This is a genomic window from Niallia sp. FSL W8-0954 (assembly GCF_038005605.1).
GTDB lineage: Bacteria > Bacillota > Bacilli > Bacillales > Cytobacillaceae > Niallia > Niallia circulans_A.
On the sequence record NZ_JBBOTN010000001.1, the window covers coordinates 2,068,561 to 2,126,231 of the forward strand.

Sequence of the window (57,671 nt, forward strand, 5' to 3'; positions counted from 1 at the left end):
ACAGTTCAAGGATATGTCTTCTTTGCAGAAACAAAAGAGCTGCGCAGTGGGCGAACGCTATTAACCTTTAAAATAACAGATTATACAAGCTCTATCCTTGTCAAAATGTTCTCTCGTGATAAAGAGGATGCAGCTCTTTTCCAATTGGTCAAAAAAGGAATGTGGCTTAGAGCACGGGGAAGCATTCAAAATGATACATTCGTTCGCGATTTAGTGATGATAGGAAATGATTTAAATGAAATTAAGCCTGTTGAGCGGAAGGATACCGCTAAAGAGGATGAAAAACGAGTTGAGCTGCATCTTCATACACCAATGAGTCAAATGGATGCTGTTTCATCTGTCGCAACTCTTGTGGGCCAAGCGAAAAAATGGGGACATAAAGCAATTGCTATCACGGATCATGCTGTTGCGCAATCATTCCCGGAAGCTTTTGGTGCTGGAAAGAAAAATGACGTTAAAATTCTTTATGGCGTCGAAATGAATCTGGTAGATGACGGTGTACCAATAGCTTATAATCCAAAGGATATCGAGTTAGAGGATGCGACCTATGTAGTATTCGACGTGGAGACAACTGGACTTTCGGCTGTATATAACACGATTATTGAACTGGCTGCAGTTAAAATTCATAATGGAGAAATTATCGATCGGTTTGAATCTTTTGCCAATCCGCATCATCGTCTTTCTGCGACAACCATTAATTTAACCGGTATTACTGATGATATGGTAGAAAGTGCACCAGAAATTGATATCGTCTTACGCAAGTTTGCAGATTGGACAGGCGATAGTATCTTAGTTGCTCATAATGCCTCCTTTGATGTTGGCTTTTTGAATGTCGGCTATCAGAAGGCAGGGCTGCCTAAATCGACAAATGCGGTCATTGATACATTGGAACTGGGGAGATTTTTATACCCAGAAATGAAAAATCATCGTTTAAATACACTCGCGAAGAAATTCGATATCGAATTAACTCAGCATCACCGCGCCATTTATGATGCTGAAGCTACTGGATATCTCGCTTTAAAAATGTTAAAAGATGCTGCTGAAAAGGGCATCACGAATCATAATCAATTAAATGATAATATGGGACAAGGAAATGCCTACCAAAGGGCACGGCCTTATCACTGTACAGTGCTCGCACAAAATGAGGTAGGTCTTAAAAATCTCTTTAAACTCGTTTCGATTGCACATATTAATTACTTCTATCGTGTTCCTCGTATTCCGAGATCAGTCTTGCAAAAATATCGAGAAGGTTTATTAGTAGGATCAGCTTGTGATAAAGGGGAAGTCTTTGAAGCAATGATGCAAAAGGCTCCAGAAGAAGTAGAAGATATTGCGCCATTTTATGATTATTTAGAAGTAATGCCAAAAGAGGTGTACGCTCATTTAATTGAAATGGAGCTAGTACAAGATGAAAAAGCATTAGAAGAAATAATCGGGAATATCGTAAAACTTGGGGATAAGTTAGATATACCAGTTGTTGCTACAGGGAATGTGCACTATCAAAATCCTAACGATAAAATCTATCGAGAAATTCTAGTTGGTTCACAAGGTGGAGCGAATCCGCTTAATCGCCATAAGCTTCCAGATGTCCATTTTCGTACAACAAATGAAATGCTGGACTGCTTCAGTTTCCTTGGAAAAGAAAAGGCAAAAGAAATAGTCGTAACAAATACTAATAAAATTGCCGATATGATTGATGTTATTAAACCAATCAAAGACGATCTTTATACACCGAAAATTGAAGGATCAGAAGAAGAGATGCGGGAAATGAGCTATGGCATGGCTAGACGTATTTATGGTGATGAGTTACCAGAAATCGTAGAAGCACGCTTAGAAAAGGAACTAAAAAGTATTATTGGTCATGGATTTGCCGTAATTTACTTGATTTCCCATAAGCTCGTGAAAAAGTCGTTAGATGACGGATACTTAGTAGGTTCGCGTGGATCCGTTGGTTCTTCCTTTGTAGCTACCATGACAGAGATAACCGAGGTTAATCCATTGCCGCCACATTATATTTGTGCGGAATGTAAATACTCGGAGTTTTTTAACGATGGTTCGGTTGGATCTGGCTTTGACTTGCCAGATAAAAATTGTCCTAACTGTGGGGCTCGCTTGAAGAAAGATGGTCACGATATTCCATTTGAAACTTTCCTAGGATTTAAAGGAGATAAGGTTCCCGATATTGATTTGAACTTTTCTGGTGAATATCAGCCAAAAGCGCATAACTATACAAAAGTGCTCTTTGGTGAAGAGTATGTGTATCGCGCAGGTACAATTGGTACAGTTGCGGATAAAACAGCATATGGCTATGTAAAGGCATATCAAAATGATAATAATTTACAAATTCGCGGTGCAGAAATTGATCGATTAGCATCTGGATGTACTGGGGTTAAACGTACAACCGGTCAGCATCCAGGGGGAATCATTGTAATCCCCGACTATATGGATGTGTACGATTTTACGCCAATTCAATTTCCGGCAGATGATCGGAATTCTGAATGGAAAACAACCCATTTTGATTTCCATTCCATCCATGATAATGTTCTAAAGCTTGATATTCTAGGGCACGATGATCCAACTGTTATTAGAATGCTTCAAGATTTAAGTGGAATTGATCCAAAGACCATTCCAACAGATGATCCTGAAGTAATGAAAATATTCAGTGGTACCGAGTCCCTTGGAGTAACACCAGAACAAATTTATTGCAAAACGGGAACATTTGGTATCCCTGAATTTGGAACAAAATTTGTTCGACAAATGTTAGAAGATACAAAGCCGACAACTTTTTCTGAATTAGTACAGATTTCTGGCTTGTCCCATGGTACAGATGTATGGTTAGGAAATGCACAAGAACTTATTCATAATAATATTTGTAACTTAAGTGAAGTAATCGGATGTCGTGATGATATTATGGTTTATTTGATATATCAAGGTCTTGATCCAAGTTTTGCTTTCAAGATTATGGAAAGCGTGCGTAAAGGAAAAGGCCTGACAGATGAAATGGAAGAGGAAATGAGAAAGAATGAAGTACCAGAATGGTATATTGATTCTTGTAAAAAAATAAAATACATGTTTCCTAAAGCCCATGCTGCTGCATATGTCTTAATGGCAGTAAGAATTGCCTATTTTAAAGTGCATCATGCCCTATTATATTATGCAGCTTATTTTACCGTTCGCGCCGATGATTTTGATATTGATGCAATGGTAAAAGGATCCCATAGTATTAAAGCAGTAATTGATGAAATTACAGCAAAAGGATTAGATGCATCAACGAAAGAGAAAAACTTATTAACGGTAATGGAGCTTGCTTTTGAAATGGTAGAAAGAGGATACACATTTAAGAAAGTGGACTTATATAAATCAAGTGCTACTGAATTTATTATTGAAGGAAACTCTCTTATCCCTCCGTTTAACAGTATTCCTGGACTTGGGACAAATGCTGCCATTAATATTGTAGAAGCAAGAAAAGATGGTGAATTCTTATCGAAAGAGGATTTACAGCAGCGTGGAAAAGTATCAAAAACAATTATGCAATATCTAGAGAATCATGGGTGCTTAGCTGATATGCCAGATCAAAACCAGCTTTCTTTATTCTAAAACTCTTTCTTAATAAGAGAAGAAACCTTGAAACTACGGACTTTCATTTGCATAAATGAAGTGGTTATGGTATAGTTTATTTGGAAATACTAAGGATAACTTTCGCGAATGGAGAGTGGGGCAACCCACTCTTTCCTGTTTGTATTAGGGTTTTTTTTCCTAAAATCAAAGGAAAGGGTATCGCTGATTGATGGATGAGCAACAAAGAGTACATATTTCAGGCTGCTAAGTTGACTCTAAAAACATAATAAGGTTCCTTGCTTAAGGAGGGAAAAATTTTGAGCAAAGTAACAGAAATAGTCGAAGAAATGGTACATCCTATTTTAGATGAACTACACTTAGAATTAGTAGATGTCGAATATGTAAAAGAGGGACCAAACTGGTTTTTACGGGTATATATTGACAAAGATACAGGTGTAGATATTGATGAATGTGCAGTCGTTAGTGAAAAACTTAGTGAGAAGTTAGATGAAGTCGATCCGATTTCAGAAAACTATTTTCTTGAGGTTTCTTCACCTGGAGCAGAGCGACCATTAAAAAAAGACAAAGACTTTGAAAAAGCGATTGGAAAAAATGTCTATATTAAAACATATGAACCGATTGAAAAGGAAAAAACATTCGAAGGAGTCTTAACAGCTTTTGATGGTAAAACAGTAACAGTTGAAGTGAAAATTAAAACAAGAAAGAAAACGATTGAGATTCCATACGAAAAAGTGGCAAAAGCAAGACTTGCAGTTAGTTTTTCATAATGTATAAAGAATCGATAAAATGTCTTTTGTAATCGATCATTATAATTTTTCATAAAAGAGAATAAAGGGGGATAAACGCTCATGAGCAGTGAATTAGTTGATGCTCTAGTGTTACTTGAAAAAGAAAAAGGAATATCACGTGAAGTGATCATGGATGCCATGGAAGCAGCTTTGATCTCCGCTTACCGTCGTAATTTTAACCAAGCACAAAATGTACGAATTGATTTGAATTTAGGTGCTGGATCTATGCGTGTATTTGCTAGAAAAGAAGTAGTAGATGAGGTGTTTGACCCACGTCTTGAAATTTCTTTAGAAGATGCACAAAGAATTAATCCAAACTATGAAGTGGAAGATGTAGTGGAGTTGGAAGTAACGCCAAAAGACTTTGGTAGAATTGCTGCCCAAACTGCTAAACAAGTAGTAACACAAAGAGTTCGCGAAGCAGAAAGAGGAATTATTTATTCTGAATTTATTGATCGCGAAGAAGATATCATGACAGGAATTGTTCAACGCCAAGACAGTAAATTTATTTACGTCAGCTTAGGCAAAATTGAAGCGATTTTACCAACAAATGAACAAATGCCTAATGAGCATTATAAACCGCATGATCGTATTAAAGTTTTCCTGACAAAAGTGGAAAAGACAACAAAAGGTCCCCAAATCTTTGTGTCTAGAACACATCCTGGGCTACTTAAAAGATTATTTGAGATGGAAGTACCTGAAATTTATGATGGTACAGTTGAAATAAAATCAGTTGCTCGTGAAGCGGGAGATCGCTCTAAGATTTCTGTTCATTCTGAGAACGAAGAGGTAGATCCGGTAGGTTCATGTGTAGGCCCAAAAGGAACTCGTGTACAGACGATTGTTAATGAGTTAAAAGGGGAAAAGATTGATATTGTTAAGTGGTCAAGTGATCCTACTGTTTTCGTTGCAAATGCTCTTAGTCCTTCAAAGGTATTAGAAGTTATTGTAAACGAAGAAGATAAAGCAACAACGGTTATTGTTCCCGATTATCAATTGTCGCTGGCTATCGGAAAGCGAGGCCAAAATGCACGTCTGGCTGCAAAGCTAACAGGCTGGAAAATTGATATCAAATCCGAGTCAGAAGCAAGAGAAGCTGGAATTTATCCTACTGAAAATTCATTGATTAAGTTTGATGATGAAGTAGAAGAGGATGATTTCCGCTTAAACACAGAAGATTTCGAGTGATAGAGGTGAATGTGTGTGAACAAACCAAGAAAAGTACCAATGCGTAAATGTGTTGCTACCGGTGAAATGAAGCCGAAGAAAGAACTAGTTCGCATCGTTCGTTCCAAAGAAGGGATTGTATCCGTCGATTTAACGGGAAAAAAATCTGGTCGAGGAGCATATCTCTCATTGGATAAAGAAGCAGTACTATTAGCCAAGAAGAAGAATATTCTTTCTAGCCAGCTTGAAGTTACTGTAGATGATACAGTTTATGACGAGCTGTTAGAACTAATAGATAAGGAGCAAAGACAATCCAAATGAACGATAACAAGTGGATGTCATTACTTGGCTTAGCAAATCGAGCACGGAAAATAACCTCAGGTGAGGAATTGACCGTTAAAGAAATTAGAAGCGGTAATGCAAAGCTAATATTATTGTCGGAAGATGCGTCACAAAACACGACAAAGAAAATCACTGATAAATGTCGTTCCTATAAAGTACCAGTGAAGCTTGTTTCAAATAGGGAAATCCTAGGTAAAGCAATAGGGAAAGAACAACGAGTGGTTGTCGCTGTTTTGGATAATGGATTTGCAAAAAAACTTTTAACGCTGCTCGATTAATTCTAGCGGGGGTGAAATGATGAGTAAAGTGCGAGTATACGAATACGCAAAAAAATATAACATTTCAAGCAAGGATGTTATTGCAAAATTAAAAGAGATGAATATAGAAGTCTCAAACCATATGACTACATTGGAAGAGGATACAGTCAAAAAATTAGATAGTATATATAATAAAAAGAATGAAGAAAATAAGCCAAAAGCGCCAGCTGCGAAAGTGGCTGCTAAAAATATCGCCGACGAGTATGAAAAAGAAAGCGATGAAATGGCTGAAAAGGGGAAAGTAAATCAATCTGTGAAAAATACTAAAGATAATAAGCCAGGTTTTAACAAACCAAAAAATAATAATAATAACAATAAGAATAGAAATAACAATCGTAAAGGGAAGCAAAATACTGCTCCAGCTGCACCGCCAGCTCCGAAAAAAGAAAAAGAATTACCAGAGAAAATTACATTCAGTGAATCGTTAACCGTTGCTGAATTAGCAAAAAAATTGCACCGAGAACCATCTGAAATCATCAAAAAATTATTCCTTCTTGGTGTGATGGCAACCATCAACCAAGAATTAGATAAAGATGCAATTGAATTAATCTGTACAGATTATGGTGTAGAGGTCGAAGAGGAAATCCAAATTGATACGACAGATCTAGAAGTATACTTTGCAGATGAAGAAGGCGTAGAATTAGTAGAACGTCCATCTGTTGTTACCATAATGGGACACGTTGACCACGGGAAAACAACATTGCTTGACAGCATACGTAATACGAAAGTAACAGCAGGAGAAGCTGGTGGTATTACTCAGCATATTGGTGCATACCAAATTGAGGAGAATGGCAAGAAAATTACTTTCCTTGATACACCTGGACATGCGGCCTTTACTACAATGCGTGCACGTGGTGCGAAAATCACTGATATCACAATTCTTGTTGTTGCTGCTGATGATGGTGTTATGCCACAAACAATTGAAGCAATTAACCATGCAAAAGCAGCTGAGGTTCCAATTATCGTTGCTGTTAATAAAATGGATAAACCAACCGCTAATCCAGATCGCGTAATGCAAGAATTAACAGAACATGGATTAGTACCAGAAGCTTGGGGTGGGGATACTATCTTTGTTCCACTTTCCGCTTTAAGTGGTGAAGGTATTGACTCTCTGCTTGAAATGATTCTTTTAGTAGGAGAAGTAGAAGAGTATAAAGCAAATCCAGACCGTAATGCAGTTGGTACTGTTATTGAAGCACAATTAGATAAAGGAAAAGGTTCGGTAGCAACATTGCTTGTACAAAATGGTACATTGCATATAGGGGATCCGATTGTTGTTGGGAACACATTTGGTCGTGTGCGTGCAATGGTTAATGATCTTGGCCGCCGAGTTAAAACAGCAGGACCATCAACGCCAGTGGAAATCACTGGGTTAAACGATGTTCCTCAAGCTGGTGATCGCTTTGTTGTTTTCAAAGACGAGAAAACTGCAAGACAAATTGGAGAAGCTCGTTCCACACAAGCGATTCAAGCGCAAAGATCTGAAAAAACAAGAATCAGCTTAGACAACCTGTTTGAACATATGAAACAAGGGGAAATGAAAGATATTAATATCGTTCTTAAAGCCGATGTTCAAGGTTCAGCAGAAGCGTTAGCAGCTGCTCTTTATAAAATCGAAGTAGAAGGCGTAAACGTAAAAATCATCCATACAGGTGTAGGGGCGATTAATGAATCAGATATTACCCTTGCTGCAGCATCAAATGCGATTGTAATTGGATTTAATGTACGTCCTGACGTAAACGCGAAAAGAGCGGCAGATGCTGAAGAAGTAGATGTACGCTTACACCGTATTATCTATAAAGTTATCGAAGAAATTGAAGCAGCGATGAAAGGGATGCTTGATCCTGAGTTCCAAGAAAAGATTATTGGTCAAGCGGAAATTCGTCAAACTTTCAAGGTTTCTAAAATCGGTACCATTGCAGGCTCTTATGTAACGGACGGGAAAATTACAAGAGACAGCGGTATTCGTTTAATCCGTGATGGTGTTGTTATTTTCGAAGGGGAAATTGATGCATTAAAACGTTTCAAGGACGATGCAAAAGAAGTAGCTCAAGGTTACGAATGTGGTATTACCATCAAAAACTTTAACGATGTTAAAGAAGGCGATATTATCGAAGCATATGTAATGGAAGAAATTGAGCGTAAATGATTGTTGGATTAATGTCAGTGGAATGCATTATTTATGATGCCCACTCATTAAAAGAAAAGCGGGCGGTTCTGCAAAGAATTATGACCCGCTTAAAGCAAAAATTTAATATCTCTATTTCAGAAGTCGGGTATCAAGATACTTGGCAAAGAACAAAAATTGCTGTTGTTACCGTTGCTTCTGCGCGAGTTTCGGCTGAAGGTGTGCTGCAACAGACACAACAGTTTATTGATTCTTTTCCTGAAATAGAGAGAACCATAACAGATATAGAATGGCTTTAAAAAAATGAGGTGAATTGCGCGATGAGTCTAAGACCAAATCGTGTTGGTGAACAAATGAAGAAGGAACTAGGCGAGATTATTAGCCGTAAGATAAAAGATCCTCGCATTGGTTTCGTAACGGTTACAGACGTTAATGTTACTGGTGACCTTCAACAAGCAACTGTGTATATTTCTGTACTTGGCGACCAAGAACAACGGGAAAATACACTAAAAGGACTAGCAAAAGCGAAAGGATTTATCCGTTCTGAAATCGGACAAAGAATTCGTTTACGCAAAACTCCTGAAATTACGTTTGAATTTGATGAGTCGATAGATTACGGAAATAGAATTGATACATTATTGCATCAAATCGCAAAAGAAAATCCGTCCAGTGATGACGAAAGAAAATGATGTAACATAAACTTGCTCCTATCGGACTTTTTCCATGATACTTATGGATGGACGATAGGAGTTTTTTTATAAGCGGTGGAAATGAAGCCCATTGAATTCCACTCTAGGAACTTGCTTTCTGCTGGACGGAGGAGCCTCCTCGGCATATCCTTGTGGTTTTCCCTCAAATCCGGCAGGAGTCAAATTTCCTCCGCCGCATTAACAAGACTTTTAAATTATATTACAATTGAGGACTCAAGATTAAGAGTTTTTTTCATAAAATGAATAAAGGATGAGGTATATGGAAGGGATTTTACCATTATGGAAGCCCAAGGGGCTTACTTCCCATGATTGTGTTTTTCGTTTGCGGAAGATTTTACATATGAAACGAATCGGTCATACTGGAACATTGGATCCGGATGTAACTGGTGTATTACCAATTTGTTTAGGAAGAGCAACAAAAGTAGCTGAATATATAACAGACGCAGGAAAAGAATATGTAGGAGAAGTAACGATAGGGTACTCTACGACAACGGAGGATCGTTCTGGCGAAAAGGTCGAGGAGAAAAAAGTAGCGGAAATCATTACGCGAGATAGAATAGAAGCGATTTTACGAGAACTAACAGGGGAAATTACACAAACACCACCAATGTATTCAGCTGTTAAAGTAAATGGGAAAAGGCTTTATGAATATGCTAGACAAGGGATTGAGATTGACCGTCCTTCTAGGCAAGTAAACATTTACTCCTTAGATTTAATCGACGAATGGCAAGTGTTACAGGGAGACACTGTATCCTTCCGTTTTAGAGTGAGCTGTAGTAAAGGCACCTATATTCGCACACTTGCTGTTATGATCGGCGAAAAATTAGGGTATCCTGCCCATATGTCAGACTTGTGCCGAACTCGTTCTGCCGCCTTTACGAAACAAGAGTGTGTAACATTTGAAGAACTAGAGAAATATGTAGAAAATGGGAAGCTGGAAAACTATATTTATCCACTGGAAGACGCGCTTTTACATTTGCCGAAATATGAAATAAATGATACATTAGCAATGAAGGTACGAAACGGAACGGTATTAGAAACTCCTGCTTATCTACTAGATGAACAGGAACCAATTGTCATTCAAACAACAACAGGTGAAGCGTTAGCTATATATGTTCAGCATCCAACAAAACAAGGATTAATCAAACCGTCCAAAATATTAAAAATCTTGGAGTAACCATTGATGCTCTCGTTCACCTTGAAAGAAAGTTTAACGACAAATGAGAAAAAAGAAATTTGTTAGAAAAGGTGAGTAGCACAGTGAAGATAGTTAGAATAAACCATTCAGAACGAAATAAAGAGCATGATAATCCGCCAATTTCCATTGCGTTAGGTTCCTTTGACGGAGTTCATCTTGGCCATCAAAAGGTAATTGGCGAAGCGAAAAGAGTGGCAGATGAAAATGGATGGAGCAGCGCGGTGATGACATTTGACCCCCATCCTTCAATCGTATTAGGTGGAAAAACAAAAAAAGTAGATTACTTAACATCTTTTGAAGCAAAAGTAGAACAATTAGCAAACTTAGGGATCGATTATTTATTTATTGTCGATTTTACGATTGAATTTGCTAGCTTGCCTCCTCAAGAATTCGTTGATTTGTATTTAATTGATTTAAATGTGAAACATGTAGTAGCCGGTTTTGATTATACTTATGGAAAGAAAGCTCAGGGCACAGCCGAGACTCTTTCTAAGCATTCACGTGGTAAATATGAAACAACGATTATTGGCAAAGAGACTTTTGGGGGCGAGAAAGTAAGTTCTACTTTAATTCGCTCTCTTATAAATAATGGTGAAATGGAAAAGGTGCCTGCTCTTTTAGGTAGACACTATTCAGTAAATGGGACGGTTATCCATGGCGACAAACGCGGAAGAACGATTGGTTTTCCTACAGCAAATGTGAAATCAACTAGCGATGTCATTTTACCTCCGCTAGGTGTATATGCAGTTCGATTCTTTGTCAATGAAAAATGGTATGAAGGAGTCTGTAACCTCGGTACAAAACCGACCTTTCAGCCCGATGAGAAAAAGATTAGTATCGAAGTCCATATTTTTGACTTTCATCAAGATATTTATGGCCATTCCGTAATCATTGAATGGCATAAACGAATTAGAAGCGAACAAAAATTCAATGGCATCGACGAACTAGTAGCCCAAATTGAAAAAGACAAGCAAACTGCCTTACAATACTTTTATGAAAAGGCACAATAAGAAAAAGAAAAGCAACCTGAATATTTCTAACTAGATTGGGATATACTGAAAAATATATCCCAACTAAATAATGGAAAGAAACTAGTGTTTTCTAGTGTGATTTTTAGCAGGACTGACTAGAAATACCCTAAGACTTACAATAGTAGTCAATTTTTTTTGGATTTTATTTTTATGTTCTTTGTTTATAAAAAAATAAAAGGTTATGTCTTGATTTTTCCAAAGAAAACAGTTATTCTTAAAGACGTACTAAAAACAACCTTTGCTTGGCAAAATCGAATCACCAACGTTTTGCTCGGTAATTGGGGATTAGTGTAATAGAATTAGGAGGTGAAACAGGATGGCAATCACTCAAGAACGTAAAAACGAACTTATCAATGAGTACAAAACGCATGAGAACGATACTGGATCTCCAGAAGTTCAAATCGCTGTCCTTACTGAGTCAATCAATAATTTGAATGAACATTTACGTACACATAAAAAGGATCATCACTCACGTCGTGGTCTTTTGAAAATGGTAGGTAGACGTCGTAATCTTTTAACTTACCTACGTAATAAAGACGTTCAACGTTACCGTGTTTTAATTAACAAACTTGGTCTACGTAGATAGTTAAAAAAAGCGGGATATTTTTCCCGCTTTTTTATTGTAAATAAATGCGAATCTAACATATGATTAGTATAGATTACATAAATTAATTTCGTTTTTTAGTTACATAAAATGTGTATACTAGTAGAAGAGAAATTTAAGGATAGTATTCTTTATTTTATAAAATAACGCAGGTTTTAGGTAGTTCTTAACCGGAAACTTCCATGAAGTGAATGAGTAGAGAGGGGTTTATGAATGGGACAAGATAAGCATGTCTATTCCATTGACTGGGCTGGAAGAAAGCTTACAGTTGAAATTGGACAATTAGCAAAACAGGCAAATGGTGCAGTACTTGTACGATACGGGGATACAGCTGTATTAAGCACAGCAACTGCTTCAAAAGAACCAAAGAACTTAGACTTCTTTCCATTAACAGTAAATTATGAAGAGCGTCTATATGCGGTTGGGAAAATTCCTGGCGGTTTCATCAAAAGAGAAGGACGCCCAAGTGAAAGAGCAATACTTGCAAGCCGCTTAATTGATCGACCAATTCGCCCATTATTTGCAGATGGCTTCCGTAATGAAGTACAAGTTGTCAGCTTAGTAATGAGCGTGGATCAAGATTGTACGTCAGAAATGGCCGCTATGTTTGGATCTTCATTAGCATTATCTGTTTCTGATATTCCATTTGGAGGACCAATTGCTGGTGTTTATGTTGGAAGAATCGATGGAAAATTTGTCATCAATCCAACGGTTGAACAAGCAGAAAAAAGTGATATTAACCTTGCTGTTGCAGGTACAAAAGATGCAATCAACATGGTTGAAGCTGGTGCCGATGAAGTACCAGAAGAAGTAATGCTTGAAGCAATTATGTTTGGACATGATGAGATTAAACGCCTAATTGCATTCCAAGAAAAAATTGCAGCAGAGATTGGCAAAGAAAAAATGGAAGTTGTACTATACGAATTGAATAAAGACATCGAAGCAGATGTGCGTGCATTATGTGAAAGCGAAATGCTAGATGCTATTCGTGTACAAGAGAAGCATGCTCGCGAAGCAGCTATTAAAGAAGTAAAAGATTCTGTCATTGCAAAATATGAAGCAGAAGAAGCAGAAGAAGAAGATTTAAAACAAGTGAAAGCTATTTTAGATAAATTAGTGAAAAATGAAGTTCGTCGTCTCATCACTGAAGATAAAGTTCGTCCAGATGGACGTGGCTTAGAAGAAATTCGCCCACTGTCTTCTGAAGTGCATTTATTACCGAGAACACACGGGTCAGGACTATTTACTCGTGGACAAACTCAAGCATTAAGTATTTGTACATTAGGTGCTTTAGGAGATGTGCAAATATTGGATGGCCTTGGGGTAGAAGAAGAAAAACGATTTATGCATCACTATAATTTCCCTAATTTCAGTGTTGGTGAAACAGGACCAATGCGTGGACCTGGACGAAGAGAAATCGGTCATGGTGCGCTAGGGGAAAGAGCATTAGAACCAATTATTCCTTCTGAAAAAGACTTCCCATATACAATTCGCCTTGTATCAGAAGTATTAGAATCCAATGGTTCCACTTCACAGGCTAGTATTTGTGCAAGTACCCTTGCTATGATGGATGCTGGTGTGCCAATTAAAGCACCAGTTGCTGGTATTGCAATGGGGCTGATTAAATCTGGTGAACATTATAGTATTTTAACAGATATTCAAGGGATGGAAGATCATCTAGGAGATATGGACTTTAAAGTAGCTGGTACTTCTAAAGGGGTAACGGCACTTCAAATGGATATAAAAATTGATGGATTATCACGTGAAATTTTAGAAGAAGCATTACAGCAAGCTAAGATTGGCCGTATGCAAATTCTTGAATCCATGTTGGCAACAATCAATACACCTAGAGAATCACTATCTTCTTATGCGCCAAAAATTTTAATGATGTCTATCAACCCAGACAAAATTCGCGATGTTATTGGACCAAGTGGTAAACAAATCAATAAAATTATTGAAGAAACTGGCGTTAAAATTGATATCGAGCAAGATGGTACTGTATTTATTTCTTCTGTTGATGATGAAATGAATAACAAAGCAAAACAAATTATCGAAGATATCGTTCGTGAAGTTGTTGTTGGACAAATGTATCTTGGTAAAGTAAAACGAATCGAGAAATTCGGTGCGTTCGTTGAAATTTTCAACGGAAAAGATGGACTTGTTCATATTTCAGAGCTTGCTGAAGAAAGAATTGGCAAGGTAGAAGATGTAGTAGCAATCGGTGATGAAATCCTTGTGAAAGTAACAGAAATTGATAAACAAGGAAGAGTAAATTTATCTCGTAAAGCTGTTTTGAAAGAACAAAAAGAACAAGCTGAGAATGCAAAAAACTAATAAAATTGAAATCAAGGGTACCCGCTAAAAAACTACTTATGTTTTTTAGCGGGTATTTTTTGTGGAATGAAAAGGAACGTTTTGAACAAAATAATAGGAGAAAAGGATAAGTTAAGTCCGTCATTAAGCGTTCTACCTTGTCCTTTCCTATCATATGGTAGTAACTAGGGGGGAAAAGGTGATGAAGAAAACAGTTTCACTTATAGGAATACTAGCCATCTCTTGGTTTTTAGTTAATAATCCTTGGGCTGATACATATGTAAGTACTTTACAAGAAAACGCTGTCTCAGTGACAGCAACTAACTCTTTATATACGACGATAAGCGAGAAAGCGAAAGACTATGAAAAGAAGCCGATTGATGCCAAGCTTGATCCTGTATGGAAAGCTATTCCTGGATTAAATGGGGTGACAGTGGATATTGATGCTTCTTACAAGAATATGAAAAAAGAAAAGAAATTCAATGAACAAAGATTGGTTTTTAAGCAAGTGAAACCAAAAATTACACTAAATGATTTGCCACCTGCTCCTATTTATAAAGGGAATCCAGAAAAAGAAATGGTAAGCTTTATTATAAACGTAGCATGGGGAAATGAATTTTTACCTGACATACTATCAACCTTAAAAAAGCATCATGTCAAGGCGAGTTTTTTCTTGGAAGGCAGATGGGTTCAGAAAAACCCAGATCTTGCTAAAATGATTGCAGAAGCAGGGCATGAACTCGGAAATCATTCCTATACCCATCCAGATATGAGTAAAATTAGCAGTAGTAAAATTCATGAGGAAATCGTAAAAACAAATGATGTCATCGAAGCGACAACTGGTAAGCAAGTCACATTATTAGCGCCACCAAGTGGGTATTTTAATAATGAAGTAGTGAAAATTGCCGCTCAACAAAAGCTTAAAACAGTAATATGGTCTGTGGATACGATTGATTGGCAAAAACCAAGTCCTGATACATTGCTTAAAAGAGTTACAGGGAAGATCCATAATGGGGCTCTAATCCTTATGCATCCAACAGAAGTTACTACAAATAGCCTTGAACATTTAATTATCGAAATCAAAAATAAAGGATATAAAATCGATACAGTTAGTGACATGCTTAGTGAAGAACGAGAAAGCATAAAAACAAAAAAATAGTAGTTCGATTCATCTTATAGTATTCTATAAAGAGAAAACGTTTTATTATAGTCTTGCTTCTTATAGAAGAAAAACAACATCTATAAGAAAGGACATGGCAAATGAAGCCAGTCTTCCTTTTAAAGGGGAACTAACCGCTATTCATTTTTAAAATGGATATATGTTATCATTATATTAAAACAATATTTTGGAAAAAATAAGAGGAATAAGATATACTAGCAGTCGCAGCTACTTTTTGCAACTTGGTAGAAGAACAGGAGGAACATAATTGATCAAAAGATATACTTGCCAAAATGGAGTAAGAATTGTATTGGAAAACATTCCAACGGTACGTTCCGTTGCTATTGGCGTATGGATTGGTACAGGATCTCGTAAAGAAGATGAAAAGAACAATGGGGTATCTCACTTTTTAGAGCATATGTTTTTTAAAGGAACAAAAACACGTAGTGCGAGAGAAATTGCAGAATCATTTGATAGTATTGGCGGCCAGGTAAATGCTTTTACTTCAAAAGAATATACTTGTTATTACGCAAAGGTTTTAGATACACATGCTGATATGGCGTTAGAAGTGTTAGCAGATATGTATTTTAACTCGACATTTGATGAGGAAGAATTAAAGAAAGAGAAAAATGTTGTCTGTGAAGAGATTAAAATGTATGATGATACACCTGATGATATTGTTCATGATTTATTGAGTCAGGCAATTTATGATAAACATCCACTTGGCTATCCGATTTTAGGAACTGAAGAGACACTGGCTACGTTTAATGGAGATACGCTAAGAGAGTATATGTTTAATCATTATACACCAGAGAATACGGTTATTTCGATCGCAGGAAACATTACCGAAGCATTTATTTCAGAAGTAGAAAAATATTTTGGGTCATTTGAAGCCGGTAAATCCGAAATAGAACTAGTAAAGCCTTCTTTCCATGCCAATAATTTTTCACGCAAAAAGGAAACAGAGCAAGCACATCTATGCTTAGGTTTTAATGGGTTACAGGTGGGACATGATAAAATGTATACACTTGTATCTTTAAATAATATTCTTGGCGGCAGTATGAGTAGTCGATTATTCCAAGATGTACGCGAACAAAAGGGTTTAGCTTATTCGGTATTCTCTTATCACTCCGCATACCAAGACAGTGGAATAGTGACAATCTATGGTGGCACAGGAGCTAAGCAGTTAGATGAATTATTTGATACTATTCAAAATACGCTTGCCCTCTTGAAAAAAGAAGGAATTACCGAAAAGGAACTTCTAAATAGTAAAGAGCAGCTAAAAGGCAGCTTGATGCTAAGCTTAGAGAGCACTAATAGCCGTATGAGCAGAAATGGAAAAAATGAACTGTTATTAGGTAAACATCGCTCCTTAGATGATATCATTGCCGATATTGATCGTGTCACAAAAGAAGAAGTTGATCAAATGGCAAATGATATATTCACTGACACATTCTCGGTCTCTCTAATCAGCCCAGACGGACAATTACCAAAAGCACTTCAATAAAAAGCTACATATATAATAAAGAGCTAGGAAACAGAATTCCCTTCTGAATCCTAGTTTTTTTATGTTTGAGCACTTCTAAAAATATTTTCTTGCTTTCCCCTTTATAAAGGAGTTGCCATAACTCACTTCTGAAAAATCCCTGTCCACGAAGAGGAGACTTCAACCAAAACTTGTTCCGAACATCGTTATTTATATTCTAGATAAGGAAAGAAACCATCTTTTTAAGGAAATGCAGTAAACAACTCACCTAATAATAGGTAATCACATAAGATGTTGAAGTAGCGAGCTATGAAAAACAGGATCTTTAAAAAAAGAAGGTGAAATATTCATGCTGAAAAGGATGAAAATCGCGATTATCGGCGGTGATGCAAGGCAGCTTGAAATTGTTCGTAAATTAACAGAACAACAAGCAATCCTTTCATTAATTGGCTTCGAGCAATTGGACCATGCATTCACTGGAGCTACAAAAGAAAAAATCGATAACGTAGATTTTTCGAAAATAGATGCTATTATCTTACCCGTTCGAGGAACAGACCTAAATGGGCAAGTTGATACAATCTTTTCGAATGAGAAGGTTTTTTTAACGAAAAAAATAGTAGAAAAAACCCCTGAGCATTGCATCATATATTCAGGAATAACGAATGATTATTTAAATTTGCTTATTAAAGAAACCAACCGATCATTAGTTCAATTATTTAACCGAGATGATGTAGCAATTTTAAATTCTATTCCAACTGTCGAAGGTACAATAATGATGGCAATTCAACATACAGACACAACGATTCATGGATCGAATGTTATTGTGCTTGGGCTAGGTCGTGTAGGCATGAGTGTTGCACGTACTTTTCATGCCCTAGGAGCGAAAGTAAAGGTCGCAGCAAGTCAAAGTGAACATATTGCTCGCATTATCGAAATGGGATTAATCCCAGTACATTTAGATGATTTACAGATTGCAGTCGATGATATTGATATTTGTATAAATACAATTCCCCATCTTGTCGTAACTTCTGATGTCATTGAAAAAATGCCATTGCACACATTGGTAATTGATTTGGCATCTAAACCAGGCGGAACAGATTTTCAATACGCAGAAAAAAGAGGAGTTAAGGCATTGCTTGCGCCGAGTTTACCGGGGATTGTAGCTCCGAAAACAGCGGGAAATATATTGGCAGATGTCTTAGCACAATTACTGGATGAACAATAGCAGGCAATGAGAGGAGAATATGAATCATGAGTTTACAAGGAAAAAGAATAGGGTTTGGCATTTCAGGTTCTCACTGTACGTATGAGGAAGTGGTGCCACAAGTAGAAAAGTTAGTGGCACAGGGAGCGGAAGTTGTACCAGTTGTAACAGGAAATGTAAAAAATACGGATACTCGTTTTGGGAAGGGGAAAGATTGGGTTAGTAAAATAGAAGAAATAACAGGACAGAAAATAATCGATAGTATTGTAGCTGCAGAGCCGCTTGGACCGAAAGCACCTCTTGATTGTATGGTAATTGCCCCATTAACAGGAAATAGTATGAGTAAATTCGCAAATGCAATGACTGATAATGCAGTTTTGATGGCAGCAAAAGCGACATTAAGAAACCAAAAGCCTGTTGTATTGGGAATCTCTACTAATGATGCTTTAGGATTAAATGGGATTAATTTGATGCGTTTAATGGCAACAAAGAATATTTTCTTTATTCCATTCGGTCAAGATGATCCTGAGAAAAAGCCGAATTCTATGGTTGCAAGAATGTCTATGCTTGCAGAAACAATTGAAGCAGCATTAGAATATAAACAGATTCAACCAGTAATAGTGGAAAAATATCTAGATTAACAGGAAAGCACATGATTATTTAATAAGGCATATAAATCACGTTCATTGAAAAAGAATGGTAGACTGATAAGAAAACGCACCGTAAAAAGGCGCTTGTCGACTTCCACAAGGAACTTTATAGCGCCAATCGGTGTTTTTTGAAAGAATCTGATAAAAGTTTCTTTTATTGCTGCTTGAATATGTTAAAATAGATAATATTATTTAAGGCGGAGCGTAACGCTTACCTATTATTAAGAGAAAGCCTTTGGAAGGAGAACCTTAAATGGAGCAATTAAAAGGATTTAACGTAGCAGTAGTTGGAGCAACAGGGGCTGTTGGTCAACAAATGATTAAAACATTAGAGAGCAGAGATTTTCCGATTTCGACTTTAACACTTTTGTCCTCTAAACGTTCAGCAGGAACAAAGGTTCAGTATAAAGATAAAGAAATTGTCGTACAAGAAGCAACTCCGGAGAGCTTTAAAGGAATTGATATCGCATTATTCAGCGCTGGCGGAGGTGTATCGAAAGAACTTGCACCACATGCAGTAAGACATGGAGCAATTGTTGTTGATAATACAAGCGCATTCCGTATGGACAAAGACGTGCCATTAGTAGTTCCGGAAGTAAACGAAGAAGATCTTCGTGAGCACAATGGAATAATTGCAAATCCAAACTGTTCCACTATTCAAATGGTGGTTGCTTTACAGCCATTAAAGGAGAAATTTGGTCTTTCGAAAGTATTAGTATCCACTTATCAAGCTGTATCTGGATCGGGTGCTGCAGCTGTAGAAGAGTTGAACAGTCAGACACAAGCAATTCTTAATAAAGAAGCATTTGAGCCGAAGATTCTACCAGTAAAGAGTGATAAAAAGCATTACCAAATCGCATTCAATGCAGTCCCACAAATTGATGTATTTACTGATAATGGATTCACTTACGAAGAAATGAAAATGATCAATGAAACAAAGAAAATAATGCATGCAGATGACTTAAAGGTTGCAGCGACTTGTGTCCGCATTCCAGTAGCAACCGGTCATTCTGAATCTGTTTATTTTGAATTAGATAACGATCAAGTATCAGTGGAAGAAATTAAATCCTTGTTAGCTGATGCTCCTGGCATTGTGCTTCAAGACGATCCAAGTAATCAAGTTTACCCAATGCCTGCAGATTGCGTAGGAAGCAATGATGTATTTGTCGGCCGTATTCGCCAAGATTTAGATGTGAAAAACGGTTTCCATATGTGGGTCGTTTCCGATAATCTATTAAAAGGTGCAGCATGGAACTCTGTACAAATTGCTGAAAGTCTAATTAAATTAGGGCTAGTTTAATGGACTAGTGAAGAAAGGCAAGACTGTAGAGGTTTAGTATGCAGGAAAATTACCTGTAAGTAGATTTCTATTTTATTCTACATACAGGAAGTACAAGTTTGGACACAAGCCTAAATAATGGTGCCAAAATCTTGTCTTTCTTATTATGAAATGATTCCTTAAATAGAATCCTATTTAGGGAATCATTTAAATAAGTGTGCTCATTTTGGTTGGAAAAAATCATCAAAGTTAAAACAACAAGGGATCCTCCTAGTAAAATGATGAAAGGGGTAATCTTTTTAGAACTAGATTCCCCAAATTTGTTTTAGAAAAGGCACCCTTATATTACACTCTTTTAAGAAAGTGTTCAGAGGTGTTTATTGTGAAAATCATGGTTCAAAAATTTGGCGGAACATCTGTTAGAGATGAAAAAAGCCGAATTCAAGCAAAAGATCATATTAAAGATGCATTAAATGAAGGATATAAAGTAGTAGTAATTGTTTCTGCGATGGGACGAAAAGGAGAACCTTATGCAACAGATACATTGTTGTCTTTAGTCGGCGGATCAGAATCAAGTATCAGCAGAAGAGAAAACGACTTATTAATGTCATGTGGCGAAATTATTTCTAGTGTTGTGTTTACACAACTATTACTAGAAAATCAGATTTCAGCAACTGCATTAACAGGTGCTCAAGCTGGATTTAAGACAAATAATGATTTTACCAATGCCAGAATTATGGAAATGGATTGCAGCCGTGTTCTTGAGGAATTAAAAAATCACGATGTTGTTGTTGTAGCTGGTTTCCAAGGGGCAGCGCCAAATGGAGATACAACGACTTTAGGAAGAGGCGGAAGTGATACGTCTGCGGCTGCTTTAGGATCGGCACTTCAAGCAGAATATATTGACATTTTTACTGATGTAGAAGGTATTATGACGGCAGATCCAAGAATTGCAGAAAATGCTCGTCCGCTATCTGTTGTTACCTATTCAGAAGTTTGCAATATGGCTTATCAAGGAGCAAAAGTTATTCATCCACGAGCAGTGGAAATAGCAATGCAAGCAAAAGTACCGATTAGAATACGCTCAACGTATTCTAAGGGGACTGGTACACTTGTCACCTCGAGTAATGCGGAAAGTCGAGGCAGTGACATAAAAGAAAGACCTGTAACAGGAATTGCTCATGTAGCAAACGTAACTCAAATTAAAGTTTTTGCAAAAAAAGATCAGTACGACTTACAATCGCAAGTCTTTAAAGCGATGGCAAATGAAGAAATCAGTGTAGACTTTATCAATATTTCACCTAACAGTGTCGTATATACTGTAACAAATGAGATGACAAACAAAGCAATTGCCGTTCTTGAAAATATGGGATATGAACCAGTTATCGAAAAAGAATGTGCAAAAGTATCCGTGGTTGGTGCTGGAATGGCCGGTGTACCTGGGGTGACATTTAAAATTGTTACTGCACTCTCAAATAAAGGAATTCGTATCCTCCAATCAGCTGATAGCCATGCAACTATCTGGGTGCTGGTGAAACAGGATGATTTAGTAAGTGCAGTTAATGTATTACACGATGCGTTTGAGTTAGAAAAAGAAATAGAATAAAAAAATAGATACAACGAGATCGAAATGAGAATAGGAGTGGAACGATGGGTTTATTTGGTAGGGTGTCAACGGCCATGATTACACCATTTGATGCCAAGGGACATATAGATTTTCCAAAAACAACACAGTTAATTAATCATTTACTTGAAAACGGAACAGATTCTTTAGTAGTAGCTGGTACTACTGGAGAATCGCCCACATTATCCAAACAAGAGAAGATTGCTTTATTTAAACATGTGGTAAAGGTAGTGGAAAAGAGAGTTCCAATCATTGCAGGAACAGGTAGTTATAACACATATGAGTCCATCGAATTAACGAAACAAGCAGAACTTGCAGGTGTGGACGCTGTTATGGTAGTTGGACCATACTATAACAAGCCGAACCAAGAGGGGTTATATCAACATATTAAAGCAGTTGCAGAATCTACAAAACTACCCGTTATGATATATAATATTCCAGGTCGTTCTGTTGTTAATATTGAACCAGAAACTATTATTCGTTTGTCAGAAATTGATAATATTGTAGCTGTAAAAGAGGCTAGTGGAAATTTAAATAATATCACGAAAATTATTGCATCAACACCAGCTGATTTTTATGTATACAGTGGTGATGACAGCTTAACTTTACCACTTTTATCTGTAGGAGCAACAGGAGTGATTTCTGTAGCTTCGCATATTATTGGTAAAGAAATGAAAGAAATGGTGACTTCTTTCTTAGATGGAAAGGTTGAGGAAGCATCTAAAATGCATCAACAATTACTTCCTCTTATGTTAATTCTATTTAAAGCTCCAAACCCTGTTCCAGTAAAAACAGCATTACAATTAAGAGGATTTGACGTAGGTTCTGTTCGTTTACCTTTAGTGCCATTAACAGAGGAAGAACGAATCGAGTTAGCGAAATTTATTTAAGGAATTAGAAGGATATCGTATATCCACAAGGACTAATGATAACAGTTTATTTGATTCTTTTTTGCTAGTTTTAATAAATGTTTACGTGTCAGAAGAGTTTAGCTATCTCTTATTACGACGGATAAACCAAAGCAAAAATGGTTTATTCGTCCTGAGATAACTAGCTCTTCTGTCTTTTTTATCTCACATCTTTACTAAGAAAAACTTGTTTCTAAACTAGTTTTTGATTATGATTGGATACATCATCATATTTTTAAATAGGGCAAACATAAGTTTCAACATATAAGAAACTAGAAGTTTTTGAAGGTAGATGAGTGTTTAGCTATATCGTCTTGCGAATTTTTTGTTTGGTGGAAGTTCACATTTGAAAAATGCAAACTGTCTTCCCAGTTTCTCAATCGAAAAATTGTGGTTTGGACAATGGTTAGTAAGACGCAAGAACATTTTGATAAGGTTAAATGTAAGGAGGAGAAGTCATGGCGAAAAATCAGCTGCAAAAAAACTTATTGCCAAGACATATAAGTTTAATGGCCATGGGAGGAGCTATTGGGACAGGGATATTTAAAGGTAGTGGAGAAACAGTTTCCATTGCAGGTCCAGGTGTTATTTTTACATACATATTTGCAGGACTTTTATTACTAGTAGTGATGGGCAGTATTGCGGAAATGGCTATTGTTTATCCAAATACAAACATGAAGGGCTTTATTGGGAAGGCTTTTGGGAACCAGACAGCATTCGTTATTGGCTGGATGTACTGCATTTTATGGCTTGCGGTATGTGTGATTGAAGTAGTTGTAGCAGGAAGCTTTCTGCAGTTTTGGCTACCAGATGTGCCATTATGGATATTAAGTATTCTGTGCGCAGTAGGTTTAATTGTCGTTAATACAATGAATGTGAAAAATTATGGAGAATTTGAATTTTGGTTTGCTGGTATTAAAATTGGCATGATTATTATATTTATTATATTAGGAGCCGCTGTTTTATTTGAACTTATTCCATCTGGGCAAACAAACTATCTACAAAATTACACAGAGCATGGCGGCTTTTTCCCAAATGGATGGACATCTGTCTTTTCTGCCTTATTAATTGTTATGTTTTCCTATGGTGGCTCCGAGCTCATTGGTGTATCGGTAACGGAAACGAAGAATGCAGAAAAAGTATTGCCAAAAGTTATTAAAAGCTTTATATTTCGTATTGTTTTATTTTATACATTGCCTATTTTAATTATTTGTGGACTAATTCCCTGGAATGAGTTAACAGAAGAATCCAGTCCTTTTGTCCAAGTACTTTCGATTTCTGGATTATCTGGAGCGGCACACATTATGAATTTTGTCTTAATTATTGCTGTGTTATCTGCTGCAAATTCGGGTATATATGGATGTACCAGAATGATGTACTCACTTTCAACGGAGGGTGAAGGACCAAAAGCCTTTAGTAGAGTAAACCACAATGGAGTGCCGATTTATAGTTTAATGGTTACAGGTATAATCTTAATTGCCGGATCAATGATTGCTTTATTTAAACAAGATCAAGTCTTTTCTTTACTTATGGCATTCCCTGGATTTGTCGTATCGGTTGTATGGATTATGATTTGTCTAGCACAGCTAAAGCTTAGAAAACAATATCCTCTTCAGCCAAGTTTTAAAATATGGGGGTATCCATATATTCCGATATTTACTGTAACCTGCTTAGGGATCATCAGCATTAGTTTCTTATTTGATGAGGCAAATCGAATTAGTATACTAGCATGTTTAATTTGCTTTTTTGCTGTAATAGCTATCTCTATATTTAAGTTTAAATCGAATAAACGGTAAAAATTTTTATTATAGGAAAAAAGGGTTGAAAAGCTAGGCAAACTAAAGAAAAATACCTCCTGATATCGTTATGAAATGGATCTGAAAAAGGAAGATTTCATAAAATTGGTTGTAAACATTTTTAAACATCAAGTATAATAATCATAACTGATCAATGGTCGGCTTAACTCAACATAGGAGGAAACAAAAATTGATGAAAAATGACAAAATAAAGCTTGTCGCACTCGGCGGAGTGGGCGAGAACGGTAAAAATATGTTTGTAGTCGAAGTAGACGAAGATATATTTGTAATTGATGCTGGTTTAATGTACCCGCAAAATGAAATGCTCGGGATCGATATTGTTATTCCTGATATCGCGTATTTAAAGCAAAATAAAGAAAAAGTAAAAGGAATTTTCTTAACACATGCACATGAAGATCATATCGGAGGTTTATCTTATATTTTAAGAGACTTAGATGTACCGGTTTATACGACTTTATTAACAGCTGAACTAACAAAGGAAAAGATGAAAGAGCAAGATTTCAAAGGACAAGCACAATTCGAAATTGTGACATCGAAATCTGTTCTAACATTTGCTTCCTCAAAAGTGTCCTTCTTTAAAACAAATCATAGTATCCCTGATAGCATTGGGATTGTTATTCATACATCAGAAGGTGCAATCGTACATACTGGCGACTTCAAATTCGATCAAACAGCCAGTGATCTTTACAAGCCAGATTATGGCGAGATGGCAAAAATCGGGGAAGAGGGAGTATTAGCGTTATTATCTGACAGTACGAATGCAGATAAACCAGGTTATTCTACAACAGATTTTGTTGTAACTCAAAGCTTAATTGAGGCGTTTTTACACACAAAGGGTCGGATTATTGCAGCATGTTTTGCAACTGACTTAAATAGAATTCAACATATTATTGATGCAGCTGAAAAAACAAATCGAAAAGTCGCGATTATCGGCAAGAATTTACAAAGAGTGTTGCAAATTGCGTTAAAACACAATTATTTAGATGTTGATGAAGAAACGATCGTTACCTATAACGAGCTTCAAGGATATACACAAGATCAAATGGTAATTATTACTACTGGTACAAAAGGCGAACCAATTGAAGCACTGCAAAAAATGGTCAAAAAAAATCATAAGCAAGTAAGCATCATGGAAGGAGATACCGTTTTATTCGCAGCATCTTCTTTCCTAGGCAGTGAAGTATTTGTTGGAAAAACAATTGATAAATTATACAGAGCAGGTGCAACACTTCTAGCAGGCTATAAAACCTTTAACAGCTCCAATCATGGCAGTCAAGAAGAATTAAAATTTATGATTAATATGATGAAGCCTAAATTCTTTTTGCCGATCCATGGCGAGTATCGCGTGTTAAAGGCACATGAAAAAATTGCGATTGAATGTGGCGTACCACCGCAAAATATCTACCTTCCAGAACAAGGAGAGGTGCTTGAATTTAAAGAAGATACCCTCCGTGTAGGCGGAAAAATTCCAGCTGGGAATGTATTAATTGATGGCAGCGGTGTTGGTGACGTTGGAAATATTGTTTTAAGAGACCGGAAGTTATTATCACAAGACGGAATTTTAACAGTTGTCGTAACATTAAATAAAGCGGAAAGAAAGATTTCTGCTGGTCCCGAAATCATTACAAGAGGTTTTGTATATGTTCGCGAGTCCGAGAAATTGCTAGAAGAAGCAGCTGACCGTGTAAGAGATATTGTAGAGAAAAGTATTAGTAAGGACAGCTTTGATTGGACTGGAATTAAGCAAGATATTAGAGATACGCTAAACCAGTTCTTATATGAAAAAACAAGACGTAGACCAATGATCTTGCCAATTATAATGGAAGTTAAGCCAGTTAGAAGATAAAAGTGAGAGCCTCCTTAAGTGCAGTGACCCCTAAAAGTTAGACGCAGTTATTTCATTAGGCAACTTGTTGAAAATGAGTTCGGTATTGTACCGGACTCATTTTCAATTTTCCCTTTAACCGTTTTCTATTATAGTATTCTATATATTTTTCTAATTCTAGTTTAAAGTGGTTCACACTTTCAAATTCCTTAAAATAAAGGAGTTCTGACTTCAGTATCCCAAAGAAGTTTTCCATTACAGAGTTATCGTAACAGTTCCCTTTACGTGACATACTCTGTTTAATCCCTTTTGCTTGAAGCAAGTTGCGATATTGTTTCATTTGATAATGCCAACCTTGGTCGGAATGCATGAGTAATTGATGCCTTTTTGGTAAGGATTCTAATGCTTTTTCTAACATGTCCGAAACTAATGAATACGTTGGTCGAGAACCGATGGTATACGTAATAATTTCCCCATTAAATAAATCTAATACAGGCGATAGATACAGCTTTTCCCCAAATAACTTGAATTCTGTAATATCTGTTACCCATTTTTCATTTGGTGCGTCCGCACTAAATTGACGGTCTAAATGATTTGGCGCAATTTTACCGACTGTGCCTTTATAAGATTTATATTTTTTCATCCTCACTAGACATTTTAAACCCAGCTCTTTCATGATTCGTTGAACCTTTTTATGATTTACTTTTTTTCCACGATTCACTAGCTCATCCCGAATACGTCGGTATCCGTAACGACCTTGATGTTCTTCATAAATGGCTTGGATTTCTCTTTTTATATCGGTGTCTGGATCAGGTCGATTCATTCGTTTTACTAAATCATAATAGGTGCTGCGTGGAATGCCAGCGAGTTTTACGAGTGACTTCACCGAATACTTATGCCTTAACTCATAGACTACTTGTGCTTTGTCTTGTTTGGTGATTTTTCCTTGTTTTGAACTAAGGCATTCAACTTTTTTAAATACTCATTTTCCATTTCCAGTTGTTTTATTCGATCTTCTAGTGCTTCAAAAGAACGATCAGTAGAACTTTGTTTATTTGAATCTTTTTTCATGGATAGACGCCCCTGTTCCTGTGACTGAAGGGCCTCTATCCCTTGTGTTTCAAACTTTCTTTTCCAAACAGCTAGAGTGGAATGCGCTGGGATATTAAAAATAGCTGCCGTTTCACATAGAGAAGTACCATTTTCAGTCATATATTGTAGTACTTCTAGTTTAAACATTTGTGTATAACTTGTACAACGTTTCATCAATGCCTCTGCACCATTGTAGTTGTATTGTCTTACCCATTTAACAATCGATTTGTGATCTATTCCAATTGATTTTCCAATTTCTCTGTAACTTTCTTTTCCGCTTAAATAGCGAGTTACGGCTTGTAGCTTCATTTCCGCAGTAAATTTGGACAAAAAAACTGCACCTCCAATTATTTGATATGCTCCCCAATAAGTAGACAGGTTAAAAAAATAAATCTGTTTAGTTATTGGGGAGATTTTTTTATGAAAAAATATAGTCACTCTAAAGAAGAAAAATTAGAGATTTTAAATTTTTATAATAATAGCCATTTTACTCTTAACGAAGTTTCAGAATTATATAAAGTAAATACTAGAACAATCAAAGATTGGCAAAATAATTATCTATTTTTTGGAGAAGACGGTCTTGAAAGACAAACAAACCACAATAATTATTCTAAAGAAGTAAAATTGGGAGCTGTTCAAGACTATATATCGGGTAAATACTCATTAAGAGAGACCGTTAGACGATATAAACTTTCAGGTACAACCGTTTTAAGAAATTGGATTAAAAAGTATACTAGTCATAGTGAATTAAAAGATTCGGGTAAAGGAATGAGCCAAACTATGACTAAGGGAAGAAAGACTACGATAAAAGAGCGTATTGAAATTGTACAAACTTGTATTGCTCAGGGGAAAAGCTACAGAATTGTAGCTGAACAATATGAAGTTTCTTACCAACAAGTATATCAATGGGTAAAGAAATATGAAGAAAAAGGTGTGCAAGGATTACAAGACCGTCGTGGCCATACAAAAGCAGAAGAAGAATTAAGTAATGAAGCTAAACTACGTTTAGAAATCCAACGGATAGAACGTGAAAATGAACGATTACGTGCAGAAAATTTATTCTTAAAAAAGTTAGAGGAAATAGAAAGGAGGCATCGTTAACCAAAACTCGTAATACTAACCGATATGTCGTAATCAAGGAATTAGCTACGAATGGATCACTATCTATCGTTTTATTATGTAAAATAGCTGGTGTTACACGTGCTGCTTATTATAAATGGCTAAAACGTCAACCATCCAAAAGAGAAGTTGAGAATGAACAACTCCTAGAATCAATCAAGTTACTTTATAAGCAAGTAACTGGCATTTATGGGTATCGTCGTATCACACTTACTATCAATCGTCATCGTGAAAATAATAATTTGCCGAAGGTTAATAAAAAACGTATTTATCGTTTAATGAAATTGTGTCGATTGAAATCGGTTATTCGTCAAAAACGAAAAAAATATCGTAAATCTACTTCTAATTATGTTGCAGAGAATATACTTAGTCGTGATTTTAATGCCGAAAAGCAAAATCAGAAATGGTGTACTGATGTTACAGAATTAAAATATGGTAATGGTAAAAAGGCATATTTAAGTGCCATTATTGACCTATATGACAAATCAATTATTAGTTATATATTGGGACATTCAAATAATAACAAACTTGTCTTTCAAACTATAGTACCGGCCATACAAAGTTTAAAAGAAGATGAGCATCCACTAATACATAGTGACCGTGGCTATCAATATACTTCAAAGTTCTTTAAACAAATAATAGATAATGCTGAAATGGTGCATAGTATGTCCAGAGTGGGACGTTGTATTGATAACGGACCAATCGAGGCTTTTTGGGGTACGCTTAAATCTGAGAAATACTACCTGAACAAATATGATACATATGCGACACTTGAAGAAGCGATTCATTCCTATATTGCATTCTATAATTTAGAGCGTTATCAAGAAAGATTAAACGGCATGAGTCCCTTAGAATTCAGGAATCAAGCCGTTTAAGGTATTTTTATTATTTCCACTGTCTACTTGACAGGTAGCACTTCAATTGTAGATAGTGTCTAACAATTGGGGTGCAGTTCAAAGATAAGGGGGCTTTTCGTTTGTTTGGGAAAAACTTCTGGAGCGTTGGAATTGATAAAGGAGAAGATTCCTTGGGATTTAGATGAACCGCAGGCTCTGTGGCTTAGCGTGAAAGCATGATTGGCAAGAAATTTTCCGAAATGTTTTCAATTTATTCTGGATGTAAAAGTGACTTATTGACTTTTCAATTTCGCCGCATGAAATAGTGTATCTCGCTTCATACTAAGATTATTATGGTTTTAGGAAGGGAGAACTATATGGTTTCAGTTAACAATAATAATCAGCCAGATGAAAAGCCGAATGAGGATAAACCATCAAGCTTAATGGAAAAAATTCAACAGCTGGGACAAACTAATGTACCTCAGCTCTCTCAAGATTCAAAAATACATTGTTTAACCATTGTTGGTCAAATCGAAGGCCATTTACAATTACCGCCTCAAAATAAAACAACGAAATATGAGCATCTGATTCCACAAATTGTAGCAATTGAACAAAATCCTAAGATTGAAGGGGTGCTTGTCATTTTGAATACAGTAGGAGGGGATGTAGAAGCAGGATTAGCTATTTCTGAAATGCTTGCTTCTCTGTCTAAACCAACTGTTTCCCTTGTTTTAGGAGGTGGACACTCAATTGGTGTTCCAATTGCTGTTTCCTGTGATTATTCCTATATTGCAGAAACAGCAACAATGACAATCCATCCTATTCGTTTAACAGGTCTGGTTATTGGAGTACCGCAGACCTTTGAATACTTAGATAAAATGCAAGAGCGAGTTGTTAATTTTGTGACCAAGCATTCTAAAATTACAGAAGAAAATTTTAAAGATCTGATGTTTGCAAAAGGAAATTTAACGAGAGATATTGGAACGAATGTAATTGGAAATGATGCCGTTACTTCTGGACTTATTGACTCTGTTGGCGGAGTCGGGGATGCGATGAAAAAGCTCAACGAGTTGATTGATGTCAATAAAGAACAGAATGAAGGGATTATCCAATGATTATGTATACAATGATGCCAGAAGAATTGATTTTTCCAATGAGCCAAGACATCTATGAAAAACACCAAGTTATTCATTATAATGGCATTCCTTTATTAGTTGCGAGAAATGAGTCAAATGAATATGAAGTCATAAGAATACTTAGCACCGATCCCAATCATTTTCTCCAGACAGATATGCAGCCAGGAGCAAAAATTCCAACCCTTTAATTGCTTTTTACTAAAAAAGTTGATAAAAGGGAATGATAAGGGAAAAAACTTGTCTAGTATTATGATTTTTAAGTTAGAGTTGGCGGCAAATCAGCCAAAGTAGGCAGGATATCAGCCAAATTGAGCGGAGAATCAGCCAAAGTAGGCAGGATATCAGCCAAACTGAGTGGAGAATCAGCCAAAGTAGGCAGGATATCAGCCAAACTGAGCGGAGAATCAGCCAAAGTAGGCAGGATATCAGCCAAACTGAGCGGAGAATCAGCCAAAGTAGGCAGGATATCATCCAAATTGAGTGGAGAATCAGCCAAAGTAGGCAGGATATCAGCCAAACTGAGCGGAGAATCAGCCAAAGTAGACAGCAAATCAGCCAAACGAGCGAAATATCAGCCAAACCAAAAAGCATACCTTTTTCTATAAAAACAGCAAAGGATAAAAAAACCTTCGGATAGAAGTTTCCCTTTATAAACTATGTTATAATATAGGAACAATAAAGAAGCAGCCTAAGGCTGCTTCTTTACTACAAAAGAGAAAGATAATTTTTAAATATTAGGTGATCAAATGGCAAAAAGGAAAAAAAGAAAAACAAGAAAAAAACAACATCTTAAATTAACGATACAATATGAACTTGTAGCTTTGCTCCTTATGGCATTGAGTTTTATCTCTATTTTACAACTCGGTGCGGTTGGGAAAACAATGGTTTCTTTTTTCCGGTTCTTTTTCGGAGAGTGGTATATGCTTTGCCTAATAGGCCTTATCGTATACAGTGGTTATTTAATGTGGAAAAGAGAAAAGCCTTATATGTTTCATACGAAATTGAATGGAATTTATTTAATTGTTAGTGCTATTTTATTACTTAGCCATGTAACACTATTTAAGTTGCTAGCAAGTCAAGGTGCTTTTCAAAACCCTAGTGTTATATTAAATACATGGGAATTATTTTGGATGGAAGTCAAGAAAGAGGCTACTAATGTTGATTTAGGCGGTGGCATGATTGGTGCCGTTTTATTTGCATTATTCCATTATTTATTCGATACGGTAGGTACACAGATTATCAGCTTTATCGTGATTATAATAGGCTTTATCTTGCTTACTGGTAAAACGTTAAGTGGTGCTTTTAAAAAAGTTATATCAAGTATCTGGAGTTTTTTCCAAGATCAATGGGAAGCGTTTAAGCAAGATATGAAAGATTGGAAAGAATCGATCCAAAAAAATAAAGAAAAGCGGAAGGCCGAAAAACAAGCAAGACGCGAAAATCAGCAGTCTGAGGAAAATACGAATGCTTCTATTATTGTGAACACTCCGCCTCAAGAGGACGAGCCATACATACAAGAGCCAATTATCAACACCTTTGCCGAAAGAGCCTATCAGGAGGAAGCCATTCAGGAAGACTTGATGGCAGATTCGCCAGAGGAACAAACCGATTTAGGTGATGTCGTGTCAATAACTTTTACAGAAGTAGAAAATAAGGATTATGAACTCCCACCTTTAAAGCTATTAAAGTTACCGAGAAAGGCAGATCAGAGTGGGGAATATGAGCAAATTCACGCAAACGCTGCTAAACTAGAACGAACTTTTCATAGCTTTGGCGTAAAAGCTAGAGTAACAGAGGTTCATTTAGGACCTGCGGTAACGAAGTATGAAGTTCATCCAAGTGAAGGAGTCAAAGTAAGTAAAATTGTTAATTTAAGCGACGATTTAGCTTTAGCTCTTGCAGCAAAGGATATTCGCATTGAAGCTCCTATTCCTGGGAAATCAGCAATCGGGATTGAAGTTCCAAACTCAGAAGTCGCTGTTGTGTCACTTAGAGAAGTATTGGAATCAAGTAAAAATGATAAGCCAGATTCGAAGCTGATGATTGCGTTTGGACGAGATATTACAGGGGAAGCAGTGTGCGCAGAATTAAATAAAATGCCCCATTTACTTGTTGCCGGAGCAACAGGTAGCGGAAAATCTGTCTGTATTAACGGGATTATTACAAGTATATTAATGAGAGCTAAGCCTCATGAAGTAAAGCTAATGATGATTGATCCAAAAATGGTTGAATTAAATGTATATAATGGTGTTCCTCATCTGCTTGCTCCAGTTGTCACAAATCCGAAAAAAGCATCACAGGCATTAATGAAGGTTGTTAGTGAAATGGAGAGAAGATACGATTTATTCTCCCATACAGGGACAAGAAATATAGAAGGGTATAATGAGTATATTAAACGAATAAATGCAGAGGAACAAGAGAAGCAGCCATTACTGCCATTTATCGTGGTGATTGTAGACGAGCTTGCTGACTTAATGATGGTGGCATCATCTGATGTAGAGGATGCCATTACACGCCTTGCACAAATGGCCCGTGCAGCCGGAATTCATCTAATTATTGCCACTCAGCGACCTTCTGTTGATGTTATTACGGGAGTCATTAAAGCAAATATTCCATCGCGAATTGCGTTCGCAGTTTCCTCTCAGACTGATTCTCGTACCATATTAGATATGGGAGGAGCAGAAAAGCTATTAGGAAGAGGAGATATGCTATTCTTCCCTTATGGGGCAAGCAAACCTGTGCGAGTACAAGGGGCGTTCTTGTCCGATGAAGAGGTAGAGGAAGTGGTTGATTTTGTTATTGGCCAGCAAAAAGCACAATACCAAGAGGAAATGATTCCAGATGAAATTGTGGAAGTTACTGGAGCTGTAGAAGACGAACTGTATCATGAAGCAGTTGAATTAATTGTCGAAATGCAAACAGCTTCCGTTAGTATGTTACAAAGAAGGTTCCGCATCGGTTATACGAGAGCAGCAAGATTAATCGATGAAATGGAAGCCCGCGGTGTGGTTGGACCATATGAGGGCAGCAAACCAAGAACAGTTCTTGTGCCAAAAGGTTCCGAAGAAATAAATATGCAGTAGTATGGTCAATAGTATGGATGAATCGATATCATCCGCCATAAAGGACACAAAACGATTCAGTTATGCGGAAAAATAATCAATTTTTTAAAAGAGGACTTGAAATAGTATAACCTATTTTAAGTCCTTTTTTAGCGTATATTCAAAACATTCATTCAGGGTGTATAAGAAAAATAGCAAAATTAAGTATTATTTTTACAATAATATACAAAAGAAAACGGTTGATTTCCGAACAATTACTCATTTCTGTATTTTTTCGACGAAATTCTTAAAAGTCTATTTATTTATTAGGAAAAAAGTGTTATAGTATTTTCGATTAGTAGGAATGATTGAACATCAGAGGTCTGATGTCTTAGAAATGTTTGGAGGAACATCATATGCTAATTAAATCGGATACGAGACATTTATATTTGCAAGTAGTAGATCGTCTAAAAAAAGATATTGAGTTAGGAATTTATAAAGAAAAAGAAAAATTCCCCTCAGAATTCGAACTTGCAAAAACTTTAGGTGTGAGTCGGGCCACTTTAAGAGAGGCACTACGCACATTGGAAGAAGAAAATGTCATTGTCAGAAGACACGGTGTTGGCACTTTTGTTAACTGTAAACCATTGTTTAATTCTGGCATAGAACAATTGAATAGTGTCACGAATATGATTAAGCAGGCAGGTATGAATCCAGGCACCATATTTCTAAGCTCAAATACGATGTTCGCTACTGAAGAAGACTCGACACGCTTCTCTGCATCACAAGGGGAGGAAATGCTTGTTATCGAAAGAGTTCGAACAGCTAATGGCGAACCGGTTGTATATTGTATGGATAAATTGCCACAGAAAATTTTGCCTGAACGATTTTCATACGATCAAGAATCAATTTTTCAATTCTTGGAATCGGATAGCCAAAGACATATTACATACGCTGTTGCACAAATCGAGCCGATAGGATATCACGATAAAGTATCTCCCATTCTGCAATGTGAACCAGAAACTGCACTGCTTGTTTTAAAACAGACGCATTATGATGAGAAGGATGAACCGATTCTTTATTCAGTAAATTATTTTCGATCCGATAAGTTTAGCTTTCAAGTTTTAAGAAAACGAATTTACTCGTAGAAGCTGAACAAACTAATCGTAAAAAGTTTAACTAAATAACAAAAAAGTCTAGGGGGTACAAGCTTTGAAGAAGCGTAAATTTGGCTTAGCACTATCTTTAGTACTAGCTGCTGGAACTGTATTAAGTGCTTGTGGAAGTAATGACAAGGATAACGATAAAGCAGCAGATGGAAATAAAGAGAAAGACTCATTTAAAGTTGCAATGGTAACAGATGTCGGTGGTGTTGATGATAAATCATTTAACCAATCAGCTTGGGAAGGTTTACAAGCATTTGGTAAAGAGAATGGCTTATCAAAAGGTAATGGTATTGATTACCAACAATCACAGTCAGATTCAGATTATGCTACTAATTTAAATAACTTATCTCGTCAAGGCTATAATTTGGTATTTGGAATCGGATTTTTAATGGAAGGTGCAATTTCAGAAATTTCTCAACAACAAAAAGATGCACATTTTGCAATTGTTGATGCTGTAGTTGACCAACCTAATGTAGCAAGCATTACTTTTAAAGAACAAGAAGCTTCTTTCTTAGCTGGTGTTGCAGCGGCTCATGCAACGGAATCTAAAAAAATTGGATTTATTGGCGGGGTTGAAGGAGATGTAATTGGACGCTTCGAAGCTGGATTTGTTGATGGTGTTAAAGCGGTAGACCCTAATATTAAGGTAGACGTACAATATGCTGGTGCATTTGATAAACCTGAACTTGGTAAAACAATTGCAAGCAAAATGTATTCTTCAGGTGCGGATGTAGTATTCCATGCTTCTGGTGGTACTGGTGCTGGATTATTCTCTGAAGCTCGTGATTTAAAAGAAAAAGACCCTTCAAAATATATTTGGGCAATCGGTGTTGACTCTGATCAGGTAGCAGAAGGTGTTGTAGGAGATCATAACATTGTGTTAACTTCTGCATTAAAAGGTGTTTCCACAGCGGTACAAGATATTTCTACTAAAGCAAAAGACGGTAAATTCCCAGGTGGAGAAACTACTGTTTATGGTTTAAAAGAAGATGGTGTAGGTCTTGCACCAATTAATGAAGAAGTTAAAAAGAAAGCAGAAATTGATGCAGCTGTTAAAGAATGGACTGCTAAAATTAAAAACGGTGAGTACACTGTTCCTGATACTGTTAAGTAAATAGCAATTGCTAATTTTCCAGGAATAAGTGGTTTGCATGGCAAACACTTATTCCTTTTTTACGACAAAAAATAGAATTTTAACTAAAGAGTAGAAGTTTATTCTAGTCTTTATTAAAAATTTTATATGTCGAAATTATCGTAATATAAAAATTACATAATTTCCTTTGTGGATTGTTTTAGAAAATAAATTTCTTTGACATCATACGTGTATTTTAAGCTTTAAAACATTTATCTTGTAAGGTAAGTAAGAAGGAGTGGATTAGATGGAATATGTAATCGAGATGTTAAATATTCGTAAAGAATTCCCTGGTATTGTTGCCAACAACAATATTACCCTTCAAGTAAAAAAAGGTGAGATTCACGCACTTTTAGGGGAAAATGGTGCAGGAAAATCTACGCTAATGAACGTTCTTTTTGGCTTATATCAGCCAGAAAAAGGGGAAATTCGTGCGCGTGGGAAGGTCGTAAATATTTCTAATCCAAATATTGCGAATGATTTAGGAATCGGAATGGTTCATCAGCATTTTATGTTAATTGATACCTTTACCGTGACAGAAAATATTATTTTGGGAAAAGAAACAGTCAGCAAAGGAAAAATTGATTTAAAAAAAGCAGAAAGAGAAGTACAGGAAATTTCAGAGCGTTATGGATTGGCAGTTGATCCGAAGGCGAAGATTGCAAATATTTCTGTTGGAATGCAACAGAGAGTAGAGATCTTAAAAACGTTATATCGCGGAGCGGAAATTTTGATTTTTGATGAGCCAACAGCTGTTTTAACTCCACAGGAAATTGCCGAATTAATTGGTATCTTCCGTAAGTTAATTCAAGAGGGCAAGTCCATTATCCTTATTACCCATAAATTAAAAGAAATTATGGAAGTATGTGATCGTGTTACGGTTATCAGAAAAGGGGAAGGTATTGGCACTTATAATGTAAAAGATACAAACCCAAATGAACTTGCGAACTTAATGGTTGGTCGTGAAGTTTCCTTTAAAACAGAAAAGAAAGCACCAAATCCGAAAGAAACAGTATTAAAAATTTCTGATTTAACTGTAAAAGATAGTCGTGGTGTCCATGTAGTCAACTCTCTTAACCTAGATGTTAAAGCAGGTGAAATTGTCGGGATTGCTGGGGTAGATGGCAATGGTCAATCAGAGCTGATTGAGGCGATTACTGGTTTAATGAAGAAAAACAGTGGAAGCATTACACTTAACGGCAAAGAAATCAGTGTTCTTTCTCCAAGAAAAATTACGGAAAGTGGGATTGGTCATATTCCGCAGGATCGCCATAAACACGGTTTAGTTCTTGACTTTTCGATTGGACAAAATATGGCTTTACAGACCTATTACAAAACCCCATTTTCTAAATATGGCTTTTTGAACCAAGGCGAAATTGAGAAAAAAGCGAGTAAATTAATCGAAGAATTTGATGTTCGAACACCAAGTATTCACACACCAGCGAGAGCTCTATCTGGGGGGAACCAGCAGAAGGCAATCATTGGTAGAGAAGTAGATCGTGACCCTGATTTGCTTATCGCAGCCCAGCCTACTAGGGGACTGGATGTAGGGGCGATTGAATTTATTCATCGACGATTAATCGAACAAAGAGATAAAGGAAAAGCGGTATTGTTGATTTCCTTTGAATTAGATGAAATTTTAAATGTTAGTGACCGCATTGCTGTTATTTTTGATGGAGAAATTATTGCAACAGTGGATCCAAAAACAACAACAGAACAAGAGCTAGGTTTATTAATGGCAGGATCGAAAGCTAAAAAAGTGGGTGTGGAGAATAATGTCTAATACAATAAAGAAAATTAGTATTCCAATTATTGCCGTATTATTAGGGGTTATTGTTGGGACGATTATCATGTTTGCAACAGGTTATAATCCCGCGGATGCATATACAGCCCTTTGGAATGGAGCATTTGGTGATATTTATTTTACTGGAGAAGTAGTACGCCAAATTACTCCGTTAATTCTTGCAGGTCTTGCAGTTGCCTTCGCTTTTCGTACTGGATTATTCAATATTGGGGTTGAAGGGCAATTAATTGTTGGCTGGCTTGCTGCAGTTTGGGTAGGGATTTCCTTTGATTTACCCAAAATTATTCATTTACCACTTGCTGTATTAGCTGCTGCTGCGGCTGGTGCGCTGTGGGCATTTGTACCAGGCTTTTTAAAGGCACGATTTAGAGTACATGAAGTTATCGTAAGTATTATGATGAACTATGTCGCATTACATGTATCCAACTATTTAATCCGAAATGTGCTTACAGATAAAGCAGACCGTACAGAAAATATTGCGCCCACTGCTAGTCTGCGTTCTGGGTTCTTAGAAAGCTTAACAGACTATTCCCGGATGCACTGGGGAATCTTAATCGCAATTGGATGCGCTATTCTTATGTGGATTATTTTAGAAAAAACAGTAAAAGGATATGAATTAAAGGCTGTTGGATTTAATCAGAATGCCTCCCAATATGCTGGTATGAATGTTAACCGTAATATTATTCTTTCCATGGTCATTTCTGGTGCTTTTGCGGGTCTTGCAGGAGCGATGGAAGGTTTAGGAACATTTGAATATGTGAGTAATAAAGGTGGATTTACAGGGGTTGGATTTGATGGGATTGCCGTTGCTTTACTTGGAGCAAATGGCCCAGTCGGAATCTTGCTTGCTGCATGCTTGTTCGGTTTCTTAAAAGTAGGGGCATTAAATATGCCGCTTGAAGCTGGAGTACCGAATGAGATGGTTGATATCATTATTGCTTTAATCGTATTCTTTGTTGCTTCAAGCTATATGATTCGCTTATTTTTAGAACGATTAAGTAAAAATAAAAGTAAAAAGGGGGAGAAGTAAATGGGATTAATGGACGTATTATTAATTGTCATACCTTCTTCGCTATTGTTTGCTGCTCCACTAATTTTTACTGCACTTGGCGGGAACTTTTCTGAAAGAGCAGGGGTAGTTAATATTGGATTAGAAGGTTTAATGGTAATGGGAGCTTTCTCCTCCATTGTTTTTAATTTAACATTTGCTGATAGTCTGGGCGCTTGGACACCTTGGGTTTCTTTACTTGTCGCAATGGTTGTGGGAGCTTTATTTTCCATCCTTCATGCGGTGGCAAGTATTACATTCCGTGCCGACCAAACGGTTTCTGGTGTAGCGATTAACCTACTAGCAGCTGGCCTTGCTATGTTCTTAGTGAAATTAATCTATGATGGAAAGGGACAAACAGGTACCATTCGTTATAGCTTTAAGAAAATTGATATTCCGCTATTAAAGGACATCCCTGTGATTGGAGACTTATTTTTCTCTAATACTTATTGGACTTCTTACTTAGCTATTGTTGTTGCTATTATTGTTTGGTTTGTTATGTATAAAACGCCATTCGGGTTACGCCTTCGTTCTGTTGGAGAACACCCGATGGCTGCAGATACAATGGGTATTAACGTAACTAAAATGCGGTATGTTGCAGTTATTCTCTCTGGTGCATTTGGTGGAATAGGCGGCGGTGTTTTTGCCCAGTCGATTACAAATGATTTTACCCATGCGACCATTAGCGGACAAGGGTTCATGGCACTTGCCGCCCTGATCTTCGGAAAATGGAATCCGCTTGGAGCAATGGGAGCTGCGATTTTCTTCGGTTTTGCTCAAAGCTTAAGTATTGTTGGAAGCAGCCTACCGTTCTTAGAAAACATTCCGAGCGTTTACTTGTTAATTGCCCCATATGTATTAACTATTGTTGCATTAACAGGCTTTATCGGTCGTGCAGATGCACCAAAAGCTTCTGGTGTTCCTTATATTAAAGGTAGCAGATAATCCTTTAGGAAATGAAAAAGAGACTTCAAGCTGATGTGCACCCCAAAAGTTAGACGAACCAATTCTGACTTTTTAGGGTGCAGCACAAGTGGAGTCTCTTTTTATTTATTCATTTCACTTAGTAATTTACCTGATGCTTCTTATTCTTCATGTGTATTAATTGCCTTGGTTTTAAATTCTTTATCTAATAATTCAATTGGAATATGTTTAGGAATCACATCTGCAGGAACTTCGCCATTCATATCTAAATAATAATGGCGCATAGGATTTAAAGAGTTATCATCTAATTCATATACTAATGGAATGCTTGTTGGAATGTTTAAAGACGCAATCCCATCTGGTGAAACGTTATCTAAATAATGAATAATAGCGCGAATTGTATTACCATGCGCTGCAATTATTATTTTTTTATTGTTGCGTAACATAGGTGCAATTTCTTGATCCCAGAAAGTTAAGACTCTTTTCTCCGTATCGGCAAGACTTTCCGTTAAAGGAAAGTCGCCTTCTTCGAGCTGTTGATACCTTGGATCGTCGATATTGTAACGGGGATCATCTTTATTTAAAGCTGGCGGTCTGATATCCATGGATCTTCTCCATTTTTGAACTTGGTCAAGCCCATATTGATCAGCTGTTTCTTTTTTATTGAGTCCTTGCAAAGCACCATAATGACGTTCATTTAATTTCCACGTTTTATGTATAGGAATCCACATACTGTCCATTTCATCGAGAATAATCCATAATGTCCGAATTGCTCTTTTTAAATAGGATGTATATGCAATATCAAATGTGTAGCCGTTATGATGGAGAATAATTCCAGCTTCCCTTGCTTCTGTTAACCCTTTTTCTGACAGTTCAATATCTGTCCAACCAGTAAAACGATTTTCCACATTCCAAAGACTTTCTCCATGGCGAATCAAAACAAGTTTTGGCATTGTGCACCTCTCCCTTTCTTCTTTTCTTTATTTTTTTCCTGTTTTCATGAGAAATAATCGTCTCTTTAAAGGAAAAAGTATAATCTGGAATTATTTTCTTGTTTTTTATTGAATAAGCTTCTTTTGAATGATATTTTGATAATAATGAGAATTTTTTATAAAGTCAGGAAAATAAATGAGCATAAAGAATCTATTAATTTTATTTAGTAGTGTATTGCTTATGCTTGTAATCGGACTATTATGGAATAATCGTCCTGTTTATGGCAATGATGAAGCTTCTATTACAAAGTTGATTATGAAAAGTGACTTATTGCAAGAGAAAACTAATATTAAAATTATTGATATTTTTGATATAGAAAAGACTAGAATCGCTGCTTTTACAAATGGGGAGGGATAGGGAATTATTAAGTTTGAAAAAGATTCCAAAGGGAACTATACCTATCTTATGGAGTTACTACCTACACTGTTCCGATAGAGGATGAGCGCACACCACTTTTTCTTTTCCTATCAGATGGGACAAGTGAAGTGTATGTTCGATTGACTTAATCATAAATAATGACTGGAAGGAGAGAAAAAAGGTATCTTTAAACAAATTTTCAATGGAAACGTTTGATGAAAGACTTTCAGAAATAGAGGCGAAATCCTATCAGTATGAGTTTAGGTTATACAATAAAGAAGGAATAGAAATAAGCAAAGGAGATGATGTAAGTTTAAAGGAAAATCACCTAATCTAGACTTTATGAGAATAACCTTATAAATAGAGTAAATACTAGTAAGTAGTGTATGATGAGTGTAAGTATATGAGGAGGTATGTTATGAGTGTAGCAACGGAAAAAATTACAAAATATAGCGGCTTTCAATTACATACAGTAAAGACAGAAAAATTTAAAACGAATACGATTGTGATGAAATGGCGAACCCCTATTACAAAAGAAAATTCAACACACAGGGCTCTTCTTCCTTATGTGATGCAAAATAGTACGAAGAAATTTCCGACAACGGCAAAGCTTCGTTCCTTTATAGAAGAATTGTATGGAGCTACTTTTTTTATCGATCTTGCTAAAAAAGGGGAATACCACATTGTTTCTTTCTCTTTAGAAATTGCAAACGAAAAGTTTCTCTCAGACCCAGCTCCTTTATTAAAAAAAGGGTTGGAATTTTTATCGGAGGTTATCTTTCAGCCAAATGTATCAGAAAGTGGTTTTGACCAGAATGTCATAGATAATGAAAAACGTGCATTAAAGCAAAGAATTCAATCCATCTATGATGATAAAATGCGATATTCGAATCAACGAGTAATTGATGTTATGTGTGAAAACGAGCCTTATGCACTAAGTGTTTACGGTGAAAAAGACGAGGTTGATAGCATTACCCCACAATCCCTTTACGACTATTATACAAAAGCGTTAGCAGAAGATCAGATTGATTTGTATATGGTCGGCGATATTAAAGAAGAAGAGGTAGGAGCCTATATTGAGGAATTATTTCCATTTAAAGAAAGAACGGCACAATCAATTGATCGTAGAAAATCATATGAAACTAAGAAAGTAAAAGAAGTTCGTGAAGTACAAGATATTAAACAGGGAAAACTAAATATGGGATTTCGCACAAATATTGTTTATGGAGATCCAGAATATTTTGCCCTTCAAGTACTCAATGGCATTTATGGCGGGTTCTCGCATTCCAAGCTATTTATTAATGTCAGGGAAAAAGAAAGCCTTGCCTATTATGCAGCAAGTCGTTTAGAAAGTCATAAAGGGTTGCTTTTAGTAATGTCAGGAATAGATAATAACAATTACGATAAGGCAGTTAAGATTATTAAGGAACAAATGGAGTTAATGAAAAAAGGCGAATTTTCCGATCAAGAAATAATGCAGACAAAAGCGGTGATTCATAATCAAATGCTGGAAACATTAGATACTTCCCGTGGCATGATTGAACTGTTCTACCATAATAGCGTAAGTGATAATTATGTAGAGATGGGCGATTGGCTTCAATATATGAGTAAAGTTTCCCGAGAGGAAATCATTGCTGCCGCTAAGAAGATCGAACTAGACACCATTTATTTCTTAACGGGATCGGAGGGGAATGCATAATGGAAAAAATAGAATTTGCTCAATTGCAAGAAGAACTATATTATGAAAAATTAGCAAATGGCTTAAAGGTATATATTTTGCCGAAAAAAGGGTTTAATAAGACGTTTTGTACATTCACAACAAATTATGGTTCTGTAGATAACACCTTTATTCCTCTTGAGGGATCTGAATTCACTCAAGTTCCTGATGGAATTGCTCATTTCTTAGAGCATAAGCTTTTTGAAAAAGAAGACGGTGATGTTTTTCAAGATTTTAGTAAACAGGGGGCAAGCGCTAACGCTTTTACGTCTTTTACAAGAACAGCCTATTTGTTCTCTAGTACCTCTAATGTAGCTAATAATCTGGAAACACTTATTAATTTTGTACAGGAACCATACTTTACGGAAAAAACGGTAGAAAAAGAAAAAGGAATTATCGGGCAAGAAATTACGATGTATGATGATAATCCAGATTGGCGTCTATATTTTGGACTAATTGAAAATATGTATGTCCATCATCCTGTGAAAATTGATATTGCTGGAACGATTGAATCCATCTCACATATCACAAAAGATATGTTATATGAGTGCTATAATACTTTCTACCACCCAAGCAATATGCTTCTTTTCATTGTGGGACCAGTTGATCCAGAAGAGTATATGGCTCAGATAAGAGAAAATCAAAGCAAAAAAGATTATACAAATCACAGTGAAATTCAACGCAAATTTAAAGAAGAACCTGCACATGTTAATAAGGACAAGCAAGTACTAAAAATGAATGTCCACACTTCTAAATGTCTTGTTGGAATAAAAGGAATCGATGTAGAGCAGTCCGGAAAGGAAATGATGAAACAAGAGTGGAGCATCAATTTATTATTAGATTTCCTATTTAGTGAAAGCTCTGAAAACTACCAAAATCTTTTCCAAGAAGGCTTAATTGATGATACTTTTTCTTATGATTACACACAGGAACACGGATTTGGATTTGCGATGATTGGTGGAGATACGAGTGATCCTGATCGGTTAGAAACGGCAATTAAAGAAATTTTAATGAAAGCTAAAACAACCGATTTCGCCAGCGAGACGTTAGAAAGAACGAAGAAAAAGAAAATTGGCGCTTTCTTACGTGCGATTAATTCACCAGAATATATCGCTAACCAATTTACACGCTATGCTTTCAATGAAATGAATTTATTTGATGTGGTACCTGCAGTTGAAGAAATTACAGTTGAGGATATAAAAAATGCGGCTAATAAATTATTAGCAGAAGAAAGAATAACATCTTGCCAAGTAGTGCCGAAATAATGATAAGTAGACACAAAGAAATCTATTTCTTTGTGTCTGTTGCTGTTTAGGTTTATAGGTAAAAGTAAATGGAGTGAAAAAGACAATGGGGAAATGGATTTTAATTACCGGTGCATCTGGTGGAATTGGACAAGCGATTGCAAAACAATTAGCAAAAGAAGGCTATTCGCTTTACTTACACTATCATCAAAATGAAAAAGCAATAAAGGAACTGTTAGAAGTGCTAGCAGTGAATGGGGGAGAATACTTACCCATACAAGCAGATTTACAACAAGAAAATGACTACCAAAAAATTCTCGAAAGTATTTTCACAATAGATGGAATTGTTCACGCAAGTGGCATAAGTACATATGGTTTATTTACAGATATGGAAGAGGGAGAAATGAAAGCCCTATGGAATGTCCATATACATTCATTAATGTGTATAACAAAAGCTTTATTACCAAAAATGCTTTCGAGACAATATGGTAATATTATTGTGATCACAAGTATATGGGGTCAAGTAGGAGCAGCAATGGAAGTTGCCTATTCTACTGTAAAGGGTGCCCAAATTAGCTTTGTGAAGGCCTTAAGTAAAGAGGTAGCCTTTAATGGTATTCGGGTGAATGCAGTAGCTCCTGGCGCTATTGAAACGAACATGCTTCAATCTTTTTCGCCTGAAGAAATGCAGCTGATGGCAGAGGAAATCCCAATGGGGAGATTGGGAAGTCCCCAAGAAGTAGCAGAAAGTGTAGCCTTTCTATTATCGGAAAAATCTTCTTATATGACAGGACAAGTCCTTTCTCTTAATGGGGGATGGTATGTATAGATAGCTTTTCCAAAAGATTTTCATGCATATTATTACATCGAACGAACCAAAATAATGATGTAATTCACTTAAGCAATGGAAGGAGTAATTCATGATGTCTATTTTAGAAAATTGGGATCAATGGAAAGACTTTTTAGCAGATCGTCTTCATCATGCCGAAAATGAAGGAATGAACCAAGAAGCAATAGGAGATCTTGCTTTTCAAATTGGAGATTATCTGTCTAATCAAGTTCAGCCTAAAAATGAACAAGAAAAGATTTTATCCGATTTATGGTCAGTTGCAGATGAAAAAGAACAACATGCGATTGCAAATATGATGGTAAAATTAGTGCATAATAACGGAACAAAATAATTATTAGTGGCAATCATAGAAGCTCGATAAATAGAAAAGCTATTTATTGAGCTTCTTTCCTTTCGGAACAGAAAAATATTCCAAAATGTGATGACGTGCTTCGAAAAAGAGCATCTAGATAATAGAAGGGAAGCCTGTCTGTGACCAAAAGCAAGAAAGTGTAGAAGAAAAGAGGCAGATCAAACATGAGCAGCATGCAAATAAATCAAGTAAAAATAGCTTTGAAACAATGATTTTAGATTAAAATGAATGCTTTATTTTCCTAGAATGCACCCTTCTTATAAAAAGTCCATCTTTTTTTCTATTTTGACCCCTTTTTTCTTGATTATTTATACTATTCCTATATGATAGAAGTTAAAAGACTAGAAAATTTCACTTGCTAGTTGTAGGAGGATTTTTTTGGAACAGAAGGAATGGTATTTAGAATACGAAATTCAAAAAAACCGACCTGGCCTACTAGGGGAGATTTCCTCATTACTAGGAATGCTTTCAATTAATATTATCACCATTAATGGGGTAGACGATGGACGGCGCGGCTTATTAATGTTAGCGAAAAATAAGGAACAAATAAAAAGGTTAGAATCTATTCTCTATACAATGGACACAATAAAAGTAATCAAGCTTAGAGAACCTTCTTTAAGAGATAAACTTGCAGTAAGACATGGTCGTTATATTCAAAGAGATGCAGATGACAAAAAAACATTTCGCTTTGTTCGTTATGAGCTAGGATTGCTAGTAGATTTTATGGCGGAATTATTTAAGACAAAAGGCCATAAATTAATAGGTATTAGAGGGATGCCGCGGGTAGGCAAAACGGAGTCCATAGTAGCTGCAAGCGTTTGTGCAAATAAGAGATGGCTTTTAGTGAGTTCTACTTTGCTAAAGCAGACTATCCGCCATTCTTTAATGCAGGGAGAATATAATGAAAATAATTTATTTATCATTGATGGTATTGTTTCTTCCAAACAGATTAATGAGCGACATTGGGCGGTTGTTCGAGAAGTGATGCGCCTGCCATGTATAAAAGTAGTAGAACATCCCGATGCCTTTGTACATAATACAGAATACACTTTAGATGATTTTGATTATATTATTGAGCTAAGACATGAGCCAGACGAGGAGATTCTTTATGATGTTCATAAAAAGAATACTCTTGCCTTAGAAAGTGAATTCGAGGGTTTTGATTTTTAGTAAGTTGGAAGGTGTTATCTTGTGAGTGAATTAGGAAATCGATTAAAAGAAGCTAGAGAAGCTAAAGGACTAACGCTAGAAGAATTACAAGAGATTACCAAAATTCAAGTCCGTTATTTAGTTGGCATTGAAGAAGGTAATTATAGTATGATGCCAGGTAAATTTTATACACGGGCATTTATCAAACAATACGCAGAAGCGGTAGATTTGGTTCCAGAAGAAATATTTGAAGAGTATAAAGCTGAGGTACCAACAACGGTAAATGATGAGTTGCCGCAAAATTTATCGAGAGTGAATTCAAGAAGCGCAATAGACGGAGCCACTTCAAAGGTATTCGATATCTTGCCAACTATTCTTATTGCTATTCTTGTATTGGCTGTTGCTTTTCTGGTTTGGTATTTTGTGTATGCGAAAGATTCAAATCCAGAAAAACAGTCTAATAGCGGTGCGGAACAGAATTCTGTTTATATGAAATCAGATGCATTAAATAAAAAGGAAAAAGAAAAGGTAACTGATAAGGATGCTAATAAAGAGAAAGAACAAGTAGTAGAAGAAGAAGAGAAGAAAGTAGAAGAAGAGGCACCAAAACAAGAGATTACCAAAAAAGAAACAGTTGGAAAAAAGACAACATATGAAGTGAAAAATGCAGAGAAGTTTGTTGTTAAGCTTGTAGCAACAGGAAAAGTTTGGGTTGATATCCAAAATGGCAAAAACTATTCCTTTTTCCAAGGTATCCTTGAAAAAGATGGAACTGAATCACACGAAGAAGATTTATCAAAAGAGACAGAAGCACGTATTGTAATTGGAAACAGCCAAGTAGATGTTTTTGTCAACGATGAAAAAATAGACCTTGGTGATTCATCTTCTAGACAAGATCTTGTTATTAAAAATATAAAAGAAGAATAGTCATCGATTCGATGACTATTTTTCGCTATTATATCGTATTTAGGTTATAATACTAATGTTTTTAATTTATTTTTAATGAAAGTGGCGATTAACGTCATGGTAATGGAGGATGTAAGATGAATTTGCCAAATAAGATTACCGTAGCAAGAATTTTATTAATCCCCGTCTTTCTAGTCATCATGCTAGTGGACTTTCAATGGGGAGAACTAACATTTTTAGGTGTTACCTTACCGATGACACATTTTATCGGTGCCTTGATTTTTATCCTAGCATCGACAACGGATTGGATTGATGGACACTTTGCGAGAAAGTATAATCTAGTAACCGATTTAGGGAAGTTTTTAGATCCTTTAGCAGATAAATTATTAGTTTCATCTGCATTAATTGTTTTAGTAGGATTGCAGATGGCGCCTGCGTGGATTACGATTGTTATTATTAGCAGAGAATTCGCAGTAACCGGTTTACGTTTAATATTAGCTGGAGGCGGAGAGGTAGTTGCAGCAAATATGCTTGGGAAAATTAAAACATGGGCCCAAATAGTTGCGATTTCTGCGCTTTTATTACATAATATGATTTTTGAACTTATTTCACTGCCTTTTGATATCCTTGCACTATGGGTTGCCTTGATCTTTACGATTTGGTCTGGCTGGGATTATTTTGCAAAAAATAAACAGGCTTTTGTTTCATCCAAATAAAATAGAGGAATAAAAATAAGGACATCTATTTATGACAAGCGTATATTGCTTTATAAAGAGACGTCCTTTCTTTATGAACAGACAAAAAGGGGGAGCATTATATGAATGCAGAGATTATTGCTGTTGGCTCAGAATTATTACTTGGACAAATTGCTAATACAAATGCTCAATTTATATCCAAGCATTTAGCCGACTTAGGAGTAAATGTTTATTATCATACAGTTGTTGGAGATAATGCAGCTCGCTTAGAGGAAGCAATAAAAGTCGCTGAAAGCCGAGCACAATTGCTTATTTTCTCCGGTGGACTAGGTCCAACAAAGGACGATTTAACGAAAGAAACGATTGCCAAGCATATAGGGAAAGAGTTGGTTTTTGATAAAACAGCTTTAGATTCCATTGAAGACTATTTTGTCAAAACGAAACGCACTATGACGGAAAATAATAAAAAGCAAGCATTAGTATTAGAAGGAAGCGACGTTCTTCCAAATGACCATGGTATGGCACCGGGGATGTTTTTAAAAAAAGACAGTCGCTTTTACATGCTTTTACCAGGACCACCGAAAGAAATTCAGCCAATGTTTGTTAAATATGGATTTCCTGCAATACAAAAGCAAATGACAAGCAAAGATGTCATTGTTTCACGCGTGCTTCGCTTCTTTGGCATTGGGGAGTCCCTGCTAGAAACAAAAATAGAAGATTTAATTGATGCCCAGACCAATCCGACTATTGCCCCGCTCGCAGGAGATGGAGAGGTAACATTACGTATCACATGTAAGCATGATTCTATAGAAGAAGCAGATAAATTGATTGTAAAAACAGAAGAAGAAATATTCGCACGTGTAGGAGAATTTTTCTATGGGTATGAGGACACTACTTTAATGAATGAGCTTTCTCATATTTTATTAAAGAAAAATTTAACAGTAGCAGCCGCAGAGAGTCTGACAGGAGGACTGTTTCAGCAAGAGATAACAGGAATTCCAGGCGCTGGGAATATTTTTAAAGGCGGAATTGTTTGCTATACAAATGAAGTAAAGCATCAAATCTTGCAAGTAAAAGAGTCGACGATCAAAGAACATGGTGTCGTAAGCGAGCAATGTGCGAAAGAACTTGCGGAGAATGTTGCACGTCTATTAAAAGCTGACATTGGGATAAGCTTCACAGGAGTTGCAGGTCCAAATGAATTAGAAGGAAACCCAGTAGGTACCGTTTATATTGGGATTGCTAAAAGCGGTGAACCGACAAAAGTAGAGAAGTTAGCATTAAGTGGAACAAGAGCTGGTAATCGAATTAGAAGTGTGAGATACGGTCAATATTTCTTATTGAAAATGTTAGAAGATAAATAATAGGATATCTTTTACTTAAAAGGTTGCTTTCAGCTGGAAAATAAAAAAACGAATGAATGTTCGATTTTTTACTGTACAAATGAAAGGAAAAAAGGTATATTAAGTATATAATCTTTTAAACAACGAATGAATCATGATTGGTGAGATTCATTTTTTATATAAGGAGGAGAACGTATTTGAGTGATCGTCAAGCTGCATTAGAAATGGCGTTAAAACAAATAGAAAAGCAATTCGGTAAAGGTAGTATCATGAAGCTGGGAGAGCAAGCAGATAGAGTCATTTCTACTAGTCCAAGTGGATCTTTAGCTTTAGATGCAGCCCTAGGTGTTGGTGGATATCCAAGAGGTCGTATTGTAGAAATTTATGGTCCTGAAAGTTCAGGGAAAACAACAGTAGCGCTTCATGCTATTGCTGAGGTTCAGGCAAATGGCGGACAAGCAGCATTTATTGATGCAGAGCATGCATTGGATCCAGTTTATGCCCAAAAGCTTGGCGTTAATATTGATGAATTATTACTTTCTCAACCAGATACCGGAGAACAAGCATTAGAAATCGCGGAAGCATTAGTACGAAGTGGTGCAGTTGATATTTTAGTTATTGACTCTGTAGCAGCACTTGTACCAAAAGCAGAAATTGAAGGCGAAATGGGAGATTCTCACGTTGGACTTCAAGCGCGTTTAATGTCACAGGCACTTCGCAAGTTATCTGGTGCTATTAATAAATCAAAAACGATTGCTATTTTCATTAACCAAATTCGTGAAAAAGTTGGAGTAATGTTCGGAAATCCTGAGACAACTCCTGGTGGACGTGCGCTAAAATTCTATTCATCTGTCCGACTAGAAGTTCGTCGTGCTGAAACGTTAAAACAAGGAACAGATATGGTAGGAAACAAAACAAAAATCAAAGTGGTAAAAAATAAAGTAGCACCACCTTTCAAAGTAGCAGAAGTCGATATCATGTATGGTGAAGGTATCTCTAAAGAAGGAGAAATCATTGACCTTGGTTCTGAACTTGATATTGTTCAAAAAAGTGGTGCTTGGTATTCTTACAATGACGAAAGATTAGGGCAAGGCCGTGAAAATGCGAAGCAATTCTTGAAAGAAAATCCAGAAATGCGCCTAGAAATTCAAAAGAAAATTCGCGATCATTACGGGCTGGATAAAGAAGTTACATTAAAGCCTGAAAATGATGAGAATGAACAATTTGAATTAATCGATTAATCGTTAAGAAAGATGGGAGACGGGTTTTTCCGTTTGCCATCTTTTTTGTTGCTATTCTATAAAAGTATTCGATAGCGTTCTTTGGGTGCTCCAAGCTGACTGATCCCAAAAAACACAATTATTGTCCATCGTAATCTGGAAAGTAAAAAAATCTTCTCAATCCACTTAAGTATTTAAAAGAGGCTGTGGGATAAAGGACTTCCTAGGTTTAATAAGCTTAGTTTCTGACTATAATACGGATGATAGGTTAGGTTTAGCTTTAAATAAGGTGATATTTCATACATATATAGGAAGTAAAGAGCAATTGTTAGAGGAAGATGATAACGGAGATAGCCAATGAGAATTAGGTTAATCCTACTAGTTCAAAGCCTTGACAATAAATTGGTACAACTATACAATTAAATTGTATATTTTACATTTTTATAAGTATGAAAACCTAGAAAACATTTTATAAGACTAGGGAAATTTCGATTGAAAAAAGGAACATTTTAAGCCAATACTTTTAAAATCGTAACAAACACAATTTGATAGCAAGAGGAGGTGAAAATGATGGATTTAATAAAAATCATCTCCATTTTGCTTATTCTAATCGTTATTGCCGTTGTTGGCTTTGTTGTATATTTTATTCGAAAGTCCAATGCTAATGCAAAAATTAGCAATGCAACGTTGACTGCTGAACAAATTATGGAGAATGCAAAGCGTGAAGCAGACGCATTGAAAAAAGAAGCTTTGTTAGAAGCAAAGGATGAGATTCACAAGCTTCGTAGTGAAGCAGAACTAGAAGTTCGTGATCGAAGAAATGAACTACAAAAACAAGAAAATCGTTTATTGCAAAAAGAGGAAAATCTTGATCGCAAGGGAGAAGCGTTAGATAAACGTGAATCAGTGTTAGAAAAGAGGGACGATTCTCTTAATAAAAGACAACAGCATATGGAAGAGATGGAAAGCAAAGTGGACGAGATGGTTCGCAAGCAGCAAACAGAACTAGAGCGCATTTCTGGATTAACTCGAGAAGAGGCGAAATCCATCATTTTAGAGCGTACAGAGCAAGAAGTTGCTCATGATATTGCGATAATGATTAAAGAAAGTGACACTAGAGCGAAAGAAGAAGCAGATAAAAAGGCTAAAGAAATTTTGTCACTTGCAATCCAACGTTGTGCAGCTGATCATGTTGCAGAAACTACAGTTTCCGTTGTTAACCTTCCAAATGATGAAATGAAAGGGCGAATTATCGGCCGTGAGGGGCGAAATATTCGAACGCTTGAAACATTAACAGGAATTGACTTAATTATTGATGATACACCAGAAGCAGTAATTTTATCTGGTTTTGATCCAATAAGACGTGAAACTGCTAGACTTGCGTTAGATAAGCTCGTCCAGGATGGACGTATTCATCCAGCTCGTATTGAAGAAATGGTTGATAAAGCTCGTCGAGAAGTGGATGAACATATTCGTGAGATCGGAGAACAAACTACGTTTGAGGTCGGAGTTCATGGATTACATCCAGATTTAATTAAAATTCTCGGCCGTCTAAAATTCCGTACAAGCTATGGACAAAATGTATTAAAGCATAGTATGGAAGTGGCACAATTATCAGGAATTTTAGCTGCTGAACTTGGTGAGGATCAAACTCTTGCCCGCAGAGCTGGCTTACTTCATGATATAGGGAAAGCAATTGACCATGAAGTCGAAGGAAGCCATGTGGAAATTGGTGTCGAACTTGCTACCAAGTATAAAGAACATCCAGTTGTGATCAATAGTATCGCATCCCATCATGGTGATACAGAACCAACTTCAATTATCGCTGTACTAGTAGCCGCTGCTGACGCACTTTCAGCTGCAAGACCAGGAGCGCGAAGAGAAACATTAGAAAACTATATTCGCCGACTTGAGAAATTAGAAGAAATTTCAGAGTCTTATGATGGAGTAGAGAAATCATTCGCTATTCAAGCAGGTCGTGAGATTCGAATCATGGTGAAACCTGATCTTGTGGATGATTTAGAATCTCATCGATTAGCTCGTGATATTCGTAAGAAAATCGAAGAGGAATTAGATTATCCAGGTCATATCAAAGTAACCGTCATTCGTGAAACAAGAGCGGTTGAATATGCAAAATAAAAACGGTGCGTTTGCACCGTTTTTTTATGTTGTGCGCCCGGCATGCACATGAACTATAGGGTGCGAGTCCCGAACCCCGAAGACAGAAGTAGAGGTTAGCCAAGAGCTAGGGTGTCCGTGGTGACGCGGAATCTGAAGGAAGCTGGAGGCAAAACACCGGTCCGAGGAACACGAATCTCATACAAGGCTAGTTACGACTGGATGAGTTTGCAACACAAAACAAAGTCCTTTCTGTCGAAGGTCATACCTAGTAAATGAGGCGGATAGATGGTGTGAAAGTGCATGTGCTTACCCGGGGAGGTCTGATGGAAACGTGAAGTACCCTTCATAACCTACTTGGTGACAAGTAGCTGAATCATCAGAAGTCAGCAGAGGTCATAGTACGATTGGGTCTAGAACCAGTCGGAAGGACTGAACAATTAAGAGAGATTAGCCCTTGGCTTTCCATCTAGAATGAAATAGCACAGAAAACAGAGAAACCTCACGCTTAGAAAGTAGTGGTGAATCCCACGAGGGTATTTGCGGAGGGTGGAGTTCAGATGGGCATAATAAGATAAGCTAATCACGGAAAGGAACGAAATGGTGATGTTGAATCAAATTCTTGAACGGCAAAATATGATACAAGCGCTAAAGCGAGTGGAAGCGAATAAAGGAAGCCATGGAGTAGACATGATGCCCGTACAAACCTTACGACAGCACATCCTCGAAAATTGGGAAACCATTAAATCGCAGATTTTGAATGGAACCTATGAACCACAACCAGTACGTCGAGTCGAAATCCCGAAACCAGATGGTGGTGTGCGTTTACTAGGTATCCCAACCGTGACAGATCGTTTTATTCAACAAGCTATCTCGCAGATTTTATCAAAGGAATATGACAAAACATTTTCGGACCACAGTTATGGATTCCGTCCAAATCGGAGTGCCCATGACGCTATTCGGAAAGCAAAGGGTTATTTAAAGGAAGGTTATCGATGGGTGATTGATATGGATTTAGAGAAATTCTTCGATAAGGTCAATCATGACCGACTAATGGCAACATTAGCGAAACGAATTTCAGATAAATCTTTATTAAAACTTATTCGTAAATATCTCCAAGCTGGTGTCATGATAAATGGAGTGATTTCAAGTATAGAAGAAGGAACACCACAAGGTGGACCTTTAAGTCCCTTACTTTCAAACATAGTTCTAGATGAACTCGATAAAGAGTTGGAGGAACGTGGACATAAATTCGTTCGATACGCAGATGATTGCAATATTTATGTGAAAACAGAACGTGCGGGTCTAAGAGTAATGGCGAGTGTACAAAGATTTATTGAGGGAAAACTTCGTTTAAAAGTAAACGAAAAGAAATCAGCGGTAGACCGTCCTTGGAACCGGAAGTTCTTAGGTTTTAGTTTCACGAGTCACAAAGAACCAAAGGTTCGTCTTGCGAAAACAAGTCTAGTTCGAATGAAAAAGAAAATACGAGAGATTACCTCAAGAAAGATGCCATACTCCATGGAATACAGAATCAAGATGTTAAACCAATATCTAATGGGGTGGTGTGGTTATTTTGGATTAGCAGATACAAGTTCCACATTCAAATCACTAGATAGCTGGATTAAAAGAAGATTAAGGATGTGTCTATGGAAGAATTGGAAGAAACCTCAAACAAGAGTCAGAAATCTTACTCGGTTGAAAGTTCCTTTTGGAAAAGCATACGAGTGGGGAAACACCCGAAAAGGGTACTGGCGCATTTCTAAAAGCCCCATATTACACAGAACCCTCGGCAATTCCTATTGGGAAAGCCAAGGGCTGAAAAGTCTGCAAGTTCGTTACGAAACTTTGCGTTATTCATCTTAATTGAACCGCCGTATACGGAACCGTACGTACGGTGGTATGAGAGGTCGGGAGTTAATCACTCCCTCCTACTCGATTGGCAACATTATCTTCCAAAAGTTTTTAGAAGGAAAATCGAGTTAGGAACGCAGGCAATTATATGTTACACTGTTACATAGTGAAGATTAGAAAGTAGGAAAAAAGACATGCATATTTTATTTGTTGGAGATGTCGTAGGCTCTATGGGTCGAGATATGATTAAAGAGTACGTACCAAAGCTAAAGGAGAAATACCGTCCGCAGATGACGATAATAAATGGCGAAAATGCTGCTGGGGGAAAAGGTATCACCGAAAAAATCTATCGAAGCTTTTTAGAAATTGGTGCTCAAGCAATAACAATGGGAAACCATACATGGGATAATCGCGAAATATTTGAATTCATCGATCAGGCAAAATACTTAGTACGACCTGCAAATTTTCCCGAAAATAATCCAGGAAAAGGCATGGTGTTTGTTAAAATTAATGATATAGAAGTAGCTGTCATCAATTTACAAGGGCGAACATTTATGAATCCGAGTGATGATCCATTTATTGTGATTGATGGCTTAGTGGAGGAAGCAAAAAAACGTACTGATATTATTTTTGTTGATTTCCACGGAGAGGCGACAAGTGAAAAGCAAGCAATGGGATGGTATTTAGATGGAAAAGTAACAGCTGTTGTGGGAACACATACGCATGTGCAAACAGCTGATAACCGTATCCTTCCAAATGGAACTGCCTTTATGGCCGATGTTGGGATGACAGGGCCATATGATGCGATTCTTGGAATGCAAAAGGAATTAGTATTGAATCGTTTCTTAACCAATTTGCCAACACGTTTCGAGCCGCCAAAAAGTGGGAGAGCACAATTAAGCGGCTGTTTAATTGAAGTAGATAAAAAGACTGGGAAAGCAAAGAAAATAGAACGTATATTAATCAATGATGATCATCCATTTTTCTCGTAATAAAAGGATAATTATTTGAGGATATAGCTATCTTGTATAAACAAATATTTTCTAATTTTTTATGTCCAAGCTGGAATATGTGTATGAAACTTGGAATATAGTAACATTGGAATGATATATATCCTGATATGTTCATTATTATTTAATGTAACATGCGGGGGGGTTAAACAAGGAGGAGCTAGAAATGGAGATATTAAAGGTTTCAGCAAAGTCTAGTCCCAATTCTGTAGCTGGTGCGCTTGCAGGTGTTCTACGTGAAAGAGGTGGAGCAGAAATCCAGGCTATTGGTGCAGGTGCATTAAATCAAGCGGTTAAAGCAGTTGCTATCGCAAGAGGGTTTGTAGCACCTAGCGGAGTGGATTTAATTTGTATTCCTGCCTTCACTGATATCGTCATTGACGGTGAGGAACGAACGGCCATCAAGCTCATTGTGGAGCCTAGATAAAGAGAAAACAAGATTTGATAAAAAGTAGAAAAGCATGTAATTACATGCTTTTCCATTTATTTTGATCTTAATTGGACAGTATGGCGGTAGAACTTTTGGATATTTGTAGAAGCAGATGTGAAGTCAGCTGTCTGTATAGGACTGAATGATTAACTAAGATAAATGGAGAAGAAAAAAATCTTTTCTGACTTAGTTTCACTGTATCCCTTCTGAGATTGGTATGCTTGTTTGTGTTCCTTTGATCTTTTGGAAACTGAATAGAGCAAACCTTAAAAAAAGAAGGAGGATGTCTCCTCAATAGGTTTAGGTCCCACAGAAAAAATTAAGTTGGAGAATGAACTTTTCTCCCGCTATTAACTTGAAACTGTGGAGAATAAACCAAATGAGTGAGGCATCCTTTTTTTATAACTATAGTCAATTGATATCTTGAGGGAGAGAAATAGCCACAAGATTTACATAAAAAACATATTTGTATGGGAGTGAATGGTTTGAGTTACTTCGATGGTCATTGTGATGTATTATATAAAATGTTTATAGATAAAACGATAAATTTTCAGAATAGTGATAAACTTCATGTCACTAAGAGTAATTTACAAAAAGGGGGGGCAAAGATTCAATGTTTTGCTATTTATGTTCCAGAATCTGTCCATCCTGATATGCGGTTTGAAGCAGCTTTATCCATGGCAACTATCTTTTATGATAAAATCTTACAGCCGAATGCAGATTTAAAATTTATACGCTCACAAAAAGATATAAAGGAATTAAAAAATGGTGAAATTGGTGCACTCCTAACATTAGAAGGCTGTGATGCGATTGGAGGAGATTTGCTAAAATTAAAAACATTGCTTCGATTAGGTGTTTCAGCAGTAGGACTTACTTGGAACTATGCGAATGCTGTTGCGGATGGAGCACTAGAACCTAGAGGTGCTGGTTTATCTTTATTCGGAAGAGAAACAGTGAAGCTTTTGAATAAGCAAGCAATTTGGGTAGATGTTTCCCACTTATCGGAAAATGCCTTCTGGGATGTTATGGAGCATGCAGAGTATCCATATGCATCACACTCGAATACATATAATCTTTGTCCAAATCCTCGTAATTTACGCGACGACCAAATTAAAGCAATGATAGAAGCAGACAGTGTAATCGGCATTACTTTTGTGCCACAGTTTTTAAGTGGAACCAACACAGCAACTATTACAGATATTCTACGCCATCTTGATTATATATGTTCGCTTGGAGGTGAAGATCATGTCGGCTTTGGTTCTGATTTTGATGGAATCGACCAAACGGTAAAAGGTCTAGCTTCCGCTGTCGATTATCCTAATCTAATAAATGAGCTAACAAGATATTATACAAGTACGCAAGTAGAGAAATTCTTATATACGAATATGACAAAAAGGTTTCCGAAATAAAGAAAATCATCTATCTTCTTTCCTTTGCGGAAGAGGGAGAAAGTATCTTTTTAGTTAAACAACAAGAAAATAGTAGAATGATATCTTTAAGACGTTGCTATTGTTTTCAAAAGATGAAAGGCTTATACTAGAATAATGAAAATATGTCTATAAAGAATAGTACATATGAAAAAGCAGCTATTATATGGATGGATGTTTTTCTTGTCAAAGTAGTTTTTATCGGTTCAATTTGAATCGATGGTGGGGAGAAAACACCAATCTATAAGAAGCCTAAACATGTATATTAACAAACTTATGGATGAAACCAAAATCATCGATAAGAGAGGAGTAGTTGAAATGAACGAAAACCAACGTTTAGAAGGACAGCAAATCGGAAGCAATAATTCTTCGGACAAAAAATCCGAAAAGGATTATAGCAAATATTTCGAAACAGTATACAAAGCCCCTTCTTTAAAAGATGCCAAAAGACGAGGAAAAGAGGAAGTCCGCTATGAGAAGGATTTCTCCATTTCCGAGCAGTTCCGCGGAATGGGTGAAGGGCGTAAATTCTACATTCGTACATATGGCTGTCAAATGAATGAACATGACACAGAAGTA

Annotated in this window: 50 protein-coding genes (2 of these 50 only partly in view); 48 read left to right on the forward strand and 2 right to left on the reverse strand. The window is 36.6% G+C overall.

Going from position 1 to position 57,671, the window contains the following annotated elements; translation table 11 throughout:
• From NX902_RS10030 to NX902_RS10130, 21 genes are all read left to right on the forward strand, one after another.
• Positions 1 to 3,597, forward strand: the 3' portion of a protein-coding gene (locus NX902_RS10030) for a PolC-type DNA polymerase III (protein ID WP_123259587.1). 726 nt of this gene lie to the left of the window's left edge; 3,597 of the gene's 4,323 nt are visible here — the last part of the coding sequence; its start codon lies off the left edge, out of view; the stop codon is at positions 3,595 to 3,597.
• Positions 3,598 to 3,872: 275 nt separating this feature from the next.
• Positions 3,873 to 4,346: a ribosome maturation factor RimP gene (gene rimP / locus NX902_RS10035; protein ID WP_171510308.1), complete on the forward strand. Its 474-nt coding sequence runs from the start codon at positions 3,873 to 3,875 to the stop codon at positions 4,344 to 4,346.
• A gap of 81 nt (positions 4,347 to 4,427) precedes the next feature.
• Positions 4,428 to 5,555 carry a transcription termination factor NusA gene (gene nusA / locus NX902_RS10040; RefSeq protein ID WP_095329218.1) on the forward strand — a complete coding sequence of 376 codons (1,128 nt, stop codon included), beginning with the start codon at positions 4,428 to 4,430 and terminating at the stop codon, positions 5,553 to 5,555.
• Between the two features lie 15 nt (positions 5,556 to 5,570).
• A complete protein-coding gene (gene rnpM / locus NX902_RS10045; RefSeq protein WP_095329219.1) occupies positions 5,571 to 5,855 on the forward strand; it encodes an RNase P modulator RnpM in 285 nt (94 codons plus the stop codon).
• Positions 5,852 to 6,154 carry a YlxQ family RNA-binding protein gene (locus NX902_RS10050; protein ID WP_016201165.1) on the forward strand — a complete coding sequence of 101 codons (303 nt, stop codon included), beginning with the start codon at positions 5,852 to 5,854 and terminating at the stop codon, positions 6,152 to 6,154. Before rnpM ends, NX902_RS10050 begins: the two co-directional genes overlap by 4 nt.
• A 19-nt stretch (positions 6,155 to 6,173) precedes the next feature.
• Complete coding sequence (gene infB / locus NX902_RS10055; protein WP_163185017.1) at positions 6,174 to 8,342, forward strand: translation initiation factor IF-2; 2,169 nt, start codon at positions 6,174 to 6,176, stop codon at positions 8,340 to 8,342.
• Complete coding sequence (locus tag NX902_RS10060; protein ID WP_095329221.1) at positions 8,339 to 8,620, forward strand: DUF503 domain-containing protein; 282 nt, start codon at positions 8,339 to 8,341, stop codon at positions 8,618 to 8,620. The genes infB and NX902_RS10060 overlap by 4 nt, the downstream gene beginning before the upstream one ends.
• Before the next feature lie 21 nt (positions 8,621 to 8,641).
• Positions 8,642 to 9,010: a 30S ribosome-binding factor RbfA gene (gene rbfA / locus NX902_RS10065; protein WP_095329222.1), complete on the forward strand. Its 369-nt coding sequence runs from the start codon at positions 8,642 to 8,644 to the stop codon at positions 9,008 to 9,010.
• A gap of 280 nt (positions 9,011 to 9,290) precedes the next feature.
• Positions 9,291 to 10,208 (forward strand): tRNA pseudouridine(55) synthase TruB, encoded by a 918-nt coding sequence (gene truB / locus NX902_RS10070; RefSeq protein WP_095329223.1) that lies wholly within the window; start codon positions 9,291 to 9,293, stop codon positions 10,206 to 10,208.
• Positions 10,209 to 10,291: 83 nt separating this feature from the next.
• A complete protein-coding gene (gene ribF / locus NX902_RS10075) occupies positions 10,292 to 11,239 on the forward strand; it encodes a bifunctional riboflavin kinase/FAD synthetase (protein WP_163185020.1) in 948 nt (315 codons plus the stop codon).
• A gap of 337 nt (positions 11,240 to 11,576) precedes the next feature.
• Positions 11,577 to 11,846 (forward strand): 30S ribosomal protein S15, encoded by a 270-nt coding sequence (gene rpsO, locus NX902_RS10080; RefSeq protein WP_016201171.1) that lies wholly within the window; start codon positions 11,577 to 11,579, stop codon positions 11,844 to 11,846.
• Positions 11,847 to 12,077: 231 nt separating this feature from the next.
• Entirely contained in the window at positions 12,078 to 14,198 is a 2,121-nt protein-coding gene (pnp, locus tag NX902_RS10085) for a polyribonucleotide nucleotidyltransferase (protein ID WP_095329224.1), read from the forward strand.
• Between the two features lie 181 nt (positions 14,199 to 14,379).
• Entirely contained in the window at positions 14,380 to 15,336 is a 957-nt protein-coding gene (locus NX902_RS10090) for a polysaccharide deacetylase family protein (protein WP_163185023.1), read from the forward strand.
• A gap of 268 nt (positions 15,337 to 15,604) precedes the next feature.
• Positions 15,605 to 16,843, forward strand: a complete 1,239-nt coding sequence (locus NX902_RS10095; RefSeq protein ID WP_095329226.1) for a M16 family metallopeptidase — start codon at positions 15,605 to 15,607, stop codon at positions 16,841 to 16,843.
• Positions 16,844 to 17,171: 328 nt separating this feature from the next.
• A complete protein-coding gene (gene dpaA, locus NX902_RS10100) occupies positions 17,172 to 18,047 on the forward strand; it encodes a dipicolinic acid synthetase subunit A (protein ID WP_163185026.1) in 876 nt (291 codons plus the stop codon).
• A 26-nt stretch (positions 18,048 to 18,073) separates the two neighbouring features.
• A complete protein-coding gene (locus NX902_RS10105) occupies positions 18,074 to 18,667 on the forward strand; it encodes a dipicolinate synthase subunit B (protein WP_047940047.1) in 594 nt (197 codons plus the stop codon).
• Between the two features lie 262 nt (positions 18,668 to 18,929).
• Entirely contained in the window at positions 18,930 to 19,976 is a 1,047-nt protein-coding gene (gene asd / locus NX902_RS10110; protein WP_095329228.1) for an aspartate-semialdehyde dehydrogenase, read from the forward strand.
• A 361-nt stretch (positions 19,977 to 20,337) separates the two neighbouring features.
• Positions 20,338 to 21,561: an aspartate kinase gene (gene dapG / locus NX902_RS10115; protein WP_047940049.1), complete on the forward strand. Its 1,224-nt coding sequence runs from the start codon at positions 20,338 to 20,340 to the stop codon at positions 21,559 to 21,561.
• A gap of 44 nt (positions 21,562 to 21,605) precedes the next feature.
• On the forward strand, positions 21,606 to 22,469 hold the full coding sequence (gene dapA, locus NX902_RS10120) for a 4-hydroxy-tetrahydrodipicolinate synthase (RefSeq protein WP_095329229.1): 864 nt from the start codon (positions 21,606 to 21,608) through the stop codon (positions 22,467 to 22,469).
• 476 nt (positions 22,470 to 22,945) lie between these two features.
• A complete protein-coding gene (locus NX902_RS10125; RefSeq protein ID WP_123257474.1) occupies positions 22,946 to 24,283 on the forward strand; it encodes an amino acid permease in 1,338 nt (445 codons plus the stop codon).
• Between the two features lie 193 nt (positions 24,284 to 24,476).
• A complete protein-coding gene (locus NX902_RS10130; protein WP_123259103.1) occupies positions 24,477 to 26,150 on the forward strand; it encodes a ribonuclease J in 1,674 nt (557 codons plus the stop codon).
• Positions 26,151 to 26,205: 55 nt separating this feature from the next.
• On the opposite strand, the gene NX902_RS10135 is transcribed toward NX902_RS10130, so the two are convergent.
• Positions 26,206 to 27,551, reverse strand: a protein-coding gene (locus tag NX902_RS10135) for an IS3 family transposase (RefSeq protein WP_341160705.1) whose coding sequence is annotated in 2 segments (ribosomal slippage) — positions 26,206 to 27,107 and positions 27,107 to 27,551 — 1,347 coding nt in all. Because the reading frame shifts where the segments join, the coding sequence is not laid out codon by codon here.
• A 90-nt stretch (positions 27,552 to 27,641) separates the two neighbouring features.
• Between NX902_RS10135 and NX902_RS10140 the strand changes: the two genes are divergently transcribed.
• The 10 genes from NX902_RS10140 to NX902_RS10185 all read left to right on the forward strand — a co-directional run bounded on the left by NX902_RS10140 (position 27,642) and on the right by NX902_RS10185 (position 39,448).
• A protein-coding gene (locus NX902_RS10140) for an IS3 family transposase (RefSeq protein ID WP_341160533.1) occupies positions 27,642 to 29,215 on the forward strand; the annotation gives its coding sequence in 2 pieces (ribosomal slippage) (positions 27,642 to 28,284 and positions 28,284 to 29,215; 1,575 coding nt in all).
• A 338-nt stretch (positions 29,216 to 29,553) separates the two neighbouring features.
• The gene (locus NX902_RS10145) at positions 29,554 to 30,291 is read left to right on the forward strand and encodes a ClpP family protease (RefSeq protein WP_047940052.1); all 738 of its coding nucleotides are present in this window, start codon (positions 29,554 to 29,556) and stop codon (positions 30,289 to 30,291) included.
• The gene (locus NX902_RS10150; protein WP_095329231.1) at positions 30,288 to 30,500 is read left to right on the forward strand and encodes a YlzJ-like family protein; all 213 of its coding nucleotides are present in this window, start codon (positions 30,288 to 30,290) and stop codon (positions 30,498 to 30,500) included. Before NX902_RS10145 ends, NX902_RS10150 begins: the two co-directional genes overlap by 4 nt.
• A gap of 120 nt (positions 30,501 to 30,620) precedes the next feature.
• Positions 30,621 to 30,917 carry a hypothetical protein gene (locus NX902_RS10155; RefSeq protein ID WP_341160706.1) on the forward strand — a complete coding sequence of 99 codons (297 nt, stop codon included), beginning with the start codon at positions 30,621 to 30,623 and terminating at the stop codon, positions 30,915 to 30,917.
• Between the two features lie 141 nt (positions 30,918 to 31,058).
• Positions 31,059 to 33,395 (forward strand): DNA translocase FtsK, encoded by a 2,337-nt coding sequence (locus NX902_RS10160; RefSeq protein ID WP_341160707.1) that lies wholly within the window; start codon positions 31,059 to 31,061, stop codon positions 33,393 to 33,395.
• 374 nt (positions 33,396 to 33,769) lie between these two features.
• Entirely contained in the window at positions 33,770 to 34,501 is a 732-nt protein-coding gene (locus tag NX902_RS10165; RefSeq protein ID WP_163186524.1) for a GntR family transcriptional regulator, read from the forward strand.
• Between the two features lie 64 nt (positions 34,502 to 34,565).
• The gene (locus NX902_RS10170; protein WP_095329234.1) at positions 34,566 to 35,633 is read left to right on the forward strand and encodes a BMP family lipoprotein; all 1,068 of its coding nucleotides are present in this window, start codon (positions 34,566 to 34,568) and stop codon (positions 35,631 to 35,633) included.
• 265 nt (positions 35,634 to 35,898) lie between these two features.
• Positions 35,899 to 37,434 carry an ABC transporter ATP-binding protein gene (locus NX902_RS10175; RefSeq protein ID WP_123257477.1) on the forward strand — a complete coding sequence of 512 codons (1,536 nt, stop codon included), beginning with the start codon at positions 35,899 to 35,901 and terminating at the stop codon, positions 37,432 to 37,434.
• Positions 37,427 to 38,485 (forward strand): ABC transporter permease, encoded by a 1,059-nt coding sequence (locus NX902_RS10180; protein ID WP_095329236.1) that lies wholly within the window; start codon positions 37,427 to 37,429, stop codon positions 38,483 to 38,485. The genes NX902_RS10175 and NX902_RS10180 overlap by 8 nt, the downstream gene beginning before the upstream one ends.
• Entirely contained in the window at positions 38,486 to 39,448 is a 963-nt protein-coding gene (locus NX902_RS10185; protein ID WP_095329237.1) for an ABC transporter permease, read from the forward strand.
• A 140-nt stretch (positions 39,449 to 39,588) separates the two neighbouring features.
• Here NX902_RS10185 and gpmA read toward each other — a convergent pair whose 3' ends face one another.
• On the reverse strand, positions 39,589 to 40,380 hold the full coding sequence (gene gpmA, locus NX902_RS10190) for a 2,3-diphosphoglycerate-dependent phosphoglycerate mutase (RefSeq protein WP_095329238.1): 792 nt from the start codon (positions 40,378 to 40,380) through the stop codon (positions 39,589 to 39,591).
• A gap of 175 nt (positions 40,381 to 40,555) precedes the next feature.
• On the opposite strand from gpmA, the gene NX902_RS10195 reads away from it, so the two are divergent.
• The 17 genes from NX902_RS10195 to miaB form a co-directional block, all read left to right on the forward strand.
• On the forward strand, positions 40,556 to 40,777 hold the full coding sequence (locus NX902_RS10195) for a hypothetical protein (protein WP_163186526.1): 222 nt from the start codon (positions 40,556 to 40,558) through the stop codon (positions 40,775 to 40,777).
• 202 nt (positions 40,778 to 40,979) lie between these two features.
• Positions 40,980 to 41,114 (forward strand): hypothetical protein, encoded by a 135-nt coding sequence (locus tag NX902_RS10200; protein ID WP_286167733.1) that lies wholly within the window; start codon positions 40,980 to 40,982, stop codon positions 41,112 to 41,114.
• A gap of 81 nt (positions 41,115 to 41,195) precedes the next feature.
• Positions 41,196 to 42,476, forward strand: a complete 1,281-nt coding sequence (gene yfmF, locus NX902_RS10205; protein WP_123257480.1) for an EF-P 5-aminopentanol modification-associated protein YfmF — start codon at positions 41,196 to 41,198, stop codon at positions 42,474 to 42,476.
• Positions 42,476 to 43,759, forward strand: coding sequence for an EF-P 5-aminopentanol modification-associated protein YfmH (yfmH, locus tag NX902_RS10210; protein WP_095329241.1), 1,284 nt, complete (start codon positions 42,476 to 42,478; stop codon positions 43,757 to 43,759). Before yfmF ends, yfmH begins: the two co-directional genes overlap by 1 nt.
• 85 nt (positions 43,760 to 43,844) lie before the next feature.
• Complete coding sequence (ymfI, locus tag NX902_RS10215; protein WP_123257481.1) at positions 43,845 to 44,567, forward strand: elongation factor P 5-aminopentanone reductase; 723 nt, start codon at positions 43,845 to 43,847, stop codon at positions 44,565 to 44,567.
• 94 nt (positions 44,568 to 44,661) lie between these two features.
• A complete protein-coding gene (locus NX902_RS10220) occupies positions 44,662 to 44,919 on the forward strand; it encodes a DUF3243 domain-containing protein (protein WP_047940065.1) in 258 nt (85 codons plus the stop codon).
• A 399-nt stretch (positions 44,920 to 45,318) separates the two neighbouring features.
• Positions 45,319 to 46,110 carry a YmfK family protein gene (locus NX902_RS10225; protein WP_171509527.1) on the forward strand — a complete coding sequence of 264 codons (792 nt, stop codon included), beginning with the start codon at positions 45,319 to 45,321 and terminating at the stop codon, positions 46,108 to 46,110.
• A 21-nt stretch (positions 46,111 to 46,131) separates the two neighbouring features.
• Positions 46,132 to 47,016: a helix-turn-helix domain-containing protein gene (locus NX902_RS10230; protein WP_123259581.1), complete on the forward strand. Its 885-nt coding sequence runs from the start codon at positions 46,132 to 46,134 to the stop codon at positions 47,014 to 47,016.
• 116 nt (positions 47,017 to 47,132) lie between these two features.
• Positions 47,133 to 47,711: a CDP-diacylglycerol--glycerol-3-phosphate 3-phosphatidyltransferase gene (gene pgsA / locus NX902_RS10235; RefSeq protein WP_095329245.1), complete on the forward strand. Its 579-nt coding sequence runs from the start codon at positions 47,133 to 47,135 to the stop codon at positions 47,709 to 47,711.
• A gap of 101 nt (positions 47,712 to 47,812) precedes the next feature.
• Positions 47,813 to 49,054: a competence/damage-inducible protein A gene (locus NX902_RS10240; RefSeq protein WP_341160708.1), complete on the forward strand. Its 1,242-nt coding sequence runs from the start codon at positions 47,813 to 47,815 to the stop codon at positions 49,052 to 49,054.
• Positions 49,055 to 49,230: 176 nt separating this feature from the next.
• Positions 49,231 to 50,274: a recombinase RecA gene (gene recA / locus NX902_RS10245; RefSeq protein WP_095329247.1), complete on the forward strand. Its 1,044-nt coding sequence runs from the start codon at positions 49,231 to 49,233 to the stop codon at positions 50,272 to 50,274.
• Between the two features lie 549 nt (positions 50,275 to 50,823).
• Positions 50,824 to 52,392 carry a ribonuclease Y gene (gene rny / locus NX902_RS10250; protein ID WP_047940071.1) on the forward strand — a complete coding sequence of 523 codons (1,569 nt, stop codon included), beginning with the start codon at positions 50,824 to 50,826 and terminating at the stop codon, positions 52,390 to 52,392.
• Between the two features lie 582 nt (positions 52,393 to 52,974).
• On the forward strand, positions 52,975 to 54,237 hold the full coding sequence (gene ltrA, locus NX902_RS10255) for a group II intron reverse transcriptase/maturase (RefSeq protein ID WP_171510276.1): 1,263 nt from the start codon (positions 52,975 to 52,977) through the stop codon (positions 54,235 to 54,237).
• Positions 54,238 to 54,419: 182 nt separating this feature from the next.
• A complete protein-coding gene (locus NX902_RS10260) occupies positions 54,420 to 55,217 on the forward strand; it encodes a TIGR00282 family metallophosphoesterase (RefSeq protein WP_095329248.1) in 798 nt (265 codons plus the stop codon).
• A gap of 184 nt (positions 55,218 to 55,401) precedes the next feature.
• A complete protein-coding gene (spoVS, locus tag NX902_RS10265) occupies positions 55,402 to 55,662 on the forward strand; it encodes a stage V sporulation protein SpoVS (protein ID WP_016201204.1) in 261 nt (86 codons plus the stop codon).
• Between the two features lie 488 nt (positions 55,663 to 56,150).
• Positions 56,151 to 57,074 carry a dipeptidase gene (locus tag NX902_RS10270; RefSeq protein WP_123257484.1) on the forward strand — a complete coding sequence of 308 codons (924 nt, stop codon included), beginning with the start codon at positions 56,151 to 56,153 and terminating at the stop codon, positions 57,072 to 57,074.
• Positions 57,075 to 57,410: 336 nt separating this feature from the next.
• Positions 57,411 to 57,671 carry the start of a tRNA (N6-isopentenyl adenosine(37)-C2)-methylthiotransferase MiaB gene (gene miaB, locus NX902_RS10275; protein WP_095329319.1) on the forward strand. It continues 1,290 nt past the right edge of the window, so only the first 261 of its 1,551 coding nucleotides appear in the window; the start codon lies at positions 57,411 to 57,413; the stop codon falls past the right edge of the window.

Excerpts from the sequence above, each read along its gene's own strand:
- nusA (WP_095329218.1), top strand. The coding sequence starts at position 4,428 with ATGAGCAGTGAATTAGTTGATGCTCTAGTGTTACTTGAAAAAGAAAAA.
- NX902_RS10050 (WP_016201165.1), top strand. The coding sequence starts at position 5,852 with ATGAACGATAACAAGTGGATGTCATTACTTGGCTTAGCAAATCGAGCA.
- infB (WP_163185017.1), top strand. The coding sequence starts at position 6,174 with ATGAGTAAAGTGCGAGTATACGAATACGCAAAAAAATATAACATTTCA.
- NX902_RS10060 (WP_095329221.1), top strand. The coding sequence starts at position 8,339 with ATGATTGTTGGATTAATGTCAGTGGAATGCATTATTTATGATGCCCAC.
- rbfA (WP_095329222.1), top strand. The coding sequence starts at position 8,642 with ATGAGTCTAAGACCAAATCGTGTTGGTGAACAAATGAAGAAGGAACTA.
- truB (WP_095329223.1), top strand. The coding sequence starts at position 9,291 with ATGGAAGGGATTTTACCATTATGGAAGCCCAAGGGGCTTACTTCCCAT.
- rpsO (WP_016201171.1), top strand. The coding sequence starts at position 11,577 with ATGGCAATCACTCAAGAACGTAAAAACGAACTTATCAATGAGTACAAA.
- pnp (WP_095329224.1), top strand. The coding sequence starts at position 12,078 with ATGGGACAAGATAAGCATGTCTATTCCATTGACTGGGCTGGAAGAAAG.
- NX902_RS10090 (WP_163185023.1), top strand. The coding sequence starts at position 14,380 with ATGAAGAAAACAGTTTCACTTATAGGAATACTAGCCATCTCTTGGTTT.
- dpaA (WP_163185026.1), top strand. The coding sequence starts at position 17,172 with ATGCTGAAAAGGATGAAAATCGCGATTATCGGCGGTGATGCAAGGCAG.
- NX902_RS10105 (WP_047940047.1), top strand. The coding sequence starts at position 18,074 with ATGAGTTTACAAGGAAAAAGAATAGGGTTTGGCATTTCAGGTTCTCAC.
- asd (WP_095329228.1), top strand. The coding sequence starts at position 18,930 with ATGGAGCAATTAAAAGGATTTAACGTAGCAGTAGTTGGAGCAACAGGG.
- dapA (WP_095329229.1), top strand. The coding sequence starts at position 21,606 with ATGGGTTTATTTGGTAGGGTGTCAACGGCCATGATTACACCATTTGAT.
- NX902_RS10125 (WP_123257474.1), top strand. The coding sequence starts at position 22,946 with ATGGCGAAAAATCAGCTGCAAAAAAACTTATTGCCAAGACATATAAGT.
- NX902_RS10130 (WP_123259103.1), top strand. The coding sequence starts at position 24,477 with ATGAAAAATGACAAAATAAAGCTTGTCGCACTCGGCGGAGTGGGCGAG.
- NX902_RS10145 (WP_047940052.1), top strand. The coding sequence starts at position 29,554 with ATGGTTTCAGTTAACAATAATAATCAGCCAGATGAAAAGCCGAATGAG.
- NX902_RS10150 (WP_095329231.1), top strand. The coding sequence starts at position 30,288 with ATGATTATGTATACAATGATGCCAGAAGAATTGATTTTTCCAATGAGC.
- NX902_RS10160 (WP_341160707.1), top strand. The coding sequence starts at position 31,059 with ATGGCAAAAAGGAAAAAAAGAAAAACAAGAAAAAAACAACATCTTAAA.
- NX902_RS10165 (WP_163186524.1), top strand. The coding sequence starts at position 33,770 with ATGCTAATTAAATCGGATACGAGACATTTATATTTGCAAGTAGTAGAT.
- NX902_RS10175 (WP_123257477.1), top strand. The coding sequence starts at position 35,899 with ATGGAATATGTAATCGAGATGTTAAATATTCGTAAAGAATTCCCTGGT.
- NX902_RS10180 (WP_095329236.1), top strand. The coding sequence starts at position 37,427 with ATGTCTAATACAATAAAGAAAATTAGTATTCCAATTATTGCCGTATTA.
- NX902_RS10185 (WP_095329237.1), top strand. The coding sequence starts at position 38,486 with ATGGGATTAATGGACGTATTATTAATTGTCATACCTTCTTCGCTATTG.
- gpmA (WP_095329238.1), bottom strand. The coding sequence starts at position 40,380 with ATGCCAAAACTTGTTTTGATTCGCCATGGAGAAAGTCTTTGGAATGTG.
- NX902_RS10195 (WP_163186526.1), top strand. The coding sequence starts at position 40,556 with ATGAGCATAAAGAATCTATTAATTTTATTTAGTAGTGTATTGCTTATG.
- NX902_RS10200 (WP_286167733.1), top strand. The coding sequence starts at position 40,980 with ATGGAAACGTTTGATGAAAGACTTTCAGAAATAGAGGCGAAATCCTAT.
- yfmF (WP_123257480.1), top strand. The coding sequence starts at position 41,196 with ATGAGTGTAGCAACGGAAAAAATTACAAAATATAGCGGCTTTCAATTA.
- yfmH (WP_095329241.1), top strand. The coding sequence starts at position 42,476 with ATGGAAAAAATAGAATTTGCTCAATTGCAAGAAGAACTATATTATGAA.
- ymfI (WP_123257481.1), top strand. The coding sequence starts at position 43,845 with ATGGGGAAATGGATTTTAATTACCGGTGCATCTGGTGGAATTGGACAA.
- NX902_RS10220 (WP_047940065.1), top strand. The coding sequence starts at position 44,662 with ATGTCTATTTTAGAAAATTGGGATCAATGGAAAGACTTTTTAGCAGAT.
- pgsA (WP_095329245.1), top strand. The coding sequence starts at position 47,133 with ATGAATTTGCCAAATAAGATTACCGTAGCAAGAATTTTATTAATCCCC.
- NX902_RS10240 (WP_341160708.1), top strand. The coding sequence starts at position 47,813 with ATGAATGCAGAGATTATTGCTGTTGGCTCAGAATTATTACTTGGACAA.
- rny (WP_047940071.1), top strand. The coding sequence starts at position 50,824 with ATGGATTTAATAAAAATCATCTCCATTTTGCTTATTCTAATCGTTATT.
- NX902_RS10260 (WP_095329248.1), top strand. The coding sequence starts at position 54,420 with ATGCATATTTTATTTGTTGGAGATGTCGTAGGCTCTATGGGTCGAGAT.
- spoVS (WP_016201204.1), top strand. The coding sequence starts at position 55,402 with ATGGAGATATTAAAGGTTTCAGCAAAGTCTAGTCCCAATTCTGTAGCT.